Source organism: Nocardia sp. NPDC056541 (assembly GCF_042794235.1).
GTDB lineage: Bacteria > Actinomycetota > Actinomycetes > Mycobacteriales > Mycobacteriaceae > Nocardia.
Window position 1 is genome coordinate 115,344 of sequence record NZ_JBHTUD010000015.1, and the last position, 57,671, is coordinate 173,014.

Here is a 57,671-nt window from a genome sequence, read left to right on the forward strand (position 1 = left end):
CGCGATGTAGACCGGGTTGCCCGGATTCACCAGGTATTTCTGGATGATCTCCTGCCACCAGCTCGGATCCGTCGCCGTATTCGAGTTGGTGAGCTGCGCGATCAGGTTGGGCAGGTAGAGCAGCGAGGACGCGAAGATCACCGGGATGACACCGGCCTGGTTGACCTTCAACGGCAGGTACGTCGATGAACCGCCGTACATCTTGCGACCGACCACGCGCTTGGCGTACTGCACCGGGATCCGGCGCTGACCCTGTTCGACAAAGATCACGGCCACCAGGATCACCAGTACGGCGACACACACCGCACCGAAGATCAGGCCACCGTCGGTGTCGAGGATCCGCTTGCCGTCGAGCGGCAGTCGAGCGGCGATACCGGCGAAGATGAGCAGCGACATGCCGTTGCCGACACCGCGCTCGGTGATCTGCTCGCCGAACCACATGACCAGCGAAGCACCCGCGGTCATCACGAGGACGATGATGATCATGCCGAAGATGCTGGTATCGGCGAGAATCGGCTCGTTACAGCCCTGCAACAGCTGACCGCGCGAGGCCAGCGCGACCAGACCGGTGGCCTGCAGGATCGCCAACGCGACCGACAGGTACCTGGTGTACTGCGTCATCTTGGTCTGGCCGGATTGGCCTTCCTTGCGCAGTTCCTCGAACCGCGGGATGACGACGGTCAGCAGCTGGATGATGATGCTCGCGGTGATGTACGGCATGATGCCGATCGCGAACACCGACAGCTGTAGCAGCGCCCCGCCGGAGAACAGGTTGATGAGCTGGTAGATGCCGGCGGATTCACCGCCGGAGACCACCTTCACGCATTCCTGAACGTTCTGGTAGTCGACACCGGGGGACGGCAGCGCGGCACCCAACCGGTACAGCGCGATCAACCCCAGCGTGAAGAGAATCTTCCGCCGTAAGTCCGGAGTCCGGAAGGCCGATACGAAGGCGGAAAGCACAAATCCTCCTGGCGAACGACATGGTCATGCCATGCGACTGAACCACTGGACAGCATGTGGAATCGTCAGCCGATGACGAGCTTGGCAGACAACACTTGGAACTCTAACAGTGACACCGGACGAGCTCGCGACTCGTCCGGTGTCAGCTGCTGACTACAGTACCGTCAGGCCAGTTCGGTGACAGTGCCACCGGCGGCGGTGATCTTCTCCTTGGCGGAGCCGGTCACCTTGTCGGCGGTCACCTGGATGGCGACACCGATCTCGCCGTCGCCGAGAACCTTGACGAGCTCGTTCTTGCGAACGGCGCCTGCCTCGACGAGTTCTGCCTTACCGATGACGCCGCCCTGAGGGAACAGCTCGGCAATGCGGCCAACGTTGACGACCTGGTACTCGACCCGGAAGCGGTTGGTGAAGCCGCGAAGCTTCGGCAGACGCATGTGCAGCGGCATCTGGCCACCCTCGAACGCCGCGGGGACGTTCTTGCGTGCCTTGGTGCCCTTGGTACCGCGACCGGCGGTCTTACCCTTGGAACCCTCACCGCGACCCACACGGGTCTTCTCGGTCTTGGAACCAGGGGCGGGACGCAGGTGGTGCAATTTGATGGTCATGTCTAGACCTCCTCAACTGTTACGAGGTGGCGCACGACGTTGATCAGACCGCGGTTCTGAGCGTTGTCCTCACGAACCACCGACTGGCGGATCTTCCGCAGACCAAGCGTCCGCAGGCTGTCGCGCTGGTTCGACTTGGCACCGATCGTGCTCTTGATCTGAGTCACCTTGAGATCAGCCATGTCAGGCTCCCTGTCCTGCACGCGCACGCAGCATGCCCGCCGGAGCGACATCCTCGATCGGCAGACCGCGACGAGCGGCAACCTCTTCGGGACGCTGGAGCATCTTGAGCGCGGCAACCGTCGCGTGAACGACGTTGATCGCATTGTCGCTACCGAGCGACTTGGCCAGAATGTCGTGAATGCCTGCGCATTCGAGCACGGCGCGAGCCGCGCCGCCCGCGATCACACCGGTACCGGGCGAAGCCGGACGCAGCATGACCACACCGGCCGCCGCCTCACCCTGAACGGGGTGAGTGATGGTCGAGCCGATCATCGGGACGCGGAAGAAGCTCTTGCGAGCCTCCTCGACACCCTTCTGGATGGCCGCGGGAACTTCCTTGGCCTTGCCGTAGCCGACGCCGACCAGACCGTTGCCGTCACCGACGATCACGAGGGCGGTGAAGCTGAAGCGACGACCACCCTTCACGACCTTGGAGACACGGTTGATCGCGACGACGCGCTCGAGCTGGTTCTTCTCGGCCGCGTTGTCACGACGGTCGCCGCCACCGCGACGATCGCCACCGCCACGACGGTTGCCCTCGGGGCCTCCGGCGTTGCTGTTGGAGTTGCTGTTGGGTCCGGCGGGTCCGTTGCCGCCGTCACGCCGCTGACGTCCCGGCATCAGACGTTCCTTCCGTTCGAAATAACAGTCATCAGAACTTCAGCCCACCTTCACGAGCGGCATCGGCCAGCGCCGCGATACGGCCGTGGTAGTCGTGACCACCACGGTCGAACACGACCGCCTCGATACCGGCAGCCTTGGCACGCTCGGCGATCAGCTGACCGACCTTCGCGCCCTTGGCGGACTTGTCGCCCTCGAGCGCACGCACGTCGGCCTCGATCGAGGAAGCGGCGGCAATGGTCTTGCCCACCGAGTCGTCGATCAGCTGAGCGTGCAGGTGCCGCGCGGAGCGGTTGACCACCAGGCGCGGACGCTCGGTGGTGCCTTCGACCTTCTTACGAAGACGGAAGTGACGGCGGGTCTTCGACAGGCGACGCTTCGTGGAAGCGTCCTTGCCCAGCGGAATCCGCTTCGCCTTCTGGTTAGCAGTTTGCGCCATGATCACTTACCCGTCTTTCCGACCTTGCGGCGAACGACCTCGCCGGCGTAGCGGATGCCCTTGCCCTTGTACGGGTCGGGCTTACGCAGTCCGTGGATGACAGCGGAGATCTGACCGACCTTCTGCTTGTCGATTCCGGACACCGAGAACTTGGTGGGCGATTCCACCGCGAAGGTGATGCCTGCCGGGGCCTCGATCGGCACCGGGTGGCTGTAACCGAGGGCGAACTCGAGGTTCGAACCCTTGGCCTGAACGCGGTAACCGACGCCGAAGATTTCCATCTTCTTCTCGTAGCCCTTGGTGACACCCTCGACCATGTTGGCGATCAGGGTGCGGGAAAGGCCGTGCAGCGAACGGTTCGCGCGCTCGTCGTTGGGACGAGCAACCTCGAGCTCATTACCTTCACCCTTGGTGACGATGATGGGCTCGGCCACGGTGTGCGAGAGGGTGCCCTTGGGCCCCTTGACCGTGACAACCTGGCCGTCGATGTTGACGTCGACGCCGGCCGGAATCTCGATGGGCTTCTTACCAATACGCGACATTTGTCCTGACCTCCCTTACCAGACGTAGGCGAGGACTTCGCCCCCGACGCCCTGCTTGGCCGCCTGACGGTCGGTGAGCAGACCGGTCGACGTGGAAATGATCGCCACGCCGAGGCCGCCGAGGACCTTGGGCAGGTTGGTGGACTTCGCGTACACACGCAGACCCGGCTTCGAGACGCGACGCAGGCCCTGCAGGCTGCGCTCACGGCTGGGGCCGTACTTCAGATCGACGACGATGGCCTTGCCAACGGTCGCGTCTTCGGTGCGGTAATCGGCGATGTAGCCCTCACGCTTGAGGATCTCGGCGATGTTCACCTTGATCTTCGAGTGGGGCGCCTTCACCTGATCGTGGTACGCCGAGTTGGCGTTGCGCAGACGCGTCAAGAAGTCTGCGATCGGATCAGTCATGGTCATGGTTAGACCTCGACACCTTTCTCGCTGCGGTTCCCATGCAACATCTCCCGCACTCTCACGCGGTCGACCGTGGGCCTACAACAATTCGGCTGGTCCGGTCGGCACTTACCGACCGGATGAGTTCTCTTGCGAGCTCTCGGCGCCTGGCACGGTCCCACCCGCGCCGAAGCGCGCAGCGGACACAGATCTGCCCAGGCAACCGCTCTAGTGTAGGCAACGCCGTGGTCAGGACCAAACTCGGGGGCCGACGGACCGGGGCGATCTCCGTCACGCGGCGGTGTGGCCCGCCCTCCCACCCGTCTTGTAGGTGATCAGGATCGCCACGGCCGAGACACCGGCGGCGACGATCAGCATCATCTCACCACCCACCACCGTGCTCATCAAGCCGCCGAGCAGGGCGCCGACGGCGAACGCCGCGTACTGCATGCCGTAGCCGAGCCAATCGCGCGCACTACCCCCGCTGACATGGCTTTCGATGCCCTGGCTCAGTTTCACGACCGTTCCGGTGGCATAGCTGAGCGGAACGCTGGTCTCGCCGTTCTTGACGAACGCGGTGTTGAGCGCGCCCACCGCGAACGCGACGAACGCGATCGGGATGAACCCCACCTCCTGGCCGCCGGTGCGGTCGAGGGCGAAGTCGACCACCGCGGCCACGGCGAGCGCCACGGTGGTCACCACGGACGCGCCGTAGTGACCGCGCCGCCACAGCCGCCGTCGCAGCAGCGAGGCGACGAACACACCGAGGCCGAACGAGAAAAGCAGCGTGATCGCCCCGGTGGCCAGCAGCTGATCATTGTCGAACCAGCCGAGAACGGCGCGCTCGGTATTACCGGTCATGAATGTCACGAAATATCCGGCGGAATGCGTATAAGCGGCCGCTCCGATAAATCCGGCCAAAATAGAAAGAAACGCGACCATCGGCATCGCGCCGGCCGGAATTCCACGCAGAGACACCCGGTGGGCCACGTCACGTGGCTTGTTTACTGTGGTCGGGGTCACGAACTCACATCCTCTGCATTCACTCGGCAAGGGATCGACATTGACACCCATCTGCTCGCTGCATTGTCACGCAACGACCCCGACAGTAGCCACGAAATTAATTGCCGACCAGCAGGGAGATCACATTCTCGGGAAAGACACAGAATTATGAGGAGCCGGTAATGCCGCGGTAACCCAGAAATCCGAGGACAATTCTGTGGACGACCACATCCACCGCCGCGCGAAGGAACCCGACGACCTGCGGGGATGCCGTCCGAACTGCATCGCCGATCGAATCGTGTTCGATACCAACCACTTTGCGTTAGTAAGCGCCGCTCACGAATGTGGTAGCTTCGCGTGGTTCGTCGGAACCGCGCAGGAGGCTCGGCCGTTGTCTTCCCACTGTGCACGCCGCCGGGGCTCGGCTTATCTGCTCGCCGTACTGCTCGGGATCGGCGCGCTCGTCACGCCCGCGCGCGCTTCGGCCGATCCCTACGTCGACCAGCTCGCCGAGGGTGCCGCCACCCCGACACTGGCGTGGGAGTCCTGCGCGGACGGGTTCGAATGCGCGCTGGCTCAGGTGCCGATGGACTACAACAGCCCGCAGGCCACGCAGATCGACCTGGCTGTCATCAAGTTGCCCGCGTCCGATCCCGCACGCCGCATCGGCACGTTGTTCGTCAACTTCGGCGGGCCAGGACCCTCCGGCGTCGACCGCATGCGCGAGCGGGCCCGCTGGCCGTGGCTGTTCTCCGACGAACTGCGCGCCCGCTTCGATCTGGTCTCCTGGGATCCGCGCGCGGTCTCGCGCAGCGCGGGCACGCAGTGCTTCCCGAGCGCCGATGAGCAGACCGCGTACCTCGGTTCCTTCCCCGGCACACCGACCGATCCGGGCGACGAGCCCGCGTTCTTCGCCGCCTCGGCCGATATCGCGACCCGCTGCGCGCAGCACGCGGGGCCGATCCTGCGCCACGCCTCCACCGCCAACACCGCTCGCGACCTGGACCTACTGCGCCGCGCGGTGGGCGATGAGGCGCTGACCTACCACGGCATCTCCTATGGCACCCAGGTCGGCGCGGTTTACGCCAACATGTTCCCCGGCCGGGTCCGCGCGATGGCGTTCGACGGTTCGCTCGACTTCGAGGGCAATGTGAACGGCCACGGCGCCGACGGCGTGAATCTGCCGCTCGACACCCGCCAGGGCGTGGCCGCCGGCATCGCCGAAACCTTCGACACCTTCCTGCGCGACTGCTCCGCCGCGGGTCCACGCTGCGCGTTCGCCGCGGGCGATCCGAAACTCAAGTGGATCGCGCTGGCCGAGCGGGCCCGCCTCGCGCCGATCACGGTCGCGGGCACGCCGTGGACCTTTTCCCAGATCGTGAGCGCCGCGGGCAGTCTCTCCCGCCCCGACACCTACCCCGACCTGGCGATCCTGCTCCAGAACCTCTTCGACGCGGCAACAGTCCTGCCCGCCAGAGTCCCTGACGCCCTCTTCGCGGAGAACCACCCCGCCAATCGCGTCGAGGCCTTCTACACCATCCAGTGCTCCGACAGCACCGTCCCCACCGACCCCGCCGTCTACAGCCGGGTGGCCGCCGCCGAAGACCTCCAGTCCCGCTACTTCGGCCGGATCGCCGTCTTCAACGCCACCCCCTGCGCCTTCTGGCAGGCCGAGGACCGGGACCGCTACGCGGGCCCGTGGAACCGCGAAACCGCCGCCCCGATCCTCGTCCTCAACAGCCGATACGATCCCGCCACCCCACTACGGGGAGCCAAAGCCGGTGCGGCCCAACTGAACCGGGCCCAGGTAGTCGTGATCGAAGGCGCGGGGCACAGCTCCATGTACGTCCAGAGCACCTGCGCCGAACACCTCAAACGCGACTACCTGTTCACCGGCCAGCTTCCGCCCGCCGGCGTCAGCTGCGGAATCGACCGCTCCCCGTTCAGCTGAGCAGGCAGAGCAGGTCGTAGAGCGGCGGCTTCTCCACACTCCCCGTGGCGAACAACAACTGCGCGATCGGCGAACAGATCAACTCCGTCTCCGACGACCCCGACCCACCCCCGGACCCGGAACCGGCGCTGGGGGCGGCGGATGCAACAGCGGGCGCCCCGAGGAGCGCGACGGAAAGAACAGCGACTGTGGCGAACTTCTTCATGCGCCAAGAGAACACATCAGCAGCCACCCCGGGAGTGAAATGCTCACATTTCATCCATCCTCGTGACAACACACAAGCCCGTACCCTCGGACTGTCATCGCACCATGACGAAGGCGCATCCCCAGTGCCCGATCTGCCCGCCCAAGTGGCCGGACAGATCGGGACACGGATCGGTCAGCCCGCGTTCTTGAACTGCACAGACCCGTCGGTGCAGACCCCGATCACAGGGGTACCGGGGACGAAACCACCGATCGCGGGTGCATTCAGGGACGTGGCGACGCCCCAGGCGTAGCCGAGCCCGTACACCGAGCAGCTGTGCGGGACCGGGGGCGGGAGCGCATCTTCGATCGTGACTGTCCCTGACCCCACGGGGCCGGGGTGGATGGTGACCGGAGCGGCGGCGGCTACGCCCGATCCAATGGCGATCGCCGCTGCCAGCGAACCGAGCGCGATGGCAATTCGGCCTGTGTGGTTTCTCATCAGATCTCCTGGTTGAGGCCGCCGGAAAGTGGCGGTGTCGGTGTCGGCCACCGGTCGGCGGCACACCACAAAATTACGTTCTGACCTGCAGTTTTCTCGTCCGTGAAGGCACGGAATCCACTCAGTGCCAGCACGGATTGCGTGGGTGGTTGTGCACCCGTTTCCAGCAGAGGATCCTGAGTAGGTCGGTAGTTGGAGGCTGTTCGATGACACCTCGTACGATCGCGCTCATCGGTGGGGTGACGGCATGTGCCGCCGCGCTGAGCGTCGCCGTGGTGCTGTCGGTCGACTGGTCAGAAGCCGCCCTTTACGACCCGGCCCGGATCCTGCTGCTCGGGCCACGTGAGGCATTCTCGGCAGCTCAGCACTCGCCGGTGTTCGGGCGGGTCGAGCTCACCCTGTTTCTGCTGGCCGGGGCGTCGTTCGTCGCATCGGGGTTGTTCACCTGGACAAACCGGCCGCGTGATCTGGCCGGACCGCTGTTCGTGCTCGCCGGCCTGGTGTGGCTGGCCTGCGGTGTTCGCCGGTCGAGCGACCCGGTGCTGTTCACCGCGGGCGCGGTTCTGACGAATATCTATCTGCCGGTGATGATCCCGGTGCTGCTCGGCTTTCCATCGGGACGCCTGCACCGTTCGTGGGAACGCTGGTGCGTGCGGGCGTGCTGGGCGCTGGCCGTGTTCGGGGTGTGGGCCGAGTGGATGTTCTTCGATCCGAGACAGGTGCCCGCGCCACACCGGTCGACCTCGGTGAATCTGTTGCTCATCCGGCACGATCCGGTCCTCGCCGATCGGATCCAGCTCACCGTCGGAGCGCTCGCATTCCTTATCGGCGTTGTGCTGATCACGATCGTGATCGTCCGCTGGCGGTCGGGGACCGCGGCCTACCGCTCAGGCTTCGCACCGGTTCTGGTCTTCGCGACGATCGCCGGGCTGATCATCCTGTGGATCTTGTCGACTGCGGTCCTGTCCCCCGGCTCCCTCCACGCCTGGACGCTTGACCTGCGCTATATCCCGATTGTGCTGCTGCCCATGGCCATCGCGTACGGACAGGTGCGGTACCGCATGGCGCGCGCGGCGGTCGGCGACGCGATGGTCGAGATCGGAGCGACCCCGATCAACGCGGGCTTCGTGGAGGCACTGCGCCGGGCACTGCACGACCCCACTCTCGAGCTGTGGAACTTCGACGCCGAACGCAGCGGCTACGTCGACGACCACGGTGCCCTGCGGAAACTCCCGCAGGGCACCGATCACCGGATGGCGACGATCCTCGAGCTGGACGGCGCCGCGGCGGCCGCTCTTGTCTACGACAAACAGTTGCAAGCCGAACCCGAACTGCTGGCCGCCGTGCGCGGTGCGACCGAGCTCGCCCTCGGCCACGAACGCCTGCGCAACGATCTGGCCGCCCAGCTCGCAGAGGTCCGCCGCTCGCGCGAACGCATCGTGGCGGCGGGCGATGCCGAGCGCCGGCGAGTCGAACGCGATCTGCACGACGGCGCGCAACAACGCCTTGTCGCGGCGGCGCTGCTGCTGCGCAGAGCACAGCGAGCCGGCGACACCGCGAACCGGGACGACCTGGTCACGCAAGGCGCCGCCGAACTGGATACCGCGCTCGCCGAGCTCCGCGAACTGGCCAGGGGCGTCTTCCCGCCGATTCTCGCGGAGCGCGGTCTGACGGCCGCCTTGACCGCACTCGCCGAACGCGCCCCGATCGCCGCCCGAATTCACGGCGACCTGGTACCGAGGCCGGCGCCCGGGGTAGAACTGGCGGCGTATTTCATCGCCGCGGAAGCGCTCACCAACGCGGCCAAGCATTCCGGCGGCACCCATGTCGACATCGAGATGGGTGTTGTCGACGAGTCCGTTCAGCTGACTATCGGCGACGACGGGCGTGGTGGAGCCGATATCCGGCCAGGCGGCGGGCTCAGCGGATTGTGCGATCGAGCCGCGGCGCTCGGCGGTCAGCTGCGGATCGCCAGCGCGCCCGGCACCGGCACGGTCCTCACCGCGATGCTGCCGCTTCGCGCGAAGGACACGACATGAACACGCGTGCCACGGGGGTGTGTCGTGAGCGGTTCTGACCTCGAACCCGGAACGGTCTTCGCCGGCTACACGATCGAGCGAACGCTCGGCGCAGGCGGCATGGGCACCGTCTACGCGGCCCGGCACCCGACGCTGCCACGTACCGTGGCACTCAAGGTGCTTCATCCCTTCCTGACCGGAGATGAGTACGTCCGCACCCGGTTCGAATTCGAAGCCGATCACGGCGCTCGGCTCGACCACCCTGCCATCGTCGCGGTCTACGACCGTGGCCGCGAGGGCGATCGCCTGTGGATCGCGATGCAGCTGGTGCCGGGAACCGATGCGGCCCACCTGCTGCGCGAGGGAGCGGTGGCGCCGGAACGCGCCGTACACATCGTCGAACAGGTCTCGGCCGGTCTCGACTACGCGCATCGGGCGGGTGTGTACCACCGCGATGTCAACCCGGCGAATATCCTGCTGGCCGAGTCCACCCAGCCCGGCGAGGCCGAACGAGTAGTGCTGACCGATTTCGGCATCGCGAAAGCACTCGATGACAACGTCCACCTCACCGCCGCCGGAATGATGGTCGCCACGCTGCGTTACGCGGCACCCGAACAGCTCGAAGGACGAACCCTCGACCATCGAGCCGACCAATATTCACTGGGCTGCACCCTGTTCCACCTGCTCACCGGCTGTCCGCCCTATCCGGGGCCGAGCCCGGCGGCCATCATGAACGGCCATCTGAACGCGCCGGTGCCGCTACCGAGCGCCCAGCTGCCTTCGCTGCCGAGGGCCTTCGACGCGGTGATCGCGCGGGCGATGGCCAAGGATCCAGCCGACCGGTATCCGAACTGTGGGGAATTCGCCGCCGCGGCGCGCGCGGTGCTCACCGCGGCGGTCGACGCCACCGCGGAACTTCCGACGGTCCCCGAGAACATCCCCGAGCGCGACCGATCCCCTCTGCGCGTTGTGCTCGCCGACGACTCGGCGCTGCTCCGACAGGGAATCGCCCGATTGCTGGAGGACGAGGGCATGGAAGTGACCGGACAGGCGGGCGATGCCGAGGCACTGTTGAGCCTTGTCCACACGCACCGCCCCGACGTCGCGGTCGTCGACATCCGGATGCCACCGACCTGCACCACCGAGGGCATCGATGCCGCCGTAGTCATCCGTCGCGACTTTCCCGAGACGGCGGTGCTGCTGCTGTCGCAGTACATCGAAACCGAGAGCGTTCTCGACCTGCTCTCGGGCGGCGCGCGCAGCCTCGGCTATCTGCTCAAAGACCGGGTTTCCGATATCGACGAGTTCGTGACGGCCCTCCAGCGGGTCGCCGCGGGCGGCTCGGCGATCGATCCCGACCTGGTCGGCCGCTTGGTCTCGCGACCGCACCACGGCGCCCTCCCACTCGACGCGCTCTCCACCCGCGAACGAGAAGTCCTGCGACTCATGGCCGAAGGCCGCTCCAACCGCGCGATCGGCGCCACCCTGTTCCTTGGCGAACGCACCATCGAAACCCACGTCCGCAGCATCTTCGTCAAACTCGGCCTACAGCCGGAACCCGACGACCACCGCCGCGTCCTAGCGGTACTGACCCACCTCCGGGTCTGCAACTGAACGCACGAAGGCACGGACTCCCGTCGGGAGTCCGTGCCTTCGTCGATATTTCGCCTAGGCGGCGGGTGCGCTCACGAGGAGCGCAAGCTCACCAGGAGCTCTTGTGCACGCCCGGAAGCTCACCGCGGTGCGCCATTTCGCGGACGCAGATACGGCACAGGCCGAACTTGCGGTAGACCGCGTGCGGGCGACCGCAACGCTGGCAGCGGGTGTACGCGCGGACGGCGAACTTAGGCTTGGCCTCCGCCTTGATGCGCAGTGCTTTCTTAGCCATGTGCTCAGTTCTCCTTGAACGGGAAGCCGAGGTGCTTCAGCAGCGCGCGGCCTTCTTCGTTGTTGGTCGCGGTGGTGACCACGGTGATGTCCATACCGCGCGGGCGGTCGATGGAATCCACGTCGATCTCGTGGAACATCGACTGCTCGCTGAGGCCGAACGTGTAGTTGCCGTTGCCGTCGAACTGCTTCGGCGACAGGCCGCGGAAGTCGCGGATACGGGGCAGCGCGATGGACACGAGACGGTCCAGGAACTCCCACATACGGTCGCCACGAAGGGTGACCTTCGCGCCGATCGGCATGCCCTCACGCAGCTTGAACTGCGCGATCGACTTGGTGGCCTTACGGATTTCGGGCTTCTGGCCGGTGATCAGCTCGAGGTCCTTGACGGCACCGTTGATCAGCTTCGCGTCACGGGCGGCGTCGCCGACACCCATGTTCACGACGACCTTGACGACGCCGGGGATCTGCATCACGTTGGCGTATTCGAACTCGCCGTTGAGCGCGTCCTTGATCTCGGCGCGGTAGCGCGCCTTCAGCCGGGGCTGAGTCTGCTCAGAGGTGGTCATGTCAGATGTCCTTCCCGTTTTTACGGGAGATCCGGACGCGCTTGCCGGACTCTTCGTCGGTGCGGTAGCCGACGCGAGTCGGGTTACCGTCGGAGTCGACGACCATCACGTTGGAAACCTGGATGGGGGCTTCCTGGGTGACGATGCCACCCGAGGACGCGCCACGCTGGTTCGCGGAATCCGCGACGTGCTTCTTGATGCGGTTCACGCCTTCGACGAGAACCTTGCCGGTCGCCGGGAAGGCCTGAATGACCTTGCCCTTGGCGCCCTTGTCCTTGCCCGAAATGACGAGCACGGTGTCACCCTTGTGCACCTTCATAGTCAGAGCACCTCCGGGGCCAGCGAAACGATCTTCATGAAGCGCTTGTCACGCAGCTCGCGGCCGACCGGGCCGAAGATGCGGGTGCCACGAGGATCGTTGTCCGGCTTGATCAGCACGGCGGCGTTCTCGTCGAACTTGATGTAGGAACCGTCCGGACGACGACGCTCCTTGGTCGTGCGAACGACGACAGCCTTGACGACGTCGCCCTTCTTCACGTTGGCGCCGGGGATGGCGTCCTTCACGGTGGCGACGATGATGTCGCCGATACCGGCATAGCGACGCGACGAGCCACCGAGCACGCGGATGCAAAGGATTTCCTTCGCTCCGGTGTTGTCGGCGACGCGCAGTCGCGACTCCTGCTGAATCACTTCAGCACCTCCTGGACCTGGATGTATACGTACGCCGGATTGCCGACCCGACGCACATGGTCAGTCACCCTCCGGACGCGCGCCTGCCAGCGGAAATACCTTCCACTGGGGGTTCACTGCCGGATTGCGAGGGCATAGCTCCCGCAGGCAACCGTTCTAGTGTAGGTGAACCCCCAGCACGAACCGAATCGGGGTGCGTCGACCAATCTGAAGTAGATATGTTTCAAACTGGCTTCGTCGCGCACGGCCCGTTGCTAACGTCCCGCCATGAACATCACCCTGCCGATGAGGCGCCGGCTCGCGACCACGGCCGCCGCGTTCGCCGCCGTCGTCACCATGGTGGCACCGCACGCGAGCGCGGGCCCCGTCATCGACATGCTCACCGACACGCTCACCGTCGGCTGCACCTCCAAGATCGACGTCGTCGGCCTCGACAACTATGTCGGCGCACAGGTCGACTTCCTCGCCAACGGCAAGTTCTTCGCCAGCGACACCGTCGACCTCGAGGTGAACGTCGCGGGCGTCACCGTCGCCAAGGCCACGGCGTTCTACCACGTCGAAACCGAGGTCGAGGTGCAGCTGTCACTGCTGCTGCACGCCACCGGAACACCGCTGGTGACCAAGCGCGTGCCGACGGTCATGCGAATCGTGAACGCGGGCAGCGGACTCGCCTGCGACCTGGCGACAGGCAGCTCGAGCCTGTCTTCCTAGCCACCACTCCACCGAGACGGCGTCGCGCCGGTAGCCTGTGCGAGCTAGCTGGATCGCAACAAGCAGGGTGCGGCTGCCGCATCGGGGAAGGAAGTCCTGTGACATCGTCCGGTCGTCCGTCGGTGGTCGACCGCCGCGCATTCCTGATCGCCATGGGCTTGGTGCCCGTGGCCGCCGCGCTGGCGTCGTGCTCGCCCGAACCCACCGAAATCCAGCTCACGGGCGTCGACCTGGGCGGCGGCGACCCCACCATCCGCCCGCAGGACGATCTGTACCGCCACGTCAACGGCACCTGGCTGCGCGATTACCAGCTCCCGCCCGACAAGGCCTCGGTCGGCGCGATCACCGATGCCAACGACCGGACCCTGGATCAGCTGCGCGCGATCATCGAGGGCATCAGGGATCCGAAGCACGGCTCGGAGGCGCAGCAGATCAAGGATCTCTACGACGCGCGCCTGGACCTCGACGAGATCGAGCGACTCGGCATCACGCCGCTCAACAGCCTGTTCGCCGCGATCGACAAGGCCGCGGGCAAGCCGGAGCTGGCGAAGGTGATGGCCGAGGCGCCCATCGCCGGGCTGATCGGGATGGGCATCGGGATCGACCGCAAGAACTCCAAGGCCTATATCCCCAGCGTCGGCCAATCCGGGCTCACCCTGGGCGAGCAGTACTACCGCAAGCCCGAGTTCGCCGCCCAGCTCGCGGGCTATCAGATCTACCTCGAGCAACTGGCCGCGGGCCTCGGCCTGCCCGACCCGGCCGGGGTGGCGCAGCGGACGGTCGATCTGGAGAAGCGCATCGCCGCCGGGCATTGGGACAGCGTGCGCCTGCGCAACACCGATGCCACCTACAACCTGATGAGCTGGCAGGAACTGACCGCGCTCGGCCCACAGTTCGATTGGGATCCGTGGCTGGCGGGCATGACCGACCGGCCCAAGTCGCTGTTCGACAAGATGGTGGTCGGCCAGCCGTCCTTCGTCACCGCGGCCGCTCAGCTGTGGGGCGAGGTCGATATCGCCCAGTGGCGCGACTACCTCAAGCTGCATGTCGCCAACAGCTACGCGCGCTTCCTGCCCAAGGCCATCGCCGACGCGCGCTTCGAGTTCGTCGGCCGGGTGCTCAGCGGTATCGAGGAGAAGCCGGAGATGTGGCGCTCCGCGGTGGGTGTGGTCGACGACAATCTCGGCGAACCGCTGGGAAAGCTGTACGTGGACAAGCACTTCCCGCCCGCGGCCAAGGAACGCGCGTTGGAGATGGTCGCCGACCTCACCGCCGCCTACCGCGACAACTTCACCAATTCGACCTGGATGACCCAGCCGACCCGTGACGCCTCGATCGCCAAGCTGGACAAGATCGTCGCCCAGATCGGCTACCCCGACAAGTGGGTCGATTACTCGTCGGTGCCGGTCACCCGCGGCAAGCTGATCGAATCCCTGTTGGCCATCAACACTTTCGAGTCCAAGCGCGCGTTCGCCCGCCTCGGCACCGAGGTGGACAAGATGGAGTGGAGCATGTCGCCGCAGACGGTGAATGCCTACTACAGCCCGACCACCAACCAGATCGTCTTCCCGGCCGCCTACCTACAGCCCCCGTTCTTCGACAAGGACGCCCAGGCCGCGGTCAACTACGGCGCGGTGGGTTCCACGATCGGCCACGAGATCGGGCACGGCTTCGACGACCAGGGTTCCAAGTACGACGGCGACGGCAACCGTCGCGACTGGTGGACGCCCGAGGATCTCGCGGCGTTCGACGCCAAGACCCAGCAGATCATCGCCCAGTACGACGTGCTCGTTCCCGAGGGCGCGCCCGAGGGACAGCACGTGAACGGCGCGCTGACCGTCGGCGAGAACCTGGCCGACCTGCGCGGCCTGCAGATCGCATTGGCCGCCTATCAGAAGGTGGCCCAGCGCTCCGGCGAGCAGCCCGATTTCCGGACGATGTTCCTGTCGTGGGCGCGGCAGTGGCGCGACAAGCAGACCGAGGAAGCGACGCTACAGGGGTTGCAGGACACCCACTCCCCCAACGAGTTCCGCTGCAACCAGGTGGTTCGCAATATCGGCGAGTTCTACACCACCTTCGAGGTGAAGGACGGCGACAAGCTGTTCATGCCGCAGGACCAGCGCGTCACGCTATAAGGGCACAGCTTCCCGCCGAAAAGCGACGTAGGTTAGCCTAGGCTGACTTACGCTGGAACTTGCTCTACGGAGGGTGTACCCATGACGACTGTTCGGACTTCGCGCGGCTGGCGGCGCGCGGCGGTGGCCGCGCTCGCCGGTGCCCTCGCCTTCGGTGTCGTGGCCTGCGGTTCCAGCGAGGACGAGGCCGCCTCGGGCGAAGCGGTGACCATCACCCACGCCCGTGGCGAGACCACCGTCCCCGGCACCCCGAAGAAGATCGTCGCCCTGGGTAACCAGTGGCTCGACAGCTCCCTCGCCCTCGGCGTGGTTCCCGTCGGCTACATCGACAACGTCTCCGCGGTATCCAAGAGCACCCCGCCGTGGACGCCGGAGTCCTTGAAGGCGGCCACCGCCCTCAACACCACCGGCAATATCGCCGAGCAGGTCGCGGCGCTCGAGCCGGACCTGATCCTGGCCGACCCGTTCATCGCCGATCAGAAGACCTACGACGACCTGTCCAAGGTTGCCCCGACCCTGCCCGCGCTGACCAAGGACGCTGTCACCCCGTGGCAGGACCAGGTCACCGCGCTGGGCAAGGTGCTGCACAAGGAGTCCGACGCGAGCGCGGTGATCAAGAAGGTCGACGACAAGGTCGCCGCCATCGCCACCGCCAACCCCGGCCTGAAGGGCAAGACCTTCGCCAGCACCTGGCTCGCCAGCCCCGCGCAGCTGATGGTGCTCACCGACCCCAACGACGGTTCGGCCAAGGTGTTCACCGCACTCGGCATGGGCATTCCGGCCAACCTCACCGCGCTGCCCGCCAACCAGGGCCGCCTGGCGCTGTCGCCGGAGAAGGTCGACGAGCTCACCGCAGACCTGCTGCTGGCCGGCTACTCCCCCGGCCTCGACGAGAAGTACCGGCAGCTGCCCGGTTACGCCGATCTGCCGTCGGTGCGCAAGGGTTCGGTCGTGTTCCTGACCACGCAGGAGATCAGCGCGATCAACCAGCCCAGCGCACTGTCGGTGCCGTACATGCTGGACAAGCTCGAGCCCGCGTTCGCCGCCGCCGCGAAATAGGCTCTGCCCCAGACCGGTTCTACCCCCGAGGATTTCACCGTGCTCGCCTCCGCTTACCCCGCCCAGACCCGATTCGCCCTGCGCGCGGGCGTCACCTGCCTGACGACTCCCGTCGGCGCGGTGCTGCTCAATCCGCCGCGCAACGAGAAGCTGACCGGTCTGGGCGCGGGGGCGCTGCAAGCGCTGAAAACCCTGAACCAGGGCCCGGCGACCGCGGCGGAAATGGCGACCGCGGCAGCCGGTGACGACATCACCGCACTGATGCGCAAGCTCACCGACGGCGGCTGGCTGTCGGTGACAGTCCGCGACGGCGGCCGTGACCTCTACAGCATCCGCCCCTTCGCCGACCCCGCCCCGCGCCCCACGGTGGCCCTGCCCACCTGGTCGGCGACCCTGTCGAAATTCGCTGTCCTGCACCGCGACAACCAGGGCTTCGTCCTCGAACACCCGCAGGCGTGGTGCGACCTGCGCATCCACGACCCGCGCCTGCTCGCACTGCTCGACGGCCCCCTCGCCGCCGATTCGCCGGTGCCCGCCACCGTGAAGACCCAGTTCATGGCCGACCTGCAGTGGTGCGGCTTCCTGGTCGACGGCGACGAGGAGGAGCGCGAGTTCACCACTCGCTCCTGGAACACCCCCGACCTGTGGTTCCACCGCCGCAGCACCCTCGGCGCCCGCACGGTGACCTGGGACGATTTCGGCCCCACCCGCTGGGCCGACGGCCGGTTCCCCGAATTGCCCTTGCGCCGCGCGTCGTTCGACGGCGAGCCGGTCGCTTTGGCGACGCCGGATCTGGTGTCGCTGCGCGTATCCGATCCGAGTCTGGCCGCCACCATCGAAGACCGGGTCTCCACCCGCGCCTTCGACGACGCCGCCCCCATCACCTCGATCCAGCTGGGCGAATTGCTGTTCCGCACCGCCCGCACCCGCGAGGACGGCTCCCGCCCCTACCCCTCCGGCGGCGGCGCCTACGAACTCGAGATCTACCCCGTGGTGCGCAATGTCGCGGGCCTGGAAAACGGCATGTACCACTACGATTCGGCCGACCACGCCCTGCGCCCGGTCGCACCCGCCGACGCCCCCGCCGTCCAGAAGCTCCTCAAATCCACCTCGGCGACGCTGGCCGGCGGCGCGCAACCCCAAGTCCTGCTGCTGGTTTCGGCCCGCGCGGGCCGCGTCATGTGGAGCTACGAACAAGTCGCCTACGCCAACATCCTCAAACACGTCGGCGTCCTCATGCAGACCGTCTACCTGGCCGCCACCGCCATGCACCTCGGCGTCGTCGCCCAGGGCTTCAGCGACACCTCCGCCTTCGCCGCGGCCACCGGCCTCGACGAACTCGAAGAGTGCAACGTCGGCAGCATCATCGTGGGCTCACCGGCCCGCTAGCGGTAGAGATCTACGTCACACCATGCAACCCTCGACGGGTCTCGCGCGTCCAACCATATGACGTGCATTCCGACAGATCGAGGGTCTCATGAACGAGGACTGGTCGGCGCCGACACAGGCGTCGAACAACGCTTTACGTGCGCAGATCGATTCGATGCTCGATACCTTCACTGCTGAGAAGTCGGCTCTACTCGACGCCCGGTCCCAGGCCACCCAGCTCGTGACCGCCTGGTCGGCGGACGGGTTGGTCCGCGCCTCGGGGACCATCGCGGGGATCTCGGAGGTCCACCTCGAGCCGGATGCCTTCAAAAGGTCGACCCCGGAGTCCCTCGGCCGATCGGTCACCGAGGCGATCGCCGAGGTGGCCGCCCGAGCGGCCCAGACCCAGCAGCAAGCCCTCGCGCCCTTGTCGGACCTGAGCGCGAATATGCCTGACCTTCCCGACCTGATCCCGGGCGCTCCCAGCATGAAAGACCTCATCGCCCAGCTGACCCCGCCACCGCCACCGGACCCCGAACCGGTCACGGACTCACCACACAGTCTCGTCGATGACACCGACGACGAAGAAGGCGAATACTTCCGCAATCGCGGATACCTCCGATGAGCTCGCTGAAAGCCGACCCGCAAGCGCTGCGCGGCACTCAGCCGTCGTTCACCTCGGTCGCCGACACGATCACCACCGGCGCCCAGAAGCTGGCGGCGGTGATCGCGGCCGAGGGTGAGTGCTGGGGCAGCGACGAGATCGGTCAGTCGTTCGCCAAGAACTACACCCCGGGCGTCGAGCCCGGCCAGAAGGCGGTCACCGGCCTGGCGACGGTGATGACCCAACTCGGCGAGAACATGGTCAAGGTCGCCGAAGCACTACAGACCCAGGACACGACGCGCGCCGGTGAAATCGACAAGGCCACGGGGTCGCTGTAGTGGGCATCGAAATCCCCGACGAGCTCGCCTGGGTCGCCAAGTACATTCTCGGCGCGGGTGATTGGCCCGAAGGTGACGAAACGGCGATGCGCCGGGTCGCCGACGGGTGGACCGCCATGGCCAGCACCCTCGACACGGTCGACGACAACGCCGCCCTCGCACTGAACGCCGCCCTGACAGCGCTGTCCGAAGGCGAAACCCACACCGCCATCACCGCTTACCGCGACAAGCTGCTGTCGGGCGACGAAGCGACCTTCACCGCTGTTCGCAAGTGGTGTGCGAAACAGGCCGAACTACTCGAAGACGGCGCCAACGATATCGAGCACACCAAACTGGTGATCATCGCGACGATGGTCATCGCCGCGGTGGAGATCGGTGCGGCGATCGCGACCTCGTGGACAGGTGTCGGCGCCGTCGCCGGTGTGGCCGCCCGGGTGGCCGCCCAGGTCGCGGTGCGGGTGGCGATCAAGCAGCTCATCGCCCGCATGCTCACCCGCGGCGCCGCGAAGGCGGCCGCCCGGTTAGCGCTGCGCGGCGCCGCGTTCGAAGCACTCGAGGAAGGCGGCACCGATCTCGGCGCACGGCTGATCCAGGTAGCCAAGGGCGACCGCTCCACCGACAAGTTCGGCTGGACCGATCTGGGCCTGGCCACCTTCGGCGGCGCGGTCGGCGGCGCGGCAGGCGGCCTGCTCGGCGGCGGCACCGGTGCGCTCGGCGATGTCGCGTCCTCTACCGCGGGCAAACTCGCGGGCAAGGTCGTCGGCGGCACCGTCACCGAACTGGGCGCCGACCTCTCCGCCCAGGTCGCCACCGCAGGAGTCGGCGCGGCCTTCCTCGGCCAGGAATTCAAACTGGATGTCGGCGTCGACACCTTCACCAGCGCTGGAGCGGGTGGCGTCCAGAGCGCGCTGGAATCCAGTAGCCACGGTGGTAACAGCACGGCCCCCACCGTTCCCGATCTGGGCACCGACGTTCCCGGGTCCACCACGCCCGCGGGGACCGATACCCCCTCCGGTGATCAGAGCCCGAACGCATCCGACAACACCGGCCCGAATGCGCCGGCAACGCCGAGCAACGGCGACACCGGCGGATCAACGAACCCAGCATCCACCGCTCCCACCGGGGACGGCGCAACCCCACAAGATGGTTCGCCCAACACCTCGGCACCGGGAGAATCCACACCTTCGAGCCCAAGTGGCAACGGCGCGACCGACACTCCGCCCACTGGCGACTCCACACCGTCGAGCCCGAACAACAACGGATCCACCGATGCCGGGCAAACCGCACCCTCGTCCAACGGATCCCCCTCCCCCGGCGACACAGCACCGTCCAGCCCGAACGGCAACGGGTCCAACCCGACCCCGCCGCCCGGCGACACCACACCATCGACTCCGAACAGCGACACCCCCACCGCGACACCCCAGACCGGCGAGTCACCATCGACCCCGAACAGCAACGCCCCCACCGAAACACCGTCGACCGGCGACACCTCGCCCTCGAACAACCCCACGAACACATCGCCCACAGGCGACACCTCGACGCCCAACCTCACAGGCTCGTCGCTGGACCTCCCGACCCAGGATTCCTCGACCCAGCCGAACACCCCCACCGATACGACCCCGAATACCAATAGCGGGCAACAGAACCCGACTCCGAGCGACAACGGACACGCCGCCACCACTCCCACGACACCGGCGAATCCCCAACCCACGACACCAGCCCCCACCCACACACCGGATACGACCACATCGACACCCACGCAGGAGTCGGCCACACAGCAATCACCGACTTCGACTCCCGCCGCAACCACCGGTTCGCCGCTGTCCACAACCTCCCAACCGGCAACTCCGTCGAACAACCCCACCCACACCCCTGCCGACACCACTCGTCCGTCCTCCACGGACACATCGACAGCGACCGCCACCACCGCGACAGCGCCCCAAACCCCGAACCCCACAACACCCACCACGTCGACCCCGGCGCCCGCTGCCACACCGACGTCCACGTCGACGCCCCCGATCAGCCAGATCCCACCATCAGCACCGCCGTCGCCCAGATCGATTACGACGCCCCCAGCAACCACTGGAACCCCACAACCCACGCCCCCACCAACCTCACCGACAGCCTCCGAAACGCGCCCGGCGACGGGCCTCGACAGCCGACCGAGCACCACCACCCCCACCAACGCTGCCCAAACGACACCGCAAAACACCACGCCCACAACAACTTCGACTCCGACGCCTGCTCCGACAAACGGATCACCCGACCCGGGTTACAGTCCCGATGCCCGCCCCTTGCGCGACGCACTACGCCATCAACCGCCGCACGACGGCCGAACAACCACCGTCGGCGCGAACCAGAATTCGACCCAACCGCGCCCCTCCTACCGGATTCGCCGCTTCCAGGTCGGCAACCGATGGGTCTCGGTGGCCACGATCCGCGCCCACATCCCCAACGCGCACCTGATGTCTCCAGCCGAACTGAGCCAGGAGATCGAATTCGCCCAGCGCGCAGTCGATGCCGCCTTCAATCATGCGCAGGACCTTCACAGCGGCGACCAGTTCCTCGTCGACCTCGAGCTGACGACCGACCCGGCTGCCGCCGACCTGCGGCTGAATTTGCAGCAACACCCGTTCGACCTGTCCAACGACCTCCGCGAGCACATGGGCTTGCCGCGGAGCGCACCGGACACGCCGCTGAGCCCCGACGATCTTCGCTCGATCAGCAACGACATCGCCCGAGCCAACACGCCGTCGCCCCTGGCCGACATGCCCGGGACGCGAGTGTTCGCCCCCGGCTACCTGCGCGGCGTCGAAATTCCCCAGCACCAGCACGCGGTCGAAGACGCCCTACGCGACGGCAACCGGTTCATGGTCGGTGCCGATCCGAGAACAAATCCCTACGGGCGGTTGATCAACGACGGCGGACCACACGTCACCGGGCGAAATATCAACTGTCTCGACGCCTCGCTTGCCGCGCTGGCGTCGTTCAACGGCCGACCAGAAGTCTCCGCACCCCGAACGGTGGATTTGCTTCCCGACGGAACTGTCAGCCGACAAGGAGAACGGAACGGCCCAGATCGCGCCGCAGCATGGCTCGGTGGCCAATGGCAGACCTTCGCGAATCCCAACCAGTCCGTCCCGGACCGGTTTCAGGCCCTGCACGACTGGATCAGCCAGATGGGACCCGGTTCGTCGGCACTGGTCCTCAACGACTGGCAGGGCGGCGGCGGGCACGCAACCGCTATCGTCTACCCGATCGGTGCGAGCGGTCCAGTCTGGTGGGACCCACAACAGCGGACGTTCTCGGATTCTCCACCGGCGAGCCTGACGTCTCAATCCTCTTCGTTCAGATTCATGACGGTTGACCAGCAGGGAGCAGCGAATGGAGCCGCCACAACTCCGAACAGCGGAACAAGTGCGGGACTACCTGGCTCAGATATTCCCGGCGCGGGAGTTCAGTCTCCTCCAGAGCCGACACGCCTGGATCTGCCGCGAGATTCTGACCCCGGCGGAGATCGCGGAGGGGACGGGTCTAGGCCTGGCGAGCTACGCGGTGGACAAGGAGACCGGAGTGGTCACCACGCAGTCGAGCCTGGCACTGACGACGATCGGCGAGATGTACGACGCAGCGATCGAGACCGGGACTCCGATCCAAGCCGAACAGATCTATCCCCCCCTGAATCGACTGACGCTCCAACAGATCCGGCAAGACCCGGAGACGATCGAGTACCTGGTGACGGTCGAATCGCTGGCGACAACCCCGCCGACCAGAGAAGACCTCAATCTGACAATAGACAAGGTGACCTTGGAAGCCACTCCGTACACACCGTTGGCCCCGATGGTGGCCGCGAGGGCGGCGTGGAGTCGGCAGCGCAACGGCACGTGGCCGACAACGGAGACATTCGAGGTGTAGTCGATACGTCGGACGCGAGCCGCCCGGCCGATGCAGGGACCGCGTCCCAGTCGACAGACGGCACCACCGCGCCGACGTCGCAGTCATCGGTCAATCAGACTCCGCAGCCCGCCAGCCAGACCCAGACTTCGCTGCCTCCGTCGCCCACTCCCCCACCCACGACTCCGGGTACCTCACCAGCACCTGTCAACAGCACAACGCCCGCTGCACACCAGTCGTCTACGCCGGCGCAATCAATCCCGACAGCACAGCAGGTAGACAACGCCAACCAGTCACGCGCAGCGCGCGAGAACCTGCGTTCCCAGCATCCTGACGGTGGAGTGCGCCAGGTCGCCAACCCACAGGGTGGCCGCAGCTTCGCCTGGGGCAGATTCACCACTGCTTTCGCGGCGCCGGTGTCGGTGCTCCGAGTCGGCGTCCGTGTAACCGGCACCGGCAACCTCGATCCGGCGGTCGTCCAAGCGCTGCTGGAGCAGGCCCAACTCGCCGTCGACCTGCACTTCAACCGAGGCGAGCAACTCTTGTCCGGCGACTGGATGATGGTCGACCTGGTCCCGGTCAGCGACCCTGCAACAGCTGACATGACCATCGATCTCGATCCGTCCAACCCCCACAGCACACCTGCCGACGCCGACCTGGACACCCTCACCGAGCTGCTGCGAGAACAGCTCGGACTCCCTCCCGGCGGCACCGACCTGGATGTGGACGACATCCGCGAATTGAGCAACAGCATCGCTCGCGCCAATACACCGGCAGCTCTCGACGGTCTCCCGGATACCCGTGTCGAGGGACCCGAGCGACTCGACAGCCTCGAACATGCCGAGTACCAGCACGACGTGGAAGATGCTCTACGAGATGGCAACCGGTTCTTGGTCGGCGCGGACCCGCGGACCAACGACTACGGGCGCCTGATCAACGATGGCGGGCCGAGCGCTCAGGGCAGGAGCAACAACTGCCTCGACGGATCTCTGGCCGCATTGTCATCGTTCAACGGCAGGCCCGAAGTCGGTTCACCGCGCTGGCCCGACCTCGACGCCGACGGGAACCTCGACACCCGATCAGGCGAGCAAAGCGGGATCGATCGAGCAACCGCCTGGTTGGGCGGTTCGTGGCAGCTCGGTGACATCAACCTTGCGGTTTCGGCTCAGTTCCAGGCGCTGCACGACCAGATTCGCAGCATGGGCCCAGGAGCGTCAGCGCTGGTCGTCAACACCTGGCACGCGAGAGACGAAAAGACTGGTGAACTGCTGTACGAGTCGGACGGTTCGCCCACGATCGACGGTTCCCACGCGACCGTCATCGTCTATCCGCACGGCGCTGCGGGTCCGGTGTGGTGGGATCCGCAGACATCCGAATACTCGGACACGCCACCGCACAACCTGACCAGCGGGTCGGTCGAACTCTGGTCGATGCCCGTCGATACCCAAGGAGTAGCCAATGCCGGTTCCACCGCTGGTCACCAAGGAACAAGTGCGGGAATTCCTAGCGGAAGCGTTTCCAACCCAGACCTTCTCGGTGATCGAGTTCAACCACGGGTGGGTGTGCCGACCGGAGCTGAGCCCGGAACAGAAAGCAGCGGGCCAGGGACTCGGCCAGACGAGCTACGTTCTGAACAAACAGACCGGGATAGTGACAGTGCACCCCAGCCTGCACCCGTGGACGATCGGCGAGACGTACGACCAGGCGATCGAGACCGGTCAGCCGGTGAACGGGCGTCAGATCTATCCCAAACGCCGACGGGCGGCGTTCCATCGACTGACGGAGAACAGCGAAACGATCACATACCAAGTGACCGTGACGTCGTTGATCAATCCGCCGGAACCAACCGAGACGTACCAGCTGACGTTCAACAAACTAACCCTGGAACGGGACCGACGCGGACCCATGGACTCACTGGTGATCTCGAAAGCCCAGTGGCTCAACCGCAGACAACAGAGTTGGCCGACGGACGGGACGATCGAGGACTAGTCAGTCCGACCACATCGGATCAGCGAGGGCTCGACGATAGCCCTACCGGTGTTCTTCGACCGGATGCGGGAGACCCCGACACGGGTCGTTCAGACGATGACCTCGAACGCGAGCCCAGGTTCAGCATGGTGGATGCCGCGGCAGCCGAGGTGTCCGATCTGGTCGAGCTCCAAAGGCTGGCCAGGCGCGCCGCGAACGTCGGATGGAAGACAATGGGCGGTGCGCTGGATTTCACGGTCGGAGAGCAGACCGGAACATTCGCCGGATTCAGCGGCACTGCCGATGTGTCCAGGAACGCAGCGGTCGGCACGCAACTTCCACCGATAGCTCCCCCCTCGCAGAACAATTCGATCGTTCCCGATATCAGCGAGGACGAGATTCGAAGGAATGATGCGGAAAACAACCTGCTCGAGCATCTCCATTCACAGCTCAGCGACCGGTACCCGCTGGATGAGAACAACCAAAATCAGGTATCGGGCCGCGTCCGGCTTTTCTCCGAACAAGAGCCCTGCCAGTCATGCAATCCGACAATTCGCGCATTTCAGAGGATGTATCCGAACATCGAAATAGAAGTGTACTATATCCTCCCGTACCCCCCGCTGCGTCGCGATAGACCGACACTGTAACTCGCGCGAAGGAATACAGATGACGTACATACAAGATATTGCCCGACCGCTGACGGAATCCGGTCTCGTCGCCCCCGAAGCCATCAAAGGATGCACCCCGCAAGAGGTTGATTCCCTGATGGAGGCTCAACACGTATCGCACATACCCGAATCCTATAGGGAATTCTTGTTATTCGGCGGCCGCGATCCATACTGGCTCAACCGTGGTGGCGAGTGGGACTACGACTGGCTGCTCGAAGGAAAGGAAATTGCCCGCGAAATTGTCGAGGACGACTACAACGAAGATTTCACACCGTTTGCCGAGTCGTTCATTTTCCAAACCCACCAGGGCTACATGTTCAACTTTTTTCGCCAGGAGGACCTGGAAGATCCTGACCCATACTTCTGGATCTACACCGGCGACAGACCTCTCCGAAAAAGCACTACCCGTTTCACCGCTTGGATCAAAATTCTCGCCGAGGAGCTCCCCCGGGCAATCGAGCTGAGAAATCGAATGCATGGCAACTGAGATGAACCGGATCGATGCCGAACTTCAGGCGTTGATTTCCGCGGTGCGGGTGGCGGGGATGGCGATACGGGGGCATCGGGCCGATGGGGTCTGGCCCACGGCTGGTGTTCATCAGGCGTGAGGCGTCGGCTGCGGGCGTAGGGTCGCCTCATGGCTTGCAAGATCACCGAACTCGTCATCGATTGCGCCGACCCGGAACTGCTGGCGGGCTTCTGGTGCGAAGTGCTCGGCTATGTCGTGCTCGATCGGGACGAGGGTGACGTCCAGATCGGCGCGCCGGGAACCGAATTCGGTGGGCCGCAGCCCACTTTGCTGTTCAGCGTCAGCACCGACCCCAGGCGGGGGAAATTGCCGATGCACCTCGATGTGAACGCGACCGACCGCGATCAGGACGAAGAACTCGAGCGTCTGCTCGGTGCGGGTGCCCGCAAGGTCGACATCGGACAGACCGGCGACGAAACCTGGCAGGTGCTGGCCGACCCCGAGGGCAACGAATTCTGCCTGCTGCGGCGGCGAGTGGGGACAGCCTGAGCCACTCGGTAGTCGGGTCTGCCGATCGGATTCGGCCGACGACCATCGCTCAGGTCGGTTCGGATCCGTCGAAGGGTGGGTAGGTGTCGCCGGTGGTGCGTTCGGCGGCGGCGATGTAGACGGCCAGGGCTTCGCGGGATTGTGTGAGGCGGTCGATGTGGTCGTCGATGCGGTTCAGGCGGGTTCGCATGGCGGACAGTAGGTCTGGGCAGGCGGGGAGGGTGGGGGTTTCGCCTTCCGCGCAGGGTAGGAGGTAGGCGATGTCTTCGGAGGACAGGCCGGCGCCGAGCAGGTGGCGGATCTGCTTCACGCGTAGCGGGGCGGTGTCGTCGTATTCGCGGTAGCCGTTCGGGCTGCGGTCGGCGACCATCAGGCCCTGGGCTTCGTAGTAGCGCAGTTGGTGGGCGTTGACGCCCGTGCGGGTACTCAGTTCGCCGATTCGCATCGCAACCTCACTTGACCTTCATACCGGTATGAACGTTGATGATGCTGCCATGCACAACGCAACCGAAACACCTGTGACTGTCATCGGACTCGGCCTCATGGGCCGATCGCTCGCCGGCGCGTTCCTCGCGGCCGGGCATCCCACCACCGTCTGGAATCGGACGCCCGCCAAGGCCGACCACCTGGTGGCCGAGGGCGCGCGACTCGCGCCGGCCATCGGTGACGCCCTGCGGGCGAGCGCGATCACGATCGTCTGCGTCACCGACTACCCGGCCGTGCGCGATCTGTTCGCCGCGAGCGATGTCGACGGCACGACCCTGCTCAATCTCACCTCGGGCGACTCCGCCCAGGCCCGCGAAACGGCCCACTGGTTCGAACAGCGCGGCGCCCGCTACCTCGACGGCGCGATCATGGCCATCCCGCAGGCGATCGGAACTCCCGACGCGGTGATTTTGCACAGCGGTCCACAGTCCGACTTCGACGCACACCGGAAAACCCTCGAAGCACTCGGCACCGTCACCTATCTCGGCGCCGACCACGGCCTGGCCTCCCTGTACGACGTGGCGGGTCTGACCATGATGTGGAGCGTCCTCAACGCGTGGCTCCAGGGCACCGCCATGCTCCGGACCGCCGGTGTCGACGCCGCGACGTACGCCCCGTTCGCGCAGATGATGGCGACCGGGGTGGCCACCTGGCTGCCCGGCTACGCCGAGCAGATCGACAGTGGTTCCTATCCCGCCGAGGTGGCGGCCCTGGAGACCGACGCGCGAACGATGGCGCACCTGATCGAGGAGTGCGAGGCGCTCGGCGTCAACGCCGAGCTGCCGAAGTTGTTCAAGGCCCTGGCAGACCGGTCTATCGCCGCGGGTCACGGCGGTGAACAGTATCCCGTGTTGATCGAGGAGTTCGCCAAGCCACACTGCGACTGACCTGCCCGCGTGAGCGAGAGGTAGCCCGCGTGCCAGACACGACGATGCGGACACGCAGCACCGACATCGCCCAGCGATCGGCGCCCTACCCGTGCACCACGTCGGCGAGCGTGATGATCGCCTGCTCCCAGAGTTCAGCGAAGCGCGCGGCCTGGTCTTCGGTGAACAGGGACGCGCTCCAGCGGAAGTTGGTGGTCAGGGCCGGCCCGTCGGGGGTGGTGCCGATGCCCGCGATGACGTCGATCGCGTACCGCAGGGGAAGGTCGGGTTCAGGGTCGAGAGGTAGGGCCTGGTCGTGCTCACCGACGAGCAACGACCAGGGATCGGATTCGTTGCCGCTGAGGTCGATTCGGCCGAGGTAGTTGAATTCGACCTGGGGTTCGGCGGCGGAGCGGAGTTCCGCCGCGCGGTTGACGTAGCGCAGCAGACCGTAATCCAGTCCCTGGTTGGGGATTTCGCGCAGATGCGTCGAGACGGAGTCGAGCAGAGTACGGGCGGCAGCCGGGTCCGCTTGCGCGCGCGCGATATCCACCGCGTTGTCGCCGACGCCGAGGCGGACGGGGAAGACGCTGGTGAACCAGCCGAGGGTGTTGGCCGTGTCGGTGTCGAGGGTGGTGTCGGCGCGGCCGTGACCCTCCATGGCGATCAAGGCACCTGCGGCCGGGTCGTTTCCGTTGTCGGCGTGCAGCGAGGCCATGGTCATGGTGAGGGCGGTGAGCAGGAGCTCGCGGACGCCCTCGTCCTTGCCGACACGATCGAGGAGTCGGTCGGTGACCGCCACCGGCGTCGCGACCGTGCTGACGCGCAGGCTCGACCAGGTGTCGGTGGCCGGTGCGGGATGCCGGGAGCCGAGGGCGGCGTCGGGCTCGCAGACCTGTGCGGTCCAGTAGTCGCGCTGGGCCAGGACTTCCGGTGCGGACGCACGCTGCCACATGGCCTCGGACCACTGCCGGTAGGAGGTGAACTCGGGCAGCATCTTCGGCGTCACGCCTGCTTGGATCTGCTGCCAGGCAGCGGCGAGGGCATCGAGCATGATGTGCCAGGACACGACGTCGACCGCGAGGTGGTGCACGGCGAGCAGCAGGATGCCGGCACCGGCGCCGGAGCCCGGCACGTCTTCGACAGCAGACTCGGTTCCCGCGAACCACACGGCCCGGACCATTTCCCCGGCCCGTGGATCGATCGCGTCGTTCGCGATTCGCGCGTATTTCGTGATGGCCGTGTCGAGTTCGGTGCCGCTGAGCCCTCGCGGTGCTTCAATGACGAGCTCGCCCGCGTTCACCACGCCGGGCGCGCGCGTGACCATGCGCGGGCCGTCCGGTGTATCGGTGAGCACCGCGCGCAGGGTGTCGTGCGCGTCGATCAGCGCCTGGAGGGTGGATTCCAGTGCCGCACGGTCGATTCCGGCAGGCAGACGCAGCAGCGCGGTCTGGGTGAAGCGGCGGTAGTTGCCGTATTCGTACATCCAGGAGACCACCGGCAGCGGCGGGACCACACCGTAGGCGTCGGCACCGGACTGCGCGGCGGCGGCCGGTGCGTCATCGACGGCGGCGGCGAGTTCGCGAATGGTCGGGCAGGCCAGCACCATGCGCGGATTGAGGGCGAGTCCACGGCGGCGGGCCTTGTTCACCAGCGAGATCGCGACGATGCTGTCGACGCCGAGTTCGTAGAAGTCGGCGTCGATGCCGGGCGCGCGGCCGTCGAAGAGTTCGGCGAACAACTCGCTGAGCGCGATCTCGGTGGGCGTCTCGGCGACCGCGTTACTGTCGGCGACCGACAGCGACTGCTCGGCGAGCTCGTTCAGCGCGGGACCGTCGAGCTTGCCGTTGACGTTCACCGGCAGCTGGTCCAGCACGACGATTCGCGCGGGAATCATGTACGCGGGCAGGCGTTGCGCGAGATCGGCACGCACCCGGCTGACGATCACGGCGCGACCGGCCTTGCCGACGACGAAGCCGACCAGCGACGCGCCCCCGGCACGGCGGACCACGGTCACCGCGGCGGTGTCGATATCGGCCGAACGCCGCAGCGCGGTCTCGATCTCACCGACCTCGATGCGATAGCCACGCACCTTCACCTGGGCGTCGGCGCGGCCGAGATAACCGAAGCGGCCACCCGGGAGCCGGCGCACGAGGTCGCCGGTGCGGTACATGCGCGCACCGGGGCGCGTCGGGTCGGCGACGAAACGGTCCGCGGTGATGGCGGGCTTGCCGAGGTAGCCGCGGGCCAGCTGCACGCCCGACAGGTAGAGCTCGCCGACGATGCCCTGCGGGACCGGCCGCAGCCGGGAGTCGAGGACGTAGCCGACCATGCCGCCGTTGGCGGTGCCGATCGTGGGGATCTCCGAGGTGGCCACGGGCGCGACCACCGCTTCGACCGTCGTCTCGGTGGGCCCGTAGCAGTTGTACACAGCCGTCGCGGGGAGCGCGCGCAACCGCGCCCACAGGGCGGTGTCGATCGCCTCGCCGCCGAGGGCCAGCACCGGCAGGTCACGATCGAGCAGGCCCGCTGCCGCCAGCTGAGCGAGCATCGACGGGGTGGTGTCGATCATGTCGATGTCGAATTCGGCCATGCCGGCGACGATGCGGTGCGCGTCGCGCATCTCCTCGGCGTCGAACAGGTGCAGCGCCTGCCCGGCGAGGAACCCGACCATCGGCTGCCAGGAGGCATCGAAGCCGAGCGACCAGGCGTGCGCGATCCGCAGGGGGCGGCCGAGCTTGTCCATGGCCGGACGGTAGAAGCGCGCGAGGTGATCGGCGAAGTAACCCGCCAGAGCGGCGTTCGTGCCGACGACACCCTTGGGTTCGCCGGTCGAGCCGGAGGTGAAGATGATGTAGGCGCTGTGGTCGAGTTCGCGATTCACCGCAGGGGCCTGGGCGGGCCGGGCCGCGACCCGTGCGATGACGGCAGGATCGTCGAGCGCCAACACGGGCACCGATCGGTGATCGGCTGTGGTCTCGGTGACGCCGTCGAGCAGCGTCCGATCTCCGTCGAGGACGACGGCGAGGACCGGGTTCGACTGGCGCAGAATCGAGGCGATCCGGGCGGCCGGGAGCGTGATGTCGACCGGGACGTAAGCAGCGCCCGCGGCGAACGTCGCCAGGATGGTGATGATCGAGCGCGGGCTACGCGGGAGCATCAGGGCGACAACGGTTTCCGGGGCGACGCCGTGCGCGGCGAACTCCCCGGCCAACCGGCAGGCTTCGTCGTGCAGCGCCCGGTAGGTGAACACCTCGCCCGCGGTGGTGGTGAGGGCGATCGCGTCCGGGGTAGCGGTGGTCTGCTGCTCGAACAGTTCCCACGGGGTGGCGGTCGGCGCGGGAGTCGTATTCGTTGCGGCGCTGCGGAGTTCGGCGTGCTCGGCCTCGGTGAGCAGGTCGATCGCATCGGTGGTCGCGGTGGCGTCGAGGGTCGGCAGGGTGCGCAGGACGGTCAGCATCCGGGCGCCGAGGTCGGCGGGGTCGAGGTGTCCGAGGAGCGCGGGAATCGCTTCGACGAGGACGAGGAGTTCGCCGTCGCTCAGGTGGGAGACGACCGTGAGCGGGTAGTGCGCGAGGCTTTCCATCTCGATCGGCCGGAACCGGGCGCCGTCGGGGGCGGTGACCGTCTGGATGGCGTCGTCGATGGGGGCGTTCTCGAAAACGAACAGGGTGTCGAACAGGGCACCGTGACCGGCCGCGCGTTGCAGGGTCGACAGGCTGAGATACCCGATGTCGCGCATGGTCGCCGAATCGCGTTGCAGGCGTGCGCATTGCGCGACGACCGGCTCGGCGGAGTCGAGGCGGTGCACGACCGGGACGGTGTTGATGAACAGCCCGACCATGCCTTCGACGCCCGCGAGTTTCTCGGGGCGGCCGGAGATGGTGGTGCCGTAGACCACGTCTCGGCGGTCGGTGATGCGGCCGAGCAGCAGCGTCCAGGCGAACTGGACGGCGGTGTTCAGCGTCATCCCGTTGGTGCGCGCCCACTGCTGCAATTGCTCAGTTTCTTCGGCGGACAACCGGAGTCGCGTGGTCTCCGGGACTGCGGAGCCACGATCGCCGGTGCCGTCGGCCAGCACCAGGGGCGCGCTGACCTGCTGGAGGTACTCGGCCCAGCGGCGGGCCGCGGCGTCGTGGTCCTGCGCGCCGAGCCAGCCGATGTAGTCACGGTAGGGACGGGGCGCGGGCAGACCGTCGAGGGTGCCACCCGCTCGATAGACGGCGAGCAGCTCGGTGAAGAACACCGCGACCGCCCAGCCGTCCATCAGGATGTGGTGCGCGGTGAGGATCATCCGCTTGCGCGGCTCGGGCGCGTCGGTGACGTCGAGCAGCAGCACACGCAGCGCGGGACCACGGCTCAGCACGAACGGGACGCGGCGCTCGGATTCGGCGATCGCCTCGAATTCCGTGGTGCGCGCGTGTCGTTCGGCCCACGGCAATTCCGCGCGTGAGGGGATGATCTGCACCGGTTTGGGCACGTCGGTGTCCCAGAACGCGGCACGCAGGTTCGGATGACGGTCCAGCATCGCCTGCGCGCTGCGACGCAGCAGGTCGGTGTCGACCGGGCCGTCGATATCGACCACGAACTGCATCGTGTACAGGTCGATCTCGGTACCCGTCAGCCGGGAGAGCGAGAAGAGCCCCTCCTGCAGCGGGCTCAGCGCGAGTACGTCTTCGATCTGCGGCGCACTCATGCTGCGTCCCTTCCTAACTGCTCGTTCATCCCGACGTTCGTGCTCATCCCTGCGCGGACCAGGCGGCCGTCAGCGCGGACAGGGCGTCGGATTCCAGGCCCGACGCGCTCATCGGCGCGTGCGAAACCTGTTCGGGCTCATCGGCGTGCGTCGCGTCACCGGCGGCGGCGTCGACGGCGGCGGCCAGTTCGGTGATCGTGGCGCATTCGAACACCAGCTGCGGCGACAGCGGCAGGCCGAGGGCATCGGCGCGCGCCGACCACTGGATGGAGATGACGCTGTCACCACCGAGGGCGAAGAAGTTGTCCTCGCCGACGACGTCGTCGATTTCCAGCAGTTCCTCGATCAGCGCGATCAGGGTGCGCTCGGTGTCGGAGTCGGTCGCCGCACCGGTGGCGACGGCGCTCGCGGCCACCGGGGCGGGGGTGGCCAGCAGACGCTCGAGATCCGCGGCGGGCAGCACACGCAGGTCGGCCACCGGCAGGTCCGGCGTTTCGGCGAAGGCGCGCAGCGTGGCGGCGAGCGCGTCGGCGATCAGCGCGGCCGTGGCCGGTTCGTACAGATCGGCGTTGACGACGACGCGGACGTCCATGCCGCCCTCGGCGGTCACGTTCAGGCTCAGGTTCAGATCCAGGAACGAGACGTCGAAGTCGGCGGGCAGCACGGTGACAGTGCTCTCCCCCGAGGTCGCGAACGGGAGCGTGGTGGGTGCCCAGTCGGCGCCACGGAAGTGGATCATGCTCTGGAACAACGGGTTCCGCGAGCGCGAGCGACGCGGGTTGAGCGCTTCCACCAGGCGCTCGATCGGCAGCTCCTGGTGGGCGTTGGCGTCGAGCACCACATTGCGTGCCCGAACCACGGTGTCGCGCAACGTCGGTGCGTTCGACAGGTCGTTGCGCAGCACGACCATGTTGGCGAACAACCCGATCAGGGCGGTCGTCGCCGGATCGGTGCGCGCCGCGACAGGAGTGCCGAGAGTGATGTCGGTGCCACCACCGAGGGTGTGCAGCAGGGTGGCGACCGCGGCCTGGCACACCATGAACTCGGTGGCGCCGCTGCGGACCGCGAGCGATTCGAGCCCGGAGCGCACGGCGGCGGGCAGCGAGAAGCTCACCACTTCACCGCGCTTGCCGAGCACCGGCGGACGCTGCCGATCGTGGGCGACCGCGATCTCCTCGGGAACACCGGCGAGCGTGGACCGCCAGTACTCGATCTGGTCGGTGGCGAACGCGCTCGGTGCGGCCTGGTCGAACAGTTCGCGTTGCCACAGCGCGTAGTCGGCGAACTGGACCGGCAGCGGCGCCCAGTTCGGCGCGCCGCTGTGTTCGCTGCGAGCCCGGTAGGCGGCGGTGAGGTCGTCGAGCAGCACGCCGAAGGACGCGTGATCGGCGACGATGTGGTGCACCAGCAGCGAGAGCACGTGGGCGCCCGCGTCGAGCACGAGCAGTTCGGCGCGGATCAGCGGCTCACCGTCGAGGGTGAAGTGGTAGCCGGCGATCTCGGCGAGTGCCTCGGTGAGCTGCCCGGCGGCGAGCTCGCGCACCGGCAGCGGGACCGGTGCGGCGGGGTGCACCACCTGGTAGGGCACGCCGTCGTGTTCGGGGAAGGTGGTGCGCAGCGACTCGTGCCGGGCGACCACGTCATCGAGCGCGGCACGCAGGGCCGCGATGTCGAGTGCGCCGTCGAAGCGCAGGGCCAGCGGCAGGTTGCCGACCGAGCCCGCACCCTCCATTCGGTACTGGAACCACATCGCCAGCTGCGAGTACGACAGCGGAACGCGCTCGCCGCGCGGGCGCCCACCGATCGCCGGGCGGCTGGACCGCCCCGGTCCGGCGGTCGCGGTATCCGCCGTCACGGTTTCGGCCGGGTCGGCGGTCGTGCTCTCGGCGGGGGCGTCGTCGAAGTCGTTGTCGACGGCATCGAGGTCGATATCGAATTCCGCCAGGAAGCGGGCGACCAGGTCGGCGGCCAGGGCGGCGGGCGTCGGGCTGTCGAACACGACGCGCACGTCGAGCTCGATGCCGAACTCCGCGCGGACCTGGGCCACCAGGCGCGCCGCGAGCAGGGAGTGCCCGCCGAGTTCGAAGAACGAGTCCTCCGCGCTGACCTCGTCGAGGTTGAACAGGGCGCCGAACAGGGCGCACACCTTGCGTTCGGTGGCCGTGGCCGGAGCGCGGTGGGTGCGTACCACGGCGGGGGACGCCGCGGGCAGGGCGCGCTTGTCGAGCTTGCCGTTGACGGTGAGCGGGATCTCGGGGATCACCGCGAACGCGCTGGGCACCATGTATTCCGGCAGTCCGCCTGCCGCGAACGCGTGGACCTGTTCGAGGTCGACCGTGCCCTCGGCGGGCACCACATAGGCGGCGAGCATCGCGCCGATGGCGGGGTCCTCGGTCACCACGACCACGCAGTGGGCGACGGCGGGATGCGCGGCGATCGCGGCCTCGACCTCGCCGAGCTCGATGCGGAAACCACGCACCTTCACCTGTTCGTCGGCGCGGCCGACGAACTCGAGCTCACCGAAGGCGTTGCGGCGCACCAGGTCACCGGAGCGGTACATGCGGGCGCCCATCGCGGGGCCGCCCTCGGCCGCCGCGAACGGGTCGGCGACGAAACGCTGCGCGCTCAGCGCGGGACGGTCCAGGTAGCCGCGGGCGAGCTGATCGCCACCGAGGTAGAGCTCACCGACGACGCCGTCGGGCACCAGCTGCAATGCCTCGTCGAGGACATAGGTGTAGACGTTGCGGTTGGGGACGCCGATCGGCACCACGCCGGTACCCTGCGGACCCGCGACCGGCATATGGGTCGAGCAGACCACGGCCTCGGTCGGTCCGTAGTGATTGCGGAGTTCGGCCTCGAGGGTGTTGAAGAACCGGTCGGCGACTTCGCCGGGCAGCGCCTCGCCGCCGACGGGGATCTGGCGCAGCGACTGCCATTCGCTGATCTCGGGCAGCAGCAGGAACGTACTCAGCATCGACGGCACCATGTGCAGCACCGTCACCTGGCGGCGGGTTATCAGGTCGGCGACGTAGCGGATATCGCGGAAAGCGTTGGGCTTGGGCACGATCAGCTGCGCGCCGACCGTGAGGGTGATCGCGATGTCGACCAGCGAGGCGTCGAAACTCACCGACGACGACTGCATCAGGCGGTCGGCGGCGGTCATGTTCCAGTCGGCGGTGAAGCAGACGATGTGTTCGGCGATCGCGTTGTGCGGCACCGGAACACCCTTGGGCTTGCCGGTGGAGCCGGAGGTGTAGATGACGTAGGCCAGGTTCGCGGGGAGTAGCGGACGCAGGCGCTCGGCATCGGTGGGCGCGGTCGCGGGGAGACCGGCGGCCATCTCTTCAGCAGCGGCCAATTCGACTGCGCCGAGCAACAATCGAGGGTTCGCGTCCTCGATCAGGTACTCGATGCGATCCTGCGGGTAGGCCGGATCGATCGGGAGATAGGCGCCACCGGCCTTGAGGACGGCGAGCACGGCGACGATGAACTCCACCGAGGTGCCGAAGCGAAGGCCGACGAGGTCCTCGGTGCCGACGCCCTGCCCGATCAGCCAGTGGGCCAGGCGATTCGCGCGCGCGTGCAGCGCGGCGTAGGTGAGCTCGGTGTCGTCGGAGAGCAGTGCGAGCCCGTCGGGGGCGGCGGCCGCGGCCGATTCCAGCAGGGCGACAAGGGTGGTCGCCGGTTCATCGACGAGGGCGCCGTGCGAGCGATCCAGCAGGGTCGCGCGGTCGGTGGCACCGAGCATGTCGAGGTTGGCGAGTCTGCGTCGCGGCTCGCGCAACGCACTGTCGAGGAGCTGACCGAAGTGCGCGAGCAACTGGTCGACGAGGGCCTCGGCCAGCACATCGGTCTGGTACTCGGCTTCCACCACCGCGGTGCCGTCGGCGTCGAGCACGATGGCCAGCGCCAACGGCACCTGCGCGCTCGCCGCGCCGAGTTCGAGCTGGGTGGAGCTCACGCCGTCGAGGGCGAAACCGTCAGCGCTCTTGCGCACCGAGAAACCGAGGCGGACCAGCTGATCCAAGCCGTCGCGCCCGGCCACCCGATCCGGGTTCGCCTCGCGGACGACACGATCGATGCCGACGCCCCGATGCGCGAAGGCGCCGGTGCAGGTGTCGCGGACCGCGGCGACGAGCTGGGTGAAGTCGGCGTGGGCGCCCATGGTGGCGCGCAGCAGCAGCGTGTTGCCGAAGTAGCCGATGAGCTGTTCGGTGCCCGCGGGGCGATCGGTCACCGGGATGGAGACGAGGAAGTCGTCGGCGGCGGTGTAGCGGTGGATCAGCGCGTCGAAACCGGCGAGCAGCACCATGAACGGGGTCGCGGCCTGTTCGCGGGCGAACTGTTCGGTGCGGGTGACGAGCTCGGCAGGCAGACGGTGGGTGCGGCGCTGGGCGTTGCGGCCGGGGGTGGCCGAGGCGGAGCCGGGCAGTTCGAGGGGTTCGGGCAGCGGGCGCAGGGCCTCGCGCCAGAACGCCACGTCGGCCTCGGCGGGTTCCGCGGTCGACGCGATGGCCGCGAATTGCACGGTGTCACGGCCGAGCGCCGAATCGCCGTGGCCTGCCTCGTTCGCTTCGTCGGGTGAGGCGGCCGGGGCGCTCGGTGTGGACGATCCCGCAGTGCTCGACCCGGCGGCGCTCGGCTGCCCGGCCCGGTACGCGGCGTTCAGTTCGGCGAAGAACACCGCCCAGGAATCGTCGTCCCAGGCGATGTGGTGGATGGTGAGGAGCACGACGTGCTCGTCGGTCCCGGTGCGGATCAGCGTCGCGCGCAGCGGGAGTTCGGTGCCGAGCGCGAACGGACGACCGAACTCACGCTGGGCCAGCACCTCCACCCGCAGGTCACGACCCGACTCCGCGAGCTCGGTGAGGTCGTGGGTCGACCATTCGGCCTGGGCGTCGGCGGCGAACACCTGATACGGCGTGCCGTCGACGTCCGCGCCGTAGGTGGTGCGGAGGATGTCGTGGCGAGCCACCACCTGGTCGAACGCCGCGTGCAGGCGATCGGCGTCGAGCGGGCCGGTGAGGCGGTAGGCGACACAGATGTTGAGGGCGGTGTCGTCGGCGTCGCGGGTCTGCAGGAACCACATGCGGCGCTGGCCGGGGGTGAGCGGGCGCCGCTCCCCCACCGGAATACGCGGTACGGCAACGGGTTCGGCGTTCACTACGGCCATGCCGCGTTCGCGCAGCTTCTGCTGGAGCAGCAGTTTGCGGCGCTCGGCGACGGACAGGGTGGCTTCGGTGTCAGACATGTTCTTCGGCCCCTCAGCCCTGGTTGGTGTTCTGTGCCATGAGCAGCACGACATCGTCGAGCGATGCGCCGCCGAGAATCGCCGCGACCGGCAGATCGCGATCCAGTTCCGCTCGCACGCGCTTGCGGAAGTCCAAGGCCTGCAAGGAATCGAGGCCGAGTGCGACCAAGGGCATGGTGGCGTCGATGGATTCGGCGCTGTCACCGCCGATCACCTTGAGCAGTTCGGTGCGCATGCGCAGGTCGAGCGGGAAATTATCGGTGGGCGCCGCGGGCGCCGCAGCGGCCACGTCCGCCGGAACCGCACTCACCGTGGCGGCGGGCGCCGGTGCCACCTGCGGTGCGGGCGTGGCGGATTCGAGACCGGTGAGCACGCTGGCCTGGCCGAACGCGCCGAGCACCTCGCGCAGGAAGTCCCAGTCGGCGGCGATGATCATGCCGTCGCGCACCGGCGCGGCGAGCCCTGCCTCGATCGCGTCCGCGGGCACCATCGGGAACACGCCTGCCTCCTCGACCCGGGCGAACCCGGCGTCGTCGAGCGGGCCTGCCACGCTCCACAATCCCCACTGCAGGCTCGCGGCGGCGATGCCACGGGCGCGCAGCCTGCGGGCCGCCACGTCGAGCATGCGGTTGGTCACCGCGTACAGGACCTGTCCGCGTCCGCCCAGCGTCGCCGCCATCGACGAACACAGCAGAACCCGGCAGTCCACGGTCAGCGCGACCGCGTCGATCAGGTTGTCCAGGCCGCGCAGCTTCGCGGCGGCGGCGGTGCGCACGGCGTCGCCGGTGATCTGGTCGAGTTCGGCGTCCACGTAGTTGACCGCGGCGTGAATCACCAGGTCGACCGGGCGATCGGCGATCTCGGCACCGAACGCCTTGGCGGCGTCGACATCGCTGACATCACACGACCGCACTACGATCTCGGTCGCGCCGATACCGCGCAGCCGAGCCAGTTCCGGTGCCAGCGCCTCGGTTTCGCCGCTGCGGCTCAGCAGCGTGACGCGGCCCGCTCCGGTGCGCGCCAGCTGATCGGCGAACCGCAGACCCAGCTGACCGGTGCCACCGACGATCACCACGTGATCGAGATCTGTTCCGAGCGAACCGGTTTCATTGGTGGTATCGACGACCAGGCGCTTGACGAACAGCTTACCGGCGCGCAGCGCCAACTCGGCTTCCCCGCTGGAGTGCACCGCACCGACGATCTTGGCGGCCTGGGCGGGAGCGGATTCGGTCGCGGCGAGATCGAGGTGCCGGAACAGGATTCCCGGGTTCTCGATACCCACACTGCGGAATCCGGCGCTGACGCCCGACTGGAACAGCCCGGGAATCGGGTCACCGTCGTGGACCGTCTCGCCGCCGACGGTCAGCAGCCAGCACTCGCCACCGGGACGCAGCGCGGACAATGCCGGGGCCCAGGCGCGTTCGGCGTAGAACCGCACCAGCGCGTCGATCGCACCGGCGCTGTCGTCGTCGCCGGCAGCGGGCAACAGCACGACCACGGAGTCAGCGGCGCCCACAGCGTGGTCCCGGGCGTTCTGGCCCGAAGGCGCGTCGGCGGCTCCGATCGCGCGCGCGTCGGCGCCGTGGCGGTCCGCGGCGGCCACCAGGGCGGCGGCCAGCTCGGCGCATTCGCCGGTGTGGTCGACGACGAGGAGACTGCGCGGCGCGGTCAGCGCGCGACGCTGCACCGGAATCCACTGTTCCACCAGCCGTTGCGGTTTCGGGGTGGAGACCACGAGTTCGGCGGGGGTCTCATGGGCGCCGAGGGGAGCCCACAGTCGCTTGGCGTTGGTGACGGTGTGCGGGAAGTCGCGCAGCGGGAGGCTGACGGTGTCGTCGACGCGCAGTGCGTCCCAGCGGTAGTCGATGTCGAGGACGGCGACCTGGGCGAGATTGCGGGTGAACTCCGAGAGCCCGTCCGCGGTGCGCAGCGACGTGCCGAGGACGCGGAAATCCCGCGCGGGCAGGCCGGGACGGTTCGGGACCAGGCTGAGGTTTTCCTGGATGGCCAGTTGCAGCACGGGGTGTTCGGCGACCTCGATCAGCAGGTCGACGCCGTCACTGCCCGCGCTGACCACGGCGCGGTCGAACCGGACGCGGTTGCGCAGGTTCCAGTACCAGTACTCCTCCTGCTTGAGGTCGGGCGTGATCATCTCGCCGAGAGTCGCGCCGTAGCACGGGATCTCGGAGGCGGAGAAGTTCGGTGCGCTCATCTCGTCACCGAGGAAGCCTTCGAACTCGGTCCGTACCTCGGCGACGATGGAGGTGTGTGCCGGGAAGGCGACCCGGATCTCCCGCGCGAACTGGCCGCGCGCGGTAGCGGCGGCCACCAGATCGACGACGGCGCCGCGTTCACCGGAGATGGCGATGATGTGCGGCGAGTTGACGACCGCGAGCTCGGCCCACCCCGAGTGCCGTGCCATCAGCGCTTCCACGCTCTCGCGGTCCATCCCGAAGACCGCCATCGAATAGCCGCGCGGGGACAGCCGGTCCGCGAGCAGGGCGCGATGGGTCACCGCGAGCACCGAGTCACGCAGCGTCATCACGCCGGAGACCGCGCCCGCGGCGAGTTCGCCCTGGCTGTGGCCGATGGTCGCGTGCGGATCCACCCCCGCGGCTCGCCACACCGCGGCCAGGCCCGTCATGTGGAACATCAACGCGGGCTGCACTTCCCACACCGTGTCCTCGTACTGCCCTTCGTGGCCGAGCAGATAGTGCAGCGGCTGGGAATGACCGAAACGTTCGGCGTGGATGGCGGCGCATTCGTCGACCACCGCGCGGTAGTCGGCCGACAGCTCATAGAACGTCGCACCCATGCCGGGCCGCTGACTGCCCTGGCCGGGGAAGACGAACCCGATCCGGCGCGCGCTCGCCGGCACGTCGCCGTGCACCACGAGTGCGTGCTCGGAGCCGGTCGCGATCGCGTCGAGTGCGGACAACAGCTCATCGGTCGCCCCCGTCGGCGACGCCAGGATCAGCGCCCGGCGACGACGGGGCACGCGGGTGCGCAACAGCATGTCCGACAATCGTTGCGCGCTCGCCTCGGGATGCGCGGCAACATAGGCGCGCAGGGCGGCCGCCTCGGCGCGCAGTCCCTCGACACTGTCGGAGGACAGCAGGACGGGAACGCTGCCGTCCGGTAAGCGGTACTCAGCCATGGTTGGTCTCCTCCAGCACCGGCAGGCCGACGATGGCGTGCGCGTTGGTTCCCGCGACGCCGAACGAGGACACCGCGGCATAGCGCAGGCCGTCCGCGCGCGGCGCCCAGTCGGTGAGTTCGGCGGCCAGGCGCAAACTGGTCGCGTCCCAGTCGATCTCGGTATTGGGCGCGTCTGCCCACAGGCTCGGTGCGATGGCGCCGTGCGCACCACACAGCAGCACCTTGATGAGCCCGAGCATCCCCGACGCCGCCTGGGCGTGGCCGGTGTTGGACTTCACCGAGCCGAGCAGAGGTCCGTCGGTGCGGTCCGGGTTGCCGTAAGTCGCTGCCAGTGCGGTCAATTCGAGCGGGTCGCCGACGGCGGTGCCGGTGCCGTGGCCTTCGATCAGGCCGATGTCGTCGGCGCTGATCCCGGCCGCGGCGACCGTGTCCTCGATCAGCCGCTGCTGAGCGCCCGCGCTCGGCACCGCGATCGGGGCGCCGGAACCGTTGTGGTTGACCCGCGAACCGAGCAGCTGCCCGTAGATCCGGTGCCCCAGCGCCTTCGCCCGCGATTCCCGTTCCAGCACGATGACTCCCGCGCCCTCTGCCCAGAGGGTGCCGGTGGGGTCGGCGGCGTAGGAACGGCAGTGGCCGTCGGTGGCGAGGGCGTTGTTCTTGGAGAACTCGTAGAACGCGCCGGGCGAACCCATCACGCACACTCCGCCGGCCAGCGCCCATTCGCACTCGCCCGCGCGGATCGCCGAGGCCGCCTGGTGCACGGCGGTCAGCGACGACGCGCACGCGGTGTCCACACTGATCGAGGGACCGACCAGGCCGAGACCGTGGGAGATGCGCCCGGCGACCGCGCCGAGCGCGGTCCCTGTGGCGCGATAGCCGCTGTACTCGTTCACCGAGCCCACCCGTGGCCCGTATTCGACGGTCGAAACGCCCATCCACACACCGGCCGAATCACCGTCCAGCGCACCGGGATTGATGCCCGCGTGTTCGAGCGCACGCCACGCGACCCGCATGGCCACGCGCTGCTGCGGGTCCATCGCCACCGCTTCGCGCGGGGTGATGCCGAAGAACTGCGCGTCGAAGTCGGTCGCACCGTCGAGGAACCCGCCCGCGTCACGGACCGGCGCCCAGCCTTCGAGCCTGCCGAGGGCGAACAGTTCGTCGAGCGGCCAGTCACGGTCGCGCGGGAACGGGCCGATCAGCTCACGCCCGGAAGCGAGGGCGGACCAGAAGTCGGGCAGGGTCTCGACGCCGCCGGGGGCTTCGACACCCATCCCGACGATCACGATGGGATCGGAGTTCATCGCGCGAGGGCCTTGCCGACGAGCGCCTCGGCGATGCCGTCGATGTTCTCGTCGAGGTAGAAGTGACCGCCCTCGAACAGGTTGACCTCGATCTCGGCGGTGGTGCTCTGGTCCCAGCCGTAGAGGTCGCGCGGCCCGACGAACGGGTCGTCATCGCCACCGAGCACCAGCACGGGTGTCGCGACAGCCACGTCGGGACCACAGGAATAGGCGTCGAAGGCGCGGTAATCGGCCTTCAGGACCGGCAGCGCCATCCGCATCACCTCACGGCTGGCCATCACGTCGGCGCCGGTGCCGTTGAGCGTGGCCATGTGGTCGAGCAATTCGTCGTCCTCGGTGGGATGTGCGGGGAGCTCGGCGATTCGGTGCGGTGCGGCGGCAGCGGAGACCACCAGCAAACGCACGGACAACCCCGCGGCCTCGGCCAGCCGGACGAATTCGAACGCGACGATGGAGCCCATGCTGTGACCGAAGACGGTGAGCGGTGCGCCGGTGTTGTGCGCGGAGTCGCGGAACGCCTCGAAGGCGCCGGCGGCCAGCTCGGGCAGAGTCTGCGCGGCGGCTTCGCGCGCGCGGTCCTGACGGCCGGGGTACTGGACGATCGCGGTGTCGAAGTCGGCGGCCATACGCTTGGCGAACACCCGATATGCCGAGGCGCCCGCACCCGCGTGCGGGAAGACGATCAGCGGCGGTAGGGAATCGGTCCTGGGGGCCTGAAATTGCCTGATCCAGCCGAGTTCTCTTGCCATGTCGCTCTCCCTCACCGGCCGCGCAAAGCTGCGCGGCCGTTTCGCACTATCCAAACGCCGCGCTCACGCACGGGCCCGCCCGGCGCTGTCGTCCGGGACGGGGCGAATCCTGTTGCATCCGAATCCGACCCGAATCGGGAACGGCCCGGCTATCACCGGGCGATCGGTCGGGCAACAGTAACACCCAGCCATTAGTATAGGCTAGCCTTACCAATCGAGGTGACCAAGGTTACGATTGAACGGAGCACCGAGTAGATGAACCCCGCCGGGACCCCCACCGCGCTGCCCCGCGAGCAGACCGATCTGCCCGCCGAGGTGGCCGCCGCGCCCGCACCCGTGCTGCCGGTCTTCGCGGCGCCGTTCAGCCTGCGCCTGGCCGATCCCGACGGCACCGATCCCGAGTTGCTCGCCGAATGGATGGCCCGCCCGCACCTGCTCGAATCCTGGGAACAGGACTGGGACGCCGACCGCCGCCGCGAGAACTTCCGCGCCCAGCTGGCCGGAACCTATTCCCGCCCGTGCATTCTCAGCCTGGACTTCGCCGTCCTCGGCGAGCCCGAACTCGGTGTGCGCGACATCGCCTACCTGGAGTTCTATCGCGCCGCCAAGGACGAGATCGGTCGCTTCTACGACAGCGACCCCAGCGATACCGGCTTCCACATCGCCACCGCCGACACCGCGGTGATCGGCAAGGGCATCATGTCCGCCTGGATCTCCACCATGACCACCGCCGTCTTCGCGGCCGATCCCGCTTGCCGCCGCGTGTTGGCCGACCCCGACCACCGCAACGTGGCGATCGCCCGCAGCCTGGCCAAGGCCGGGTTCCAGCCGATCGGCGAGATCGACGTCCGTCCCGACCGGCGGATCGCGTTGCAGTACGTCCCGCGCACTCCGGAAGACATCATCGCGCCGCGTTGAGCGCAAGAAAGCCGAACACAAAAGAGCCCCCTCTCGACGAGAGGGGGCTCTTTTGTGTGCACTCAGCGCGCGATGGCGGCAGCCCGCGCCCGAGCAGGCACCGTTTGCAGCACCCGGTCCGAAAGTTCGCCGAGGCAACTGAGGTTCGGGAACCCCGGCCCCTGCGCCATCGCGGCCATATTGGGCAGATAGAGCTTGCCGCCGAGCCCGGTGACCGCCAGGTCGTAGCCGATCGACGACTCGATCCGCGACTGTGTCAACGCACCGCCGACGGCGAGCTCGAGCCGATCCGCGGTCCGCTGATCGAACATCTCGAGGAACCACAGCGGCTGACCACCGGTGGCATCCACCACCAGGTCGAAGTTGTGGACCTGGTCGGCGCGCAACTCGTTGCTCAGTGTCAAGGCCAGTGATTCGCCCTGCGGCGCGATCTTGGTGACCCGCCCCTGCAGGTGATGAACGCGGTTGTCGCCCAACAGACTTTCCTGCACACGCACCGAGAACACCCCGCGGTCGGTGCGCCGGATCACGTCGCGCCGTTCCTGGATGCTCAGCGCCGCCCACTTCACGGGATCGCTGAACAGCGAGTTCTCGAAGAAGCTCTCGCCACGGGTATAGAGGGTGGCCAGCGGCGAGATCACCGAGATGGTGAGCATCTCGTGGCGAACCAGCTCGTCCAGCGCCGAACCGCCGGTCTCGCCGCCACCGATCACTGCGGCGCGGGAGGCGGCGGGCAGCGTGCGTTTGCCTGCCCGGTCCCAGAATTCGGCGATGCTGAGCACACGGGGATGGTCGAGGAGGGCACGGCTGCTGCGGCCGGGGCCGGTGATCATCAGGCCGTCGGCGGTGAGCCGGCTCTGCGCGCCGTCGGCGTCGACCACGTCGACCTGCCACTGCTCACCGTCGCCGTGACCGATCTTGTCCACCCGACCGAGCACCAGCTCGAGGTCGATGGACTTCGCGACCCACTGCAGGTACTTGGCCCACACATGGTGTTGCGGACTCGGCCTGCCGCGGTCGATCCACTCGGCATAGGTGCCGTGTTCGATCAGGAACGTGGTCCAGCTGAACGCGGCCATCGCGTGATCGATATCGCGGTTGCGCCCGCGCGCCCAGGTGGAGTGGTACGGGAAGCCGACGTCCTTCTCGGGGCTGGTGCCCAGCCGGTGCTGCCCGTCGGTCCAGCCGCCGGTGGGCAGCCAGTTGCCGCCGACGGCATGCGCCTCGACCACGACCACGCGCGGAGCGGGCATCCCGAGGGAGCGCAGAACGTGTGATTTAGTCGCCACCGCAAGGGCTTTCGGCCCAGCACCGACTACCAGGAGGGTATCCACCGGTTCGTTCTCCACTCTCTCACGCACCAGCCCATATTTGCATAGGCTTACCTTATTTAACCACCGGAGCAGACAAACAAGTGTCGTTAGGCTAACCTAACGAACATGGGTAAGGGATTGAACGGTCTGATAACCAAGGCCTGGGGCGGCGCCGACTACCGGCTGACAGTGACCTCCAACGAGGAGATCACCGACAAGTTCATCCGCATCGGCTTCACCGCGGGCGGCCTGCTCGCCGACCACCCGGTGCACCCCACCCAGTGGATCCGCCTGTGGATCCCCGACGCGACCAGCGACAAGCTGCACCACCGCGGCTACACGCTGGTCGACCAGAACCCCGACGAAGACACGATGAGCATAGATTTCGCTCTGCACAACGGTCCGGCGGCCGACTGGGCCCGCCGCGCGAAGCCGGGCGACCTGCTCGACGCCACCGTGCTCGGCTCGGACTTCCAGCTCCCGGAGCAGACCCCGAGCGAGTACGTCATCTTCGGCGACACCGCCTCGCTGCCCGCCATCAACTCGCTGCTCGACGCCATCGGCGACACCCCCGCGCGAGTCTGGCTGGAATGGCAGTCCGAGTCCGACAAGACCATCCCGGTCAACAACAAGCCCCACCACACCCTCACCTGGCTCCAGCGCGTCGACGACGGCCGCCTGCTGCGCGAGGCCGCGCAGGAAATCACCTGCGTCCCTGGCACTTACGGCTGGGTCACCTGCGACGGCCACACCACCCGCTCGATCGTGAAGTCCCTCAAGACCCAGCACGCCCTGCCCAAGACCTCGATCAAGGCGCAGGCCTACTGGAAGTAAGCGAACCGGTTCCGCGACAGCCCGCGAGGCGGGTGGCGGGCCGACGGGATTTCGGCGAGGGTGGGGGTGGAAGTTGTCCCCTGCCTGCGAGGAGAGCACCGTGTCCATTCTCGATGCCGCTACCCCCTTCGGCGAAGAGGTCGGCAAGCGACTGGCCGAGGAACACGTGATCTGGTTGACCACCATCGGCGCGGACACCACCCCGCAGCCGAACCCGGTGTGGTTTCACTGGGAGAACGACGAGTTCCTCATCTTCACCATGCCCGAGGCCAAGAAACTGCGGCACCTCGCGCACAATCCGCGGGTCGCGCTCAACTTCAACGCCACCGAGAGCGGTGGCGAGGTCGCCGTCTTCACCGGCACGGCACGCGTGAACGAAGCGCCCACCGAAGACGAGATCGCCCACTACGCAAGGAAATACACCAGGGGCTTCGTCGACATCAAGATGACCCAATCGGAATTCTTCGAGGCCTACTCGGTGCCGATCCGTGTCGCCCCGGACCGCCTGCGCGGCTTCTGAACTGCCGCGGTGTGTGCGCCGGAACCCGGCGAGTACTGTGGCGAGCTCCGTCCGTATCACGGTGGGGAGCCGACATGCAGTTCAAACAGTCGAGCAAGCTCGCGAATGTTTCCTATGAGATCCGCGGCCCGATAGCCGAGCACGCCGCTCGACTCGAGGTCGAGGGACACCGGGTGATCAAGCTCAATACCGGTAACCCGATGCAGTTCGGCTTCGACGCACCATCGGAGCTGCTGCGCGACATCATCGCCAACCTGCCGTCGTCGGCGGGCTACGCGACCTCCAAGGGGTTGCTGCCCGCCCGGCGCGCGGTGGTGCAGTACTACGAGGGCCGCGGTGTCGACGATCTCGATATCGAGAACGTCTTCCTCGGCAACGGCGCGTCCGAACTCATCATGATGGCGATGACCGCGCTCATCGAGAACGGCGACGAAGTCCTCGTCCCCGCACCCGATTTCCCGCTGTGGACCGCCGCCGTGCATCTCAACGGCGGCAAGGCGGTGCACTACCTGTGCGACGAGAGCGCCGACTGGTATCCCGACATCGCCGACATCGCCGCCAAGATCACCGACCGCACGCGCGCCATCGTGATCATCAACCCGAACAATCCGACGGGCGCGGTGTATCCGACCGAGGTGCTCGAGCAGATGCTCGAACTCGCCCGCCAGCACAATCTGATCGTCTGCTCCGACGAGATCTACGACAAGATCCTCTACGACGACGTCGCCCACACCGTCACCGCCTCGCTCGCGCCCGACCTGCTGTGTCTGACGTTCAACGGCTTGTCCAAGGCGTACCGGCTCGCCGGTTTCCGGTCCGGCTGGCTCACCGTCTCCGGCCCGACCCGCCATGCCGAGAGCTACCTCGAGGGCCTGACGATGCTGTCGGGACTGCGGCTGTGCGCGAATGTTCCCGCACAGCAGGCTGTGCAGGCGGCGCTGGGCGGGCACCAGAGCATCCACGAACTCACCCTGCCCGGTGGTCGACTACTCGAACAGCGTGATCGGGCGTGGACCGCCCTCAACGCGATTCCGGGCGTGTCCTGTGTGAAGCCGAAGGGCGCGCTCTACGCCTTCCCCAAGCTCGACCGCGCGACCTACCGGATCGACAACGACGAGAAGTTCGTGCTGGACCTGTTGCTGGCCACCAAGATTCACGTCGTGCAGGGCACCGGCTTCAACTGGCCCTCCCCCGACCACTTCCGCATCGTCACCCTGCCGCAAGCCGATGAGCTCGACCAGATCATCGGCAGGATCGGCGAATTCCTCTCCACCTACCACCAGTAACACAAGCGGCTGGGCCGCACTTCTCGGCCCTGTTCCCCAAGCCTCGGCGGTGTCGCGACACCGCCGAGGCCCTGGCGTTTACGCGGAGACCGGTTCCAGACGCCAGCCGGTTGCCCGCTCGCGCTCGTTCCAGAACGCGGCGTAGCGACCGTTCAGCGCGAGCAGCTCCGCGTGCGTACCGCGTTCGGCGATCCGGCCCTTGTCCAGGAAGAGGATCTGGTCGGCATGGGCGATCGTCGAGAGTCGGTGCGCCACGACGAGAACCGTCTTGTCCCTGGTGAGTTCGTGGATGCCACGAACCACCACGGCCTCGCTGTGCGGGTCCAGCGCACTGGTCGCCTCGTCGAGCAGGACGATCGGGGCGTCCTTGAGCAGGGCGCGAGCGATCGAAACCCGTTGACGCTCACCGCCCGACAGCGAGGTGCCGCCTTCGCCGACGGTGGTGTCGAAACCGTCCGGGAGGCGATCGACGATCTCGTCGACCCTGGCCGCCACCGCCGCGCGGTGCAGTTCGTCGTCGGTGGCGTCGGGCTTGCCGATGCGGATGTTGTCGGCGACCGAGCGGTTGAACAGGTAGACGTTCTGGAAGACCAGCGAGAGCTGGTCGAGCAGGGTGTCCGAAGGTTGCCTGCGCACATCGTGTTCGCTCACCGAGACCGCGCCGGAATCGACATCGTAGAAGCGGGCGGCCAAGCGCAGCAGGGTGGTCTTGCCGGAACCACTGGGTCCGACGATGGCGGTGGTGGTGCCGGCGGGGACGGTGAAGGTCAGGTCCGACAGGACCGGTTCGCCGGGGCGGTAGCCGAAGCTCACCTCGTCGAAGACCACCGCGGGCGCACCGGGGGTGACCGGTTCGGTCGCGGCGGGCAGGGGTGATTCGGCGAGCAGGTCGGTGATGCGGTCGGCGGCCGCGGCGGCCGAGCGCAGGGCCGTACCCAGCTGGGCGGCCTGGTTCACCGGTTCGATGAAGCGCGCGCTCACCGCGATCAGCGCGATGGCCGCGGCGGCCGAGATCGCGCCATCGGTCACCTGGACGACCGCGATATACGCGAGCACCAGGAACACGGCCTGCACGAACAGCGCGAACACGGTCAGCCCCGGCACGGTCGCGACCATCATCTTCAGCACGGCCGAACGTTGCCGCACCAGTGCCGAATCCAGCTTCTTGTTCCCCGCGCCGACCGCACCGAACGCGCGCAGCACCGGCTGGGCCTGCGCGAACTCCACCACCCGCGAGTCGGCCTCGGCCGCGGCGGCGTGCAGCCGGGCGTCGGCGCCGGTGTAGGCGCGATTGGCGAGATTGTTCACCAGGTAGAGCACCGGCGCGGCGAGCAACATCGCCACGCCCACGCGCCAGTCGATGAACAGCATCCCGATCGCGACCACCAGCGGCACGATGACGCCGGTGAGCACCTTGGTGAGCAGATAGGCGATCAGGCCCTGCATTTCGCGCACCTGCTCGACCATCACCCGCGAGAGTGGGCCCGCGTCACGATCTTCGAACCAGCCCAGCGGCAACGCGTTGAGCTGATCGCCGAGCCGGGTCTGCAGACCGCGCTGCATGCCGAGGCCGATCCGCAGACCGATCACGGCCTGCAGGTAACCGAAGACGACCACACCGGCCACGGCGACGGCCATGCCGAGCGCCCACAGCCACGCGCCGCTCAGATCGTCACCGAACAGTGCTTCCAGCACCGGAACCAGCAGCAGATACGCGATGGCCTGGCACAGCGCCTGCACCACGATCACGCCGAGCAGCCGCGAGATCAGGGGGGCGAACTCGTCGGGGACGAGCCGGAAAACCTTGCGAATCATCGTGTTTCCTCCACCAGGGCGAGCGCGCCGAGGGCAGCTTCGTTGATCTCCCACAGCCGCTGATACAGGCCACCGGCAGCTCGCAGTTCGGCATGCGTGCCCTGTTCGACCAGGGTTCCGTTGTCCAGCACCAGGATTCGATCGACTCCGGTGATGGTGTGCAGGCGGTGCGCGATGACCAGCACCGTGCGCCCGGCGACCAGGGCCGCCAGTGCGTCCTGGACCGCGGCCTCGGATTCGGGATCGGCGAACGCGGTCGCCTCGTCGAGGACGAGGACCGGGGTGTCGGCCAGCAGTGCGCGGGCGATCGACAGCCGCTGCGCCTCGCCGCCCGACAGCGTGGCGTCGACGCCGATCTCGGAGTCGTAGCCGCGGGGCAGCGCCAGGATCCGGTCGTGGATCTGAGCGGCCCTGGTGGCGCGTTCGATGGCCTCGGTGTCCGCGCCGGGGCGGGCCAGCAGGAGGTTCTCGCGAATGGTGCCGCGGATCAGGCGCACGTCCTGGAACACGAATCCGACCGTGCGATAGAGCTCTTCGCTGGTGAATTCGCGAATATCGCGGCCGTCGATGGTGATTCGCCCCGCACCCACGTCGTAGAAGCGCGGCAGCAGCTTCGCCAGGGTCGACTTACCGGAACCGCTCGGGCCGACCAGGGCGGTGATGGTGCCGGGGGTCAGTTCGAGGTCGATGCCACGCAGCACGTCGTGGCCGGTGCGGTAGGCGAACTCGACGCCTTCGAAACCCACGATGCCGGTCTGCGCGCCCGCGGGCGTTTCGGCGATCTCCAGTTCCGGGGTCTGCAGGAGTTCGTGCAGGCGCAGGGCCGCGGCGCCACCGGCGCGCAGGGCCTGCGAACCGTAGCCGAGGCCGAGCAGAGAACTGCCGATACCCAACCCGACCAGCAGGAACGGCAGCAGATCGAGCGGGTCCACCCAGCCGAGTCCCACACCGGCGAGACCACCGAGGACCACCACCAGCATGACGAACACGGGCATCACCACGATGTCGGAGGCCGCCTGCACGCGAATGATCGGCGTCTTCATCCGATGCGCTGCCTGGACCTGACCTTCGACGGCGTCCTGGAACTCCCTGTGCGCCTTGCCCGCCTGACCGAACGCCCGGACCACCTGGATACCGTCGACGAACTCGACCGTGGCGGCAGACAGGCGGCGCTCCCACCGGGTGTACACCGCGAGGCGATCACGGCCGTCGCGGTCCATGATCTTGCTGAACAGGATCATGTAGGCGATCAGCGGAATCATCAGTACCAGCGTGAGTCGCCAGTCGACGGTGAACAGGTAGCCGAGGGTGACCAGCGGGACCACCAGCGCGCCGATGAAATCGAGGCGGGCGTGCGCGACCAGGAAGTGCAGGGCGTCGACATCGTCGCGCAGATAGCCTTTGACCTCACCGGAGCTGCGCTCACCGAACCAGCCGAGCGGCACCCGGGTGAGCTTGGCCGCGAGCAGCCTGCGCAGGGTGAGCTGGTAGCCGGCGTCGACCGCGTGCGACCAGCTCAGTGCCACGACCTGGAGCAACGCCCGCACGACGAGCACGATCACGGCCGCGCCGAACAGCCACCACACCCGATCGGTGTCGACCGGGGAGTTCAGCAGTTCGCGGCAGGCCGCCACGATCAGCAGGAACGGGACCACCGAGCACACCGAGGCGAGCGCGACGATCAGGCTCGCCACCGTCAGCATCCCCGATACCGGTGCCAGAATCTCCTTGCGCGCCAGCGCTTCCCGCTGCTTCTGCGCTTTCGCTGCCGCCTTGGGCAGCCGGTTCCCCGACTCCGCCCCCGGCGGCGGCGCTACCTGCACCGTCATATCGTTCTCGCCTCTCGACCTGTCCGCGGCAACTCCGCCAAAGGTAGGTTAGCCTAAGTTGAGTGCTTGTGGACGATCGGGGAAGGTTGTGTGAACTGCCCGTCAACCCGTCGGCAATTCACTCATTCGGGCGTAATTTCCTCCCTACCTCTTGATCTCGTGTAGCGGTGGGAGAACGAAAATGTTTGTCACGTCAATCATTTCAGCAATCGCCGATTGCCATTCCGACCCTGGAAAGCTGTCGCCCGAACAGGCGCATCGGGCGATGCAGATACATCTCGAATGCAGCGTCGACCTGTGCCGGGTGCGACGGCGTGCGCGTCAAGTCCTCGTCGAAGCGAAACTGATGGTGCTCGATCAGCGGGCAGGTTAGCGATTGAGCGACGGAATTGCGGGAATGCGTTTCCCATGTTCACTCCGCTGCCCTCTTCGGCCGCCTGGTTACACCGGGACGCGCGTACCGGATTCGAGGTCACGTATTTCCGTGACGATGCGCGCGGAGTTCTCGTCGAAGGGTGCGCGACGGCGGTCGAGGACGGGATCACCTGGGTGATCGACTACCGGCTGCGGCTCGACGGGAGCTGGCACACCCGGTCGGCGCAGATCGTCGGACGGTATCCCGAGGGCAGGCGGTCGGTGACCGTGCAGTCCGACGGGCTGGGGCGCTGGCAGGTCGACGGCACGGTCGCGCCCGAGCTTGACGGGTGTCTCGATATCGATCTCGAGGCGTCGGCGTTCACCAATGCCTTGCCGGTGCACCGCCTCGGGCTCGCGGTCGGCGACGGTGCCGACGCGCCCGCCGCCTATGTGCGCGCCGCCGACCTCACCGCGGCCCGATTACCGCAACACTATCGCCGGATCGCCGACGGGGTAGGTCAGCGCTACGACTACCGCGCTCCTGAATTCGACTTCCACGCCACCCTGGACTACGACGAGTCGGGTCTGATCATCGACTACCCCGGGCTGGCCACACGCACCGCGTGATCGACGACGTCGAGCAGGTTCCGAGGGGCCGAGAGCACCCGGCTCCACCGGCTCGACAACACTTCTTCCTATGCGACGTAGGCAGCAGCCGCCGCTGCCGAAACGGCACGGCCTCGATCCCGCCCGACTCCGGCTCCCGGAGGACGGGCAGTGGACGACCGTGCGCGACCACCTCGTCGAGCGGTTGCCGCGGGTGGATCCGGCCAGGATCGACGCGATGCTGGTGGCGGGCGAGATCGTGGATCTGGAAGGCCCGCTGAGACCGGACGCGCCGTTCGTGCCGGGCGGCGCCGTATGGTTCCACCGCGATCTGCCCGTCGAGACCGAGGTGCCGTTCGAGATCGGGATCGTGCACCGCGACGACGACATCCTCGTGATCGACAAGCCGCACTTCCTGGCGACGATCCCGCGCGGTCAGCACATTCTCCAAACGGCGCTGGTGCGGTTGCGCAACGAGCTCGAATTGCCCGACCTGATCCCGGCGCACCGACTGGACCGGGTCACCGCGGGCCTGCTGCTGTTCGTGGTGAATCCGGCCCGGCGCGGCGCCTATCAGACGATGTTCCACCGCAAGACCGTGCGCAAGGAGTACGAGGCCATCGCGCCCGACGATCCCGCCCTCGCGCTGCCGCGGACCGTGCGCAGCCGGATCATCAAGGAGAAGCAGGTGCTCGCCGCTTTCGAGGTGGACGGCGAGCCCAATGCCGAGACCGAGGTCGAACTGGTCGAACACCGCGACGGGCTCGGGCGCTACCGCCTTCGCCCGCACACCGGGCGAACCCATCAGCTGCGCCTGCATATGAACGGGCTCGGCGTGCCGATTCTCGGCGACGATTTCTACCCCGTGATCACCGATAAGTCGGTCGACGATTACACGCGGCCGTTGCAATTGCTGGCAGCCTCGCTCGAATTCACGGATCCGATCAGCGGGGCCCCGCGACGGTTCGAGACGCGGCGCGAGTTGCAGGCCTGGACAGATATGGCCGGATGGTCCGGGTCGGCTGTCGAGTAGCTCACAGCACCGCGCCGACTGTCGATCTTGGTGGGCTCATTCCGGGCCGCTCAACGCGGGGGTAGCGGGTTTTCACGCATTCACCGGACCGTTTTCGTTTCGTGATATTTCCGTACACTCGGTCGGGTGCCCGTACCCGCCGTTGCCGATTCCCCGCCGAAGCTCCATGCCTACATCGATATCGCGGTGGTCGTCGTCGTGCTGGCAGGCACCAATCTGATCGCTCACTTCACGACCGCGTGGGCCAATATCGTCACCGTTCCCGTCGCGGCGTTCGCGCTCTTGGCGCTGATGCGCAGGCGGGGGCTGGGCTGGGCGGAACTCGGGCTGTCACCCAGGCACTGGAAGCGCGGCACGGTGTACGCGCTCGGTGCCGTCGGGATCGTGCTCACCGCGGTCGCGATCGGCGCTCTCTTGCCGCTCACCAGGCCGTTCTTCCTCGCCGATCGCTACGCCACGATCTCGGGCGCACTGATCGCGTCGATGATCGTGATCCCGCTGCAGACGGTGATCCCCGAAGAACTCGCCTTCCGCGGGGTACTGCACGGCACACTCGACCGGGTCCTCGGTGTCCGCGGGCTCTTCGCCGCCGGCTCGCTGATGTTCGGCCTCTGGCACATCGCGTCTTCGTTCGGCCTCACCTCCGGCAACAAGGGACTGTCCAGCATCGTCGGCGGCGGCGTGCTCGGCCAAATGGCCGGGATAGCACTCGCCGTAGCGGCCACGGCCGCCGCGGGTGTCGTGTTCACCTGGCTGCGCCGCCGCAGCGGTAGCCTTCTCGCACCCATCGCCCTGCACTGGTCGCTCAACGGCGCGGGCGCACTCGCCGCCGCCGTCGTCTGGCACACCGCCCTGCGCTGAAGCCGACCCGAGCTGGGCAGTTGAGCGCCGCGCTGTCAGCCGAGTGTTGTGCATCAGTCGAACGCAGCAGGCGCCTGGTGATCGAGTGTCCAGAAGTCACCGCTGAGGCTATCGCCGCGTTGTGATGGCGTGGAATACTGGCGACAATTTCTGGCATGACAACATGCCAGATGTAGCGGTTTCCACCGAGAGGGCATGTCCGCCATGAAACGTACGCACACCGGCAGGGTCGTCGCGGTGACCGGCGGTGCCGCTGGGATCGGGCTGGAGATCGCGCGGCAGTTCGCAGGCGCGGGGGCTCGGGTGTGTCTCGGTGACCTGTCGGGCAGCGCGGCGCGCGCGGCCGCGGCCGGGCTGCCGGGAACCGTGCACGGGTGCGAACTCGATGTGACCGACGAGCGGTCGTTTCACGACTTCCTCGCCGTCACCGAGGCGATCCTCGGACCGATCGACGTGCTCGTCAACAATGCCGGGGTGATGTGGGTCGGGTCGTTCGACGCCGAACCCGACAGCGCGACCGCGCGCATGCTCGCGGTGAATCTGCACGGAGTGATCCGCGGGGTGCGACTGGCGGCGCCTGCGATGCGGACACGCGGGCGCGGGCACATCGTCACCATCGCGTCGATCGCGTCCAAGGTCTCCCCCGCCGGTGAAGCGACCTACGCCGCGACCAAACACGGAGTGCTCGGGTATCTGACAGCGGTTCGCGAGGAATTGCGCGGGAGCGGCGTGCGGTTGACGGCGATCATGCCCGGGGTGGTCGAAACCGAATTGGCGGTCGGAACCGATACCGGCGCAGCACAATTGCTTCAGCCCAGCGATGTCGCCACGGCAGTGCTCGAGGTTGTCGCACGGCCGCGATTCGAGGTGACATTGCCCGCACATCTCGGGCCGCTACTCGGCCTGTCCGGTGCGCTGCCACAGTGGTTGCGCGACTTCGTCTTGCGGCGAACGGTACCGAATCAGGTTGCGGCGGTGGCCGGATCGTCGAGCCGCGCGTCGTATGAGAAACGGCTGCTCGACGGCGACACCGATTCCTGAATTCCGGCGTGTCGCCGCCGGGGATTCGGCGGAATCGACTCGTTGTCGTTGACCGGGGCACGGTCGGCGTTTACGCTCTCTGGCAATCACACATATGTTCGATAGTCCATATGTTCGAGTGGCGGAAGGCGCGACATGTCCGACGATCGGTTGAGCGAGAATGCCGCGATCGCGCCGAACACCGAGATCACGGCGCTCGCCCAGCAGGTCGCCACAGCCCGCGACAAGCTCCCCCTCCAACACGACACGGCCCTCTACGACGCGCTCTCCGACGACGAGATCCGCGCCGAACGGGAACTGGCCGAATGGATTCGCACGCAGCGGCGCACACAGCGTCGGCGCGCCGTGGGCGACGAGCTCGCCGCCGAACAACGCGACCGCCGCACCAGCGCCCTCATCCGCCGCACCGACGAAGCCGACGCGCGCTGGCATCGCAAGGCGCTGGCCGCACGACGACGGGTGTCGAGCGCCGACGCGCGCCTGGCCCAGTTGTACCGGCGGTCGGAATGGTCATCGCGCGCGCTGATCGGGGTCGTCGTTCTCGGCATGGTGTGGGCCGGGGTCAACGTGCAACGCAATCTCGTGCCGAGCGGCGACATGAGCGACCCGCTGTACTGGCTCAGCTACGGCATCGAGGCGATGATCTCGATCCCGATCATCGTCATCATGGTCACCGCGACCACCGCGGCCCGCTGGGGGCGTGAGTTGGACCGCGGCAAAGTAATCGTGTTCGAACTCGCCCTGCTCGGCACCACCATCGCCTTGAACGCGGGCCCCCACCTGGCCGCCGGATCCTTCGGTCGCGCAGCCGAATTCGCCATCGCCCCGGTGATGGTGGGTGTGGTGATCTGGTTGCACGCGTGGGTCTCCGCTCGGTACGCGATGTTGATCGAGAGCGCCTCCGTCGAATTGCCAGGGGACGCCGGGTATTCCGCATCCGAACGGATGGCTTCTCATGCGTTCCCGCAGCAGGCGGCCGACTCCCTCGCCGCCGACAGGCGGGCGCTCGGGCACACTCTGAGGATCGCAGTCGCGCCCGAACTCCGATCACCGCTGATCGACCCGGCTGTCGTCAGCTCGACCGCTCCGCATTCGGCGGCGAAACACGACCTCCGTGCAACCGCGACCCCCACCGACGTCGCGACTGCCGCGACATTCGGCGGGCACGAGGCCGCGGACGTCGCGACCGAGGCGACCGAGGCGACCGAGGATCTCGAGTTCGCCGCCGTGAAAACAGCGTCCGCCGCAGGCACCGACGAATTGATCTCCACCACAACCGGAACGGCTTTCGAGACCGCCGCGGCTTCCGAGCAGGCGAACCCCGCCGACAGCCTCGACCAGCCGATCGTCTCGGAGCCGGTGGTTCGCGATACCTCGGCGCCGAGCGCGGCGCCGCTGGTCGCAGCGGCCGAGGGCATCGCAGCGCCGTCGGCCGAACGCACCTACCCGCACGGCCTGCGCCGCCCGTCCTCCGACAAGCCGAGCGCCCCCGGCACCCTCGAACTCATCCACAAGGCGGCCGCCGACCATCGCCGCAACGGCACCGAGCACGTCGGCCGGACCACTGGGGTCGCCGCGACCTTGCGGCGAATACCGGTGACCGCCGCCGCGCACTCCCCTGCGGGCGAAGCGACCGGTACCGACCCGGTTCCCGAGGCGACGATGCACGCCGGCACCGTCGCCCGTGACCCTGATGGCGACACTCCACCGATCACCGATCCGGTAACGGTGCACAACGATCCCCAGCCCCCCGCCGCGGAGCCGGAGCAACTGACCCTCACCGCCGAACCCGGCGAGCAACTGGCCTTGCAGCCGGCGCCCGCACCACACACCGAGCCCACCCCAGAGCCGGCCGAATCCGCCGCCCCAGTCCCCGAGCGGACAGACACCACCGCCTCGACCTCAGCGCCGACGGCAGCCGTCTCGCACCCGACAACAATCCCCGCTGCCGATCTCGACGAGCCCGCGGTACCGGACCCGGTCGACCTGGACGTCCCCGACGAAGACGACGACGATCTCCCTGCCCCCGACGACTTCGACTTCGACGAAGACACCGAGGTCCGCGCCCTGGCCCGCCGCATCGCCCACCGCAGCCCCCTGCGCCTGACCCTCGACCAGATCGAAGAGATCCTCGAACTCACCGACCAATCCTGGTCGGCCCGCAGCATCGGCAGCGAAGTCGGCGTCCCCAGCAGCACGGTCACCAACATCGTCGAATTCGCCCACAAGATCCGCCAGCCCTACGCCTTCACCGGCTGACCCGGCCCATACCGCAAAGGCCCGCCCCCACACCGGGAGCGGGCCTTTGTCATGTGACGGCATCGGGTCGTCGAACGACGAAGGCCCGCTTCCCAAAAGGGAAACGGGCCTTCGTACAAACGATCTCGATGGATCGAG

45 protein-coding genes (1 of these 45 only partly in view) are annotated in these 57,671 nt (G+C 67.4%); 22 read left to right on the plus strand and 23 right to left on the minus strand.

What is annotated here, in order from left to right; translation table 11 throughout:
- The 8 genes from secY to ACFQ9R_RS25240 all read right to left on the minus strand — a co-directional run.
- On the minus strand, nt 1-963 hold the 5' portion of the coding sequence (secY, locus tag ACFQ9R_RS25205; protein ID WP_378993648.1) for a preprotein translocase subunit SecY. Its footprint begins 360 nt before the window's first position; the window shows 963 of its 1,323 coding nt (coding positions 1-963); the start codon lies at nt 961-963; the stop codon falls past the left edge of the window.
- Between the two features lie 164 nt (nt 964-1,127).
- Entirely contained in the window at nt 1,128-1,571 is a 444-nt protein-coding gene (gene rplO / locus ACFQ9R_RS25210; RefSeq protein WP_101464424.1) for a 50S ribosomal protein L15, read from the minus strand.
- Nucleotides 1,572-1,573: 2 nt separating this feature from the next.
- Entirely contained in the window at nt 1,574-1,753 is a 180-nt protein-coding gene (rpmD, locus tag ACFQ9R_RS25215) for a 50S ribosomal protein L30 (protein ID WP_056819257.1), read from the minus strand.
- 1 nt (nt 1,754) lies between these two features.
- Nucleotides 1,755-2,414, minus strand: coding sequence for a 30S ribosomal protein S5 (rpsE, locus tag ACFQ9R_RS25220; protein WP_378632262.1), 660 nt, complete (start codon nt 2,412-2,414; stop codon nt 1,755-1,757).
- A gap of 31 nt (nt 2,415-2,445) precedes the next feature.
- Nucleotides 2,446-2,853, minus strand: a complete 408-nt coding sequence (rplR, locus tag ACFQ9R_RS25225) for a 50S ribosomal protein L18 (protein WP_266296784.1) — start codon at nt 2,851-2,853, stop codon at nt 2,446-2,448.
- A gap of 2 nt (nt 2,854-2,855) precedes the next feature.
- The gene (gene rplF, locus ACFQ9R_RS25230) at nt 2,856-3,395 is read right to left on the minus strand and encodes a 50S ribosomal protein L6 (protein WP_378993649.1); all 540 of its coding nucleotides are present in this window, start codon (nt 3,393-3,395) and stop codon (nt 2,856-2,858) included.
- Nucleotides 3,396-3,410: 15 nt separating this feature from the next.
- Nucleotides 3,411-3,809 (minus strand): 30S ribosomal protein S8, encoded by a 399-nt coding sequence (gene rpsH / locus ACFQ9R_RS25235; RefSeq protein WP_056818383.1) that lies wholly within the window; start codon nt 3,807-3,809, stop codon nt 3,411-3,413.
- A 267-nt stretch (nt 3,810-4,076) separates the two neighbouring features.
- On the minus strand, nt 4,077-4,808 hold the full coding sequence (locus tag ACFQ9R_RS25240) for a YoaK family protein (protein ID WP_378993650.1): 732 nt from the start codon (nt 4,806-4,808) through the stop codon (nt 4,077-4,079).
- Nucleotides 4,809-5,178: 370 nt separating this feature from the next.
- Here ACFQ9R_RS25240 and ACFQ9R_RS25245 point away from each other — a divergent pair, with 370 nt between their 5' ends.
- Nucleotides 5,179-6,738 (plus strand): alpha/beta hydrolase, encoded by a 1,560-nt coding sequence (locus ACFQ9R_RS25245; protein WP_378993651.1) that lies wholly within the window; start codon nt 5,179-5,181, stop codon nt 6,736-6,738.
- On the opposite strand, the gene ACFQ9R_RS25250 is transcribed toward ACFQ9R_RS25245, so the two are convergent.
- Together ACFQ9R_RS25250 and ACFQ9R_RS25255 are read right to left on the minus strand one after the other, a co-directional pair.
- Nucleotides 6,731-6,943, minus strand: coding sequence for a hypothetical protein (locus ACFQ9R_RS25250; protein ID WP_378632256.1), 213 nt, complete (start codon nt 6,941-6,943; stop codon nt 6,731-6,733). The two genes, ACFQ9R_RS25245 and ACFQ9R_RS25250, sit on opposite strands and share 8 nt — an antisense overlap.
- 174 nt (nt 6,944-7,117) lie before the next feature.
- Nucleotides 7,118-7,423, minus strand: coding sequence for a hypothetical protein (locus tag ACFQ9R_RS25255; RefSeq protein ID WP_378993652.1), 306 nt, complete (start codon nt 7,421-7,423; stop codon nt 7,118-7,120).
- 206 nt (nt 7,424-7,629) lie between these two features.
- Here ACFQ9R_RS25255 and ACFQ9R_RS25260 point away from each other — a divergent pair, with 206 nt between their 5' ends.
- Nucleotides 7,630-9,462 (plus strand): sensor histidine kinase, encoded by a 1,833-nt coding sequence (locus ACFQ9R_RS25260; protein WP_378993653.1) that lies wholly within the window; start codon nt 7,630-7,632, stop codon nt 9,460-9,462.
- A 24-nt stretch (nt 9,463-9,486) separates the two neighbouring features.
- Complete coding sequence (locus tag ACFQ9R_RS25265; RefSeq protein WP_378993654.1) at nt 9,487-11,055, plus strand: protein kinase; 1,569 nt, start codon at nt 9,487-9,489, stop codon at nt 11,053-11,055.
- An 88-nt stretch (nt 11,056-11,143) separates the two neighbouring features.
- Here the strand turns inward: ACFQ9R_RS25265 and ACFQ9R_RS25270 are convergent, their stop codons facing one another.
- From ACFQ9R_RS25270 to rplN, 4 genes are read right to left on the minus strand one after another with little or no spacing between them, the layout of a single operon-like run.
- Nucleotides 11,144-11,329: a type Z 30S ribosomal protein S14 gene (locus ACFQ9R_RS25270; protein WP_056818387.1), complete on the minus strand. Its 186-nt coding sequence runs from the start codon at nt 11,327-11,329 to the stop codon at nt 11,144-11,146.
- A gap of 4 nt (nt 11,330-11,333) precedes the next feature.
- Nucleotides 11,334-11,897, minus strand: a complete 564-nt coding sequence (gene rplE, locus ACFQ9R_RS25275) for a 50S ribosomal protein L5 (protein WP_056818389.1) — start codon at nt 11,895-11,897, stop codon at nt 11,334-11,336.
- A gap of 1 nt (nt 11,898) precedes the next feature.
- Nucleotides 11,899-12,216 carry a 50S ribosomal protein L24 gene (rplX, locus tag ACFQ9R_RS25280; RefSeq protein ID WP_056818391.1) on the minus strand — a complete coding sequence of 106 codons (318 nt, stop codon included), beginning with the start codon at nt 12,214-12,216 and terminating at the stop codon, nt 11,899-11,901.
- Between the two features lie 2 nt (nt 12,217-12,218).
- Nucleotides 12,219-12,587, minus strand: coding sequence for a 50S ribosomal protein L14 (rplN, locus tag ACFQ9R_RS25285; RefSeq protein WP_056818394.1), 369 nt, complete (start codon nt 12,585-12,587; stop codon nt 12,219-12,221).
- 267 nt (nt 12,588-12,854) lie between these two features.
- On the opposite strand from rplN, the gene ACFQ9R_RS25290 reads away from it, so the two are divergent.
- From ACFQ9R_RS25290 to ACFQ9R_RS25330, 9 genes are all read left to right on the plus strand, one after another.
- Nucleotides 12,855-13,298 (plus strand): hypothetical protein, encoded by a 444-nt coding sequence (locus ACFQ9R_RS25290; RefSeq protein ID WP_378993655.1) that lies wholly within the window; start codon nt 12,855-12,857, stop codon nt 13,296-13,298.
- Nucleotides 13,299-13,396: 98 nt separating this feature from the next.
- Complete coding sequence (locus ACFQ9R_RS25295) at nt 13,397-15,433, plus strand: M13 family metallopeptidase (protein ID WP_378993656.1); 2,037 nt, start codon at nt 13,397-13,399, stop codon at nt 15,431-15,433.
- 81 nt (nt 15,434-15,514) lie between these two features.
- On the plus strand, nt 15,515-16,492 hold the full coding sequence (locus ACFQ9R_RS25300; RefSeq protein WP_378993657.1) for an ABC transporter substrate-binding protein: 978 nt from the start codon (nt 15,515-15,517) through the stop codon (nt 16,490-16,492).
- A 39-nt stretch (nt 16,493-16,531) separates the two neighbouring features.
- Nucleotides 16,532-17,881: a SagB family peptide dehydrogenase gene (locus tag ACFQ9R_RS25305; protein ID WP_378993658.1), complete on the plus strand. Its 1,350-nt coding sequence runs from the start codon at nt 16,532-16,534 to the stop codon at nt 17,879-17,881.
- 88 nt (nt 17,882-17,969) lie between these two features.
- On the plus strand, nt 17,970-18,485 hold the full coding sequence (locus ACFQ9R_RS25310) for a YbaB/EbfC family DNA-binding protein (protein WP_378993659.1): 516 nt from the start codon (nt 17,970-17,972) through the stop codon (nt 18,483-18,485).
- Nucleotides 18,482-18,802: a hypothetical protein gene (locus ACFQ9R_RS25315; protein WP_378656646.1), complete on the plus strand. Its 321-nt coding sequence runs from the start codon at nt 18,482-18,484 to the stop codon at nt 18,800-18,802. Before ACFQ9R_RS25310 ends, ACFQ9R_RS25315 begins: the two co-directional genes overlap by 4 nt.
- The gene (locus ACFQ9R_RS25320; protein WP_378993660.1) at nt 18,802-25,311 is read left to right on the plus strand and encodes a toxin glutamine deamidase domain-containing protein; all 6,510 of its coding nucleotides are present in this window, start codon (nt 18,802-18,804) and stop codon (nt 25,309-25,311) included. The genes ACFQ9R_RS25315 and ACFQ9R_RS25320 overlap by 1 nt, the downstream gene beginning before the upstream one ends.
- Nucleotides 25,312-25,330: 19 nt before the next feature.
- Nucleotides 25,331-25,819 (plus strand): SMI1/KNR4 family protein, encoded by a 489-nt coding sequence (locus ACFQ9R_RS25325; protein WP_378993661.1) that lies wholly within the window; start codon nt 25,331-25,333, stop codon nt 25,817-25,819.
- Nucleotides 25,820-25,969: 150 nt separating this feature from the next.
- On the plus strand, nt 25,970-26,350 hold the full coding sequence (locus tag ACFQ9R_RS25330; protein ID WP_378993662.1) for a VOC family protein: 381 nt from the start codon (nt 25,970-25,972) through the stop codon (nt 26,348-26,350).
- Nucleotides 26,351-26,399: 49 nt separating this feature from the next.
- On the opposite strand, the gene ACFQ9R_RS25335 is transcribed toward ACFQ9R_RS25330, so the two are convergent.
- Nucleotides 26,400-26,795: a MerR family transcriptional regulator gene (locus ACFQ9R_RS25335; RefSeq protein ID WP_378993663.1), complete on the minus strand. Its 396-nt coding sequence runs from the start codon at nt 26,793-26,795 to the stop codon at nt 26,400-26,402.
- Between the two features lie 73 nt (nt 26,796-26,868).
- On the opposite strand from ACFQ9R_RS25335, the gene ACFQ9R_RS25340 reads away from it, so the two are divergent.
- The gene (locus ACFQ9R_RS25340; RefSeq protein ID WP_378993664.1) at nt 26,869-27,723 is read left to right on the plus strand and encodes an NAD(P)-dependent oxidoreductase; all 855 of its coding nucleotides are present in this window, start codon (nt 26,869-26,871) and stop codon (nt 27,721-27,723) included.
- A gap of 85 nt (nt 27,724-27,808) precedes the next feature.
- Here ACFQ9R_RS25340 and ACFQ9R_RS25345 read toward each other — a convergent pair whose 3' ends face one another.
- Genes ACFQ9R_RS25345 through ACFQ9R_RS25365 form a run of 5 tightly spaced genes read right to left on the minus strand, consistent with a single transcriptional unit; the run spans nt 27,809 to nt 42,861 of the window.
- Nucleotides 27,809-32,398, minus strand: a complete 4,590-nt coding sequence (locus ACFQ9R_RS25345; RefSeq protein ID WP_378993665.1) for an amino acid adenylation domain-containing protein — start codon at nt 32,396-32,398, stop codon at nt 27,809-27,811.
- A gap of 43 nt (nt 32,399-32,441) precedes the next feature.
- Nucleotides 32,442-37,649, minus strand: coding sequence for an amino acid adenylation domain-containing protein (locus ACFQ9R_RS25350; RefSeq protein ID WP_378993666.1), 5,208 nt, complete (start codon nt 37,647-37,649; stop codon nt 32,442-32,444).
- Nucleotides 37,650-37,662: 13 nt separating this feature from the next.
- Nucleotides 37,663-40,806 carry a nocobactin polyketide synthase NbtC gene (gene nbtC / locus ACFQ9R_RS25355; RefSeq protein WP_378993667.1) on the minus strand — a complete coding sequence of 1,048 codons (3,144 nt, stop codon included), beginning with the start codon at nt 40,804-40,806 and terminating at the stop codon, nt 37,663-37,665.
- On the minus strand, nt 40,799-42,112 hold the full coding sequence (locus ACFQ9R_RS25360) for a polyketide synthase (protein ID WP_378993669.1): 1,314 nt from the start codon (nt 42,110-42,112) through the stop codon (nt 40,799-40,801). Before ACFQ9R_RS25360 ends, nbtC begins: the two co-directional genes overlap by 8 nt.
- A complete protein-coding gene (locus tag ACFQ9R_RS25365) occupies nt 42,109-42,861 on the minus strand; it encodes a thioesterase II family protein (RefSeq protein ID WP_378656614.1) in 753 nt (250 codons plus the stop codon). Before ACFQ9R_RS25365 ends, ACFQ9R_RS25360 begins: the two co-directional genes overlap by 4 nt.
- 255 nt (nt 42,862-43,116) lie before the next feature.
- On the opposite strand from ACFQ9R_RS25365, the gene ACFQ9R_RS25370 reads away from it, so the two are divergent.
- Nucleotides 43,117-43,779 (plus strand): GNAT family N-acetyltransferase, encoded by a 663-nt coding sequence (locus tag ACFQ9R_RS25370; protein WP_378993671.1) that lies wholly within the window; start codon nt 43,117-43,119, stop codon nt 43,777-43,779.
- A 62-nt stretch (nt 43,780-43,841) separates the two neighbouring features.
- On the opposite strand, the gene ACFQ9R_RS25375 is transcribed toward ACFQ9R_RS25370, so the two are convergent.
- Nucleotides 43,842-45,113, minus strand: coding sequence for a SidA/IucD/PvdA family monooxygenase (locus ACFQ9R_RS25375; protein ID WP_378993673.1), 1,272 nt, complete (start codon nt 45,111-45,113; stop codon nt 43,842-43,844).
- Nucleotides 45,114-45,218: 105 nt separating this feature from the next.
- Here ACFQ9R_RS25375 and ACFQ9R_RS25380 point away from each other — a divergent pair, with 105 nt between their 5' ends.
- The 3 genes from ACFQ9R_RS25380 (at nt 45,219) to ACFQ9R_RS25390 (ending at nt 47,732) form a co-directional block, all read left to right on the plus strand.
- Complete coding sequence (locus ACFQ9R_RS25380; protein WP_378993675.1) at nt 45,219-45,926, plus strand: siderophore-interacting protein; 708 nt, start codon at nt 45,219-45,221, stop codon at nt 45,924-45,926.
- Nucleotides 45,927-46,026: 100 nt separating this feature from the next.
- A complete protein-coding gene (locus ACFQ9R_RS25385; RefSeq protein WP_378993677.1) occupies nt 46,027-46,446 on the plus strand; it encodes a TIGR03667 family PPOX class F420-dependent oxidoreductase in 420 nt (139 codons plus the stop codon).
- 74 nt (nt 46,447-46,520) lie between these two features.
- Nucleotides 46,521-47,732 (plus strand): pyridoxal phosphate-dependent aminotransferase, encoded by a 1,212-nt coding sequence (locus ACFQ9R_RS25390; RefSeq protein WP_378632188.1) that lies wholly within the window; start codon nt 46,521-46,523, stop codon nt 47,730-47,732.
- Nucleotides 47,733-47,810: 78 nt separating this feature from the next.
- Here the strand turns inward: ACFQ9R_RS25390 and ACFQ9R_RS25395 are convergent, their stop codons facing one another.
- Complete coding sequence (locus ACFQ9R_RS25395) at nt 47,811-49,547, minus strand: ABC transporter ATP-binding protein (protein ID WP_378993679.1); 1,737 nt, start codon at nt 49,545-49,547, stop codon at nt 47,811-47,813.
- Nucleotides 49,544-51,376, minus strand: a complete 1,833-nt coding sequence (locus tag ACFQ9R_RS25400; RefSeq protein ID WP_378993681.1) for an ABC transporter ATP-binding protein — start codon at nt 51,374-51,376, stop codon at nt 49,544-49,546. The genes ACFQ9R_RS25395 and ACFQ9R_RS25400 overlap by 4 nt, the downstream gene beginning before the upstream one ends.
- 408 nt (nt 51,377-51,784) lie before the next feature.
- On the opposite strand from ACFQ9R_RS25400, the gene ACFQ9R_RS25405 reads away from it, so the two are divergent.
- The 5 genes from ACFQ9R_RS25405 to ACFQ9R_RS25425 all read left to right on the plus strand — a co-directional run bounded on the left by ACFQ9R_RS25405 (nt 51,785) and on the right by ACFQ9R_RS25425 (nt 57,533).
- Nucleotides 51,785-52,360, plus strand: coding sequence for a putative glycolipid-binding domain-containing protein (locus tag ACFQ9R_RS25405; protein ID WP_378993683.1), 576 nt, complete (start codon nt 51,785-51,787; stop codon nt 52,358-52,360).
- 70 nt (nt 52,361-52,430) lie between these two features.
- Nucleotides 52,431-53,372 (plus strand): RluA family pseudouridine synthase, encoded by a 942-nt coding sequence (locus ACFQ9R_RS25410; protein ID WP_378993685.1) that lies wholly within the window; start codon nt 52,431-52,433, stop codon nt 53,370-53,372.
- 126 nt (nt 53,373-53,498) lie between these two features.
- A complete protein-coding gene (locus ACFQ9R_RS25415) occupies nt 53,499-54,233 on the plus strand; it encodes a type II CAAX prenyl endopeptidase Rce1 family protein (RefSeq protein WP_378993687.1) in 735 nt (244 codons plus the stop codon).
- Between the two features lie 204 nt (nt 54,234-54,437).
- Complete coding sequence (locus ACFQ9R_RS25420) at nt 54,438-55,274, plus strand: SDR family oxidoreductase (protein ID WP_378993721.1); 837 nt, start codon at nt 54,438-54,440, stop codon at nt 55,272-55,274.
- A gap of 135 nt (nt 55,275-55,409) precedes the next feature.
- Complete coding sequence (locus ACFQ9R_RS25425) at nt 55,410-57,533, plus strand: hypothetical protein (protein WP_378993689.1); 2,124 nt, start codon at nt 55,410-55,412, stop codon at nt 57,531-57,533.
- Nucleotides 57,534-57,671: the final 138 nt, after the last annotated feature.

Excerpts from the sequence above, each read along its gene's own strand:
- rplO (WP_101464424.1), bottom strand. The coding sequence starts at position 1,571 with ATGACCATCAAATTGCACCACCTGCGTCCCGCCCCTGGTTCCAAGACC.
- rpmD (WP_056819257.1), bottom strand. The coding sequence starts at position 1,753 with ATGGCTGATCTCAAGGTGACTCAGATCAAGAGCACGATCGGTGCCAAG.
- rpsE (WP_378632262.1), bottom strand. The coding sequence starts at position 2,414 with ATGCCGGGACGTCAGCGGCGTGACGGCGGCAACGGACCCGCCGGACCC.
- rplR (WP_266296784.1), bottom strand. The coding sequence starts at position 2,853 with ATGGCGCAAACTGCTAACCAGAAGGCGAAGCGGATTCCGCTGGGCAAG.
- rplF (WP_378993649.1), bottom strand. The coding sequence starts at position 3,395 with ATGTCGCGTATTGGTAAGAAGCCCATCGAGATTCCGGCCGGCGTCGAC.
- rpsH (WP_056818383.1), bottom strand. The coding sequence starts at position 3,809 with ATGACCATGACTGATCCGATCGCAGACTTCTTGACGCGTCTGCGCAAC.
- ACFQ9R_RS25250 (WP_378632256.1), bottom strand. The coding sequence starts at position 6,943 with ATGAAGAAGTTCGCCACAGTCGCTGTTCTTTCCGTCGCGCTCCTCGGG.
- ACFQ9R_RS25255 (WP_378993652.1), bottom strand. The coding sequence starts at position 7,423 with ATGAGAAACCACACAGGCCGAATTGCCATCGCGCTCGGTTCGCTGGCA.
- ACFQ9R_RS25260 (WP_378993653.1), top strand. The coding sequence starts at position 7,630 with ATGACACCTCGTACGATCGCGCTCATCGGTGGGGTGACGGCATGTGCC.
- ACFQ9R_RS25270 (WP_056818387.1), bottom strand. The coding sequence starts at position 11,329 with ATGGCTAAGAAAGCACTGCGCATCAAGGCGGAGGCCAAGCCTAAGTTC.
- rplE (WP_056818389.1), bottom strand. The coding sequence starts at position 11,897 with ATGACCACCTCTGAGCAGACTCAGCCCCGGCTGAAGGCGCGCTACCGC.
- rplX (WP_056818391.1), bottom strand. The coding sequence starts at position 12,216 with ATGAAGGTGCACAAGGGTGACACCGTGCTCGTCATTTCGGGCAAGGAC.
- ACFQ9R_RS25290 (WP_378993655.1), top strand. The coding sequence starts at position 12,855 with ATGAACATCACCCTGCCGATGAGGCGCCGGCTCGCGACCACGGCCGCC.
- ACFQ9R_RS25300 (WP_378993657.1), top strand. The coding sequence starts at position 15,515 with ATGACGACTGTTCGGACTTCGCGCGGCTGGCGGCGCGCGGCGGTGGCC.
- ACFQ9R_RS25310 (WP_378993659.1), top strand. The coding sequence starts at position 17,970 with ATGAACGAGGACTGGTCGGCGCCGACACAGGCGTCGAACAACGCTTTA.
- ACFQ9R_RS25315 (WP_378656646.1), top strand. The coding sequence starts at position 18,482 with ATGAGCTCGCTGAAAGCCGACCCGCAAGCGCTGCGCGGCACTCAGCCG.
- ACFQ9R_RS25325 (WP_378993661.1), top strand. The coding sequence starts at position 25,331 with ATGACGTACATACAAGATATTGCCCGACCGCTGACGGAATCCGGTCTC.
- ACFQ9R_RS25330 (WP_378993662.1), top strand. The coding sequence starts at position 25,970 with ATGGCTTGCAAGATCACCGAACTCGTCATCGATTGCGCCGACCCGGAA.
- ACFQ9R_RS25335 (WP_378993663.1), bottom strand. The coding sequence starts at position 26,795 with ATGCGAATCGGCGAACTGAGTACCCGCACGGGCGTCAACGCCCACCAA.
- ACFQ9R_RS25345 (WP_378993665.1), bottom strand. The coding sequence starts at position 32,398 with ATGAGTGCGCCGCAGATCGAAGACGTACTCGCGCTGAGCCCGCTGCAG.
- ACFQ9R_RS25350 (WP_378993666.1), bottom strand. The coding sequence starts at position 37,649 with ATGTCTGACACCGAAGCCACCCTGTCCGTCGCCGAGCGCCGCAAACTG.
- nbtC (WP_378993667.1), bottom strand. The coding sequence starts at position 40,806 with ATGGCTGAGTACCGCTTACCGGACGGCAGCGTTCCCGTCCTGCTGTCC.
- ACFQ9R_RS25360 (WP_378993669.1), bottom strand. The coding sequence starts at position 42,112 with ATGAACTCCGATCCCATCGTGATCGTCGGGATGGGTGTCGAAGCCCCC.
- ACFQ9R_RS25365 (WP_378656614.1), bottom strand. The coding sequence starts at position 42,861 with ATGGCAAGAGAACTCGGCTGGATCAGGCAATTTCAGGCCCCCAGGACC.
- ACFQ9R_RS25370 (WP_378993671.1), top strand. The coding sequence starts at position 43,117 with ATGAACCCCGCCGGGACCCCCACCGCGCTGCCCCGCGAGCAGACCGAT.
- ACFQ9R_RS25380 (WP_378993675.1), top strand. The coding sequence starts at position 45,219 with ATGGGTAAGGGATTGAACGGTCTGATAACCAAGGCCTGGGGCGGCGCC.
- ACFQ9R_RS25390 (WP_378632188.1), top strand. The coding sequence starts at position 46,521 with ATGCAGTTCAAACAGTCGAGCAAGCTCGCGAATGTTTCCTATGAGATC.
- ACFQ9R_RS25395 (WP_378993679.1), bottom strand. The coding sequence starts at position 49,547 with ATGATTCGCAAGGTTTTCCGGCTCGTCCCCGACGAGTTCGCCCCCCTG.
- ACFQ9R_RS25400 (WP_378993681.1), bottom strand. The coding sequence starts at position 51,376 with ATGACGGTGCAGGTAGCGCCGCCGCCGGGGGCGGAGTCGGGGAACCGG.
- ACFQ9R_RS25405 (WP_378993683.1), top strand. The coding sequence starts at position 51,785 with ATGTTCACTCCGCTGCCCTCTTCGGCCGCCTGGTTACACCGGGACGCG.
- ACFQ9R_RS25410 (WP_378993685.1), top strand. The coding sequence starts at position 52,431 with ATGCGACGTAGGCAGCAGCCGCCGCTGCCGAAACGGCACGGCCTCGAT.
- ACFQ9R_RS25420 (WP_378993721.1), top strand. The coding sequence starts at position 54,438 with ATGAAACGTACGCACACCGGCAGGGTCGTCGCGGTGACCGGCGGTGCC.
- ACFQ9R_RS25425 (WP_378993689.1), top strand. The coding sequence starts at position 55,410 with ATGTCCGACGATCGGTTGAGCGAGAATGCCGCGATCGCGCCGAACACC.